Below are 54,128 nucleotides of genomic sequence, written 5' to 3' on the forward strand. Positions count from 1 at the left end.
TCCGTTCGGTTCCGATCAGGGCGCCGGCCATGGCGCCGTCGTAGTCGGTGACGTCCATGCCAAGGTTGCGGGCCAGGAGGTTTCCCGTGCCGAGCGGGAGCAGGCCCATCGGGACGTCGCCACCGGAGAGGACCTCGGCAACGCACCGCACGGTCCCGTCGCCGCCGGCCGCGATGACTATGTCCGCACCCTGGGCGAGTGCTTCCTTGGCCTGGCCGACGCCGGGATCCTCCTTGGTGGTTTCGAACCAAAGCGGCTCGCCCCAGCCGTTTTCCACACAGTGCTTGGCCACCAGGCCGCGCACGTCGATGTCCACGGGCTTGGCTGGATTGACGATGATTGCGGCGCGCTGGAGTGAAGTGGAGCTGTTGGCAGTCATGGCGTCCTTCGGTGGCGAATGGAAAGGCTACTTCTGGAAGAAGACTAGCCTGCCCCGCGAAGGGTTCGAAGCAGGCAGGCGGCAGGCCGGAAGCTACAGCGCCTTGACCGCCCCGAGCACCTGCGCCAGTGAGTCCTTTGCGTCGCCGAACAGCAGGGACGTCTGGGGCTCGTAGAGCAGGTCATTCTCGATCCCGGCGAAACCCGGCCGCATGGACCGCTTGAGGAAAATCACCTGCCGGGCGTCGGCCACTTCCAGGATGGGCATGCCGTAAATGGGCGAGCCCTGTGACGTCTTGGCCGCAGGGTTCACCACGTCGTTTGCACCCACCACCAGGGCAACATCCGCGGTTTTGAACTGCGGGTTGATCTCGCCCATTTCCTTCAGCGACTCGTACGGCACGTTCGCCTCGGCCAGGAGCACGTTCATATGACCGGGCATCCGGCCCGCCACGGGGTGGATGGCGAAATCCACCTCGATGCCCCGCCCCTCAAGGGCCAGCGCCAGTTCGGCAGCCGTGTGCTGGCCCTGCGCAACCGCCAGGCCATAGCCCGGAACAATGATCACACGCTGCGCGTAGCCCAGGAGCACCGCCACGTCCTCCGCGCTGGAGGACCGCACGGGACGCTCGCTCACGGCGGTGGATCCCGCCGTCGAACCTCCCCGGAAGGCGCCGAACAGGATACCGGCCACGCTCCGGCCCATGGCAGCCGCCATGGCCCGGGTAAGGATGGTACCGGAGGCGCCCACCAGCGTGCCGGCAACCACCAGGAGCACGTTCCCCAGCACCACGCCGGAGGCGGCGACGGCCAGGCCGGTGAACGCGTTGAGCAGCGAGATGACGATCGGGACGTCGGCCCCGCCCACGGGCAGCACCAGCAGGATGCCGGCGGCCAGGCCCAGGACCAGCAGCAGCGACGCGAGCGGCAGGGAACCGGTGAAAACGACGGCGGCGGCGGCCGCAACGGCGGCAAGCAGCACCGCGGCCATCACCACAGGCAGCCCGGGGAACACCACCGGCCGCGTTGTCATGAGTTCCTGCAGCTTCGCGAACGTGACCCCCGAGCCTGCGAAGGACACAGCGCCCACCAGGAGCGTGAAGACAATCGCCAGCCGCATCCAGGGGTCGCCGGCATGGCTGAGTTCAAGGAGCGCCACCAGCGCCGCCGCCCCGCCGCCCACGCCGTTGAACAGCGCCACGAGCTGCGGCATCTGGGTCATTTTGACCCGCCGCGCCACAGGGGCCGCAACCGCCGACCCCACGGCTATGGCCGCCAGGATCCAGGGAATGTTTTCCAGCCGTGCGGACAGGAACACGGTGACGACGGCGATCAGCGCTCCCAGAGCGCCAACCAGATTGCCCCGTCGGGCCGTCCGCGGGGAGCTGAGCCCGCGCAGCGCCAGGATAAAGAAGACGGCGGCAATGAGGTACAGGAGCGAGGTCCATACGGGATCGAGGAAGCTCATCTGCCGTCCGCCTTCCCCGTTGCCTCTTTCGTGCTGACCTGTTTCTTTGCATGGAACATGTGCAGCATCCGGTCGGTCACCACGAAGCCGCCGACGAGGTTGGCGGTGGCAAGGACGACGGCGAGGAGGGCCACTGCGAGCACCCACGGGTCCGCTGCCTGGCCGGCCACAATGATGGCGCCCACCAGGATGATCCCGTGGATGGCGTTGGCGCCGGACATCAGGGGCGTGTGCAGGGTGCTGGAGACCTTCGAAACCACCTCGAAGCCCACGAACACCGCCAGCACCGTGATGGTCAGCAGGCTGATCCCGTCCATCAGAGCACCCCTTCCCGCCGGCTGCCGGCCCGCTCCGCCAGCAGTTCCGCCGTCGGCCGGTGCCGCACTTCGCCGTCATGCGTCAGGCAGGCGCCCGCCAGCACCTCGTCCCCGAAGTCGGGGATCAGGGCGCCGTCCCGGACCATGAGCGCAAGCAGGTTGGCAACGTTCTTGGCGTAGAGGCGGGAAGCGTCCGAGGCCATGGCCGAGGGGGCATCCTTCAGTCCCACCAGCGTGACGAAGCCGGAACCGTCCGCCGTAGGCACCGAGACGTCCTGGCCGGGAACCACGGCTTCCACGTTGCCGCCGGACTCTGCGGCGAGGTCGACGACGACGGAACCGGCCCGCATGCCCTGTACCATCTCGGTGGTGACCAGGAGGGGTGCGCGCCTGCCGGGGACGGCCGCCGTCGTAATCAGCACGTCCGCCTGGGCCACGTGCGGAGCGAGCAGCTGGCGCTGCCGGGTGCCGGCGTCGGAACTGAGCTGGCGCGCGTAGCCGCCCGCAGCCTCGGCCGCTTCAACGTCCAGCCGGACGAAGGTGCCGCCCATGGATGCCACCTCGTCCGCGGAGGCCGGGCGGATGTCGTTGGCGAAGACGCGCGCACCCAGGCGTTTTGCGGTGCCGATGGCCTGGAGGCCGGCCACGCCCGCGCCGAGCACCAGGACACGGGCGGGCGGAACGGTCCCTGCGGCGGTCATGTACAGCGGAAAAAACCTGGGCAGCCGGATGGCCGCTTCCAGGACGCACCGGTAGCCGGCCACCAGCGCCTGGGAGCTGAGGGCGTCCATGGATTGGGCCCGGGAGATGCGGGGCACCAATTCCAGGGCAAAGGCGGTCACCCCGGCGTCGGCGAGCGCTTCAACCGTTGGGAGTTCGGACGACGGTGATGCGAGGCCTACCGTGACGGCTCCCCTTTTCAGGGAGCGGGCGGTTTCCGGGTCCAGGGGCCGGACGTGGGCCAGGACGTCCAGTTGAGCCAGGTCGAGTTCACGGACGAGGCGCACGCCGGCCTGGGTGTATGCCAGGTCGGGATACCCTGCCGCCGCACCGGCATCTTCCTCCAGGAGTACCTCGACGCCGAGCGCCGCCAGTTGCTTCACCGTTTCCGGTGTGGCTGCCACACGCCGTTCACCCTCCCGGCGTTCCCGCGGTATGCCTATTTTCACCCGCCGACTCCCCTCGCTGCAGTAGCTCGCGGCAGGGCCTCACGGTGGCGCCCGACCGGCTGACCGGCGGGAACGTCGCGGAGCGGCTCTGCTGCACGTAGTTGGCTAGAGTCTATGGCCCGCACCGCTGCCGCGGGAGTGGGGCGGCGTGCTTGGGTGGCAAACAGTTACCTTAAGCCCGGTGCCCGCCGAAATCGATGGCGATCGACTTTGCCGTTTCCTGCAGCTGGGGGATTACGGTCTCTTCGAGGACTTCGGCGGAAGCCCTGTGGGTCTGCAGCGATACGTTCGCGGCCGCGACGAGGTCCTTTCCCCGCCACACCGGCACGGCGACGCCGCGCAGGCCCTCCTCGAGTTCTTCCGACACCATCGACCAGCCCTTTTTCCGGGCCGATTCCACTTCGGCGCGGAGCTCCTCAGGGCTTCCCACCGTCCGCCCGGTAAAACGCTGCAACTGGACCTGCTGCAGGTAGGAGTCCAGTTCGGGTTCCGGCAACCCCCCAAGGAGCACGCGGCCCATGGACGTTGCCCACGCCGGAAACCTCGTGCCGACGGTGATCGAGACGCTGAGCAGCCGAGGGGACGGGACACATACGACGTAGACCACGTCAGCACCCTCAAGGATGCACAGGGCTGTTGTTTCGTTGAGGTTCGCGGCCAGGGCTTTGAGGTGGGGTTCTGCGATCCTGGGCAGGTCGAGTCCCGCCAGGAAAGACCTGCCGATGTTCAGGGAGCGGGCGGTCAACTCGAAATGGGGGCCTTCCGCACGGATGTAACCGAGGTCGGCAAGCGTCAGGAGGAAACGTCGTGCAGACGCACGGGTCATATCCGTCCGGGCCGCTACCTGGGAAACCGTCAACCGTGGAGCCTCCGGGGTGAAGGCCAGCAGTACGTCGAAAGCCTTCTCAACCGACTTTACAAAGTAGGCCGCCTGCTCCTCCATGAACAGTGGTGTTCCTCTCCGGACGCTCTGGGCTGGCCCACATGGGCGCGCCGGGTGCCAGCGCCTTTTCGATCATATAGTGACCGGCCCCAGGGGACAGTCCGGCGATCGCATTCACATGTCAGTGACTTGCCTTCAGGAGCTTGAGCTCTTCCTGCAACAGGTCTGGGGCCTGTGCCTGCAGCCCCAGGATGGACACCATGGCGACGGCCTGCTCACGAAGATGGTCCCAGCCGTCGATGCACGAAGCCCCGAGCTCTTCAGCCCGGACAATGCTGGCGGTGGCATGGCTCGCGTACACAAAGTCGTAAACCAGGGCGTCCCGGGCCAGCGGCCCGTTACCCCAGACCGCTTCGTCGGCGGGGCTCTTTCCGATGGGAGTCGCATTGACAACCAAAGTGGCCCCGGCAGCCAGGTCCTGTGCTTCCTGCCAGGCCACACTCTCGGCGGCGATACCGAGGCCCCGGGCAAGGCCCAGCAGGTCTGCGGCGGCACGGGCGTCCCTGTCCGCGATAGTGACCCGGCCCACCTGCCCCTTGAGGGCGATCAGGGCCGCCCTGGCCGCACCGCCCGCCCCCATCATCAGGGCATGGCGCTGGTATCCATCGCCGAGCAGCGCGCCCGCGGCGATAATGTCCGTGTTATGACCGGACAGCGTGCTGCCCTGCCTGACCAGCAGGTTGCAGGCTCCGCCCAGCCGGACCGCTTCTGTTGCCGTGTCGGCCGCGCGGGCCGCCCACTGCTTGTGGGGCATGGTCACGTTGGCCGCGACCACGTCCGGCATGAGGAGCCGGGCGCGGACGGCAGCCATGTCCGCATCCTGCCCCACGTCCCAAGCGTCATAGGTCCAGGGGCTGCCGAGCTGGTCCAGCACAGGATTCCAGAGTGCAGGGGACATCGCCTCAGAGGCCGCGGAGCCGATCAGGAACAGGCGGGAAGCTGCTGCAGGGTCTGCCATATTCTGCCTTTCGGAAAGGACGGACAGCTCTCGCTGAGTGCCTTGGGGAAACGGCGTTGTGATACGCCTCACCACCTAGTATGCTCGTTCTAAACGCATTTCGCACACTTGTTCGCTATGCGTACATCAACCCACCGCCTTCAGCGTGGAAGGAACTGAAAATGACGAACATCGCAGCGGGGACAGAGGCCGCGACGGCTGCCCAGGCGGAACGCCAGCTCAAGCGCGCCAAGAAAGCCGCCTTGGCCGCCTTCCTCGGAGGCGCACTTGAGTACTACGACTTCTTTATCTACGCGACCGCAGCGTCGCTGATCTTCTCCAAGATCTTCTTTCCCGCAGGCGATCCCACCGTCGCATTGATCGCCTCCTTCGCCACCTTCGGCGTCGCCTACGTCGCCCGGCCCTTCGGTGCTGTCGTGTTCGGCCACCTGGGCGACAAAATCGGCCGCAAGAACACACTGGTCCTGACCCTCGTCCTCATGGGCGCTGCCACGTTCCTCATTGGGATCCTGCCGGACTTCAATAGCGCCGGCTACTGGGCGCCTGCCCTCCTGGTACTGCTCCGGCTGATGCAGGGCCTCTCCGCAGGAGCGGAAACCGCCGGCGCATCTGCCCTTTCCACCGAGGAAGCTCCCGAAGGCCGTCGCGGATTCTTCGCCAGCTTCGCTATGAGCGGCATCTCCGCCGGTATCGTCCTGGCGTCACTGGCCTTCCTTCCCGTGGCCGCCATGAGCGAGGCCGACCGGCTGGCGTGGGGCTGGCGAATCCCCTTCTGGGGATCCATCCTGGTGCTGATCGTTGCCTACCTGGTGCGGCGGTCGTTGGAGGAGCCGGAAGTCTTCGAAGAAAAGCACGACCACGGGGAACTGGTGAAGCTCCCCTTCGCGAAGATGTTCAAGACCCATCCGGCCCAGTTCTTCCAGGTGGCCCTGATGTCCTTCGAAACCGTCACGAACACCTTCATGCAGTCCTTCGGCCTTGCCTACGCTGTCACCGTGGGAGTTCCGGCTTCAACCATGCTCTGGGTCAGCATCCTCGGAAACGTCCTGGCTATCGGCACGCAGCCGCTCATGGCCCATTTCTCGGACCGGTTCGGCCGGCGTCCGGTGTTCATCACCGGCGTGCTCGGATCCGGAGCCATGATCTTCGTGTACTTCTCGGTGATCTCCACTGGAAACATCCCCATGATCTTCCTGACCAGCACGCTGATCACCGCCGGCACCTACGCCATGTCCAACGCGATCTACCCTGCGTGGTTCTCCGAGCTGTTCAACGTGAAGGTCCGATACTCCGGCATGGCCATCGGCCTGCAGATCGGCATCCTCTGCGCCGGCTTCACCCCGCTCCTGGGCACGGCCCTGGTGGGAGCAGACAAAGCCAACTGGGGACCGGCCGCATGGATCGTCGCAGGCTCATCCGTACTGGCCGTCGCCGGCGCCCTCTGGGCGCGCGAAACCAGCAAGACCCCCCTTCGCCAGCTCGGCAACGCGGTCAACTGAAGCTGGCCGGACCACAGCGGACAGCAAGGGGCCGACGGCGGGAAGCACCCGCCGTCGGCCCCTTCCAGTTTGAGGACACGGATGGGGCTGGTCAGCCCCGGGCCGTTAGGTCGGCCGAGATCAGCTTTGCGGTGGCGACGATTTCCTGGGCAACCGATGAAAGGTAGGCGTCAGGGTCCGGCTTGGCAGCCACGGACTGGGCCTGCAGGGACACGTTCACTGCCGCCACCACCTTTGGCCCGTCGTACACGGGGGCGGCCACGGACATCAGGCCAAGTTCGAGTTCCTGGTCCAGCAAGCACCAGCCTTGGGCTCGGACGGTGTCCAGGACTGCCAGAAGTTCCTTGACGCTCCCCAATGCGCGTGGGGTCAGCGGCTTGATGTCGGCGGCAGCAAGGTACGCCTTGAGGTCAGCAGGAGGCAGCCCGGCCAGCAGCACCCTCCCCATGGAGGTGGCATAGGCGGGGAAACGGGTGCCCACGGTAATGCCTATGGTCATGATGCGGCGGGTGGTCACGCGGGCGACGTACGCGATGTCGGTGCCGTCAAGCACAGCGGCGGAGGTGGACTCCCCCAGCTTCAGCGACAGTTCCTCAAGGTGCGGCTGGGCCAGCTGCGGCAGCGACAGCCCGGACAGGTATGCGTACCCGAGCTGGAGCACCTTGGCCGTGAGCGCGAAGGTCTTGCCGTCGGTCCTGACATAGCCCAGCTCCACCAGGGTGTGCAGGAACCGCCGCGCAGTGGCTCGGGTGAGGCCGGTGCGGGCAGCAACCGCGGTGAGGGTCATGACCGGATGCTCTGTATCAAACGCGCGGATCACCGCGAGCCCGCGGGCCAAGGACTGGACATATTGGTCACTGGCCTGCGGGGCGGGCTGGTTTTCTGTACTGACGGCGTCGGTCATGATTACCAATCCTAGGGCCGCCTGCTATGGCGCGGCTGCCGCCTCGAGCGGGACCGGTACGAGTTCCTGGAGCTCTTCGAGGGTGCAGCCGAAGGTTTCCCGGACGGTGACCCCGTCGGGGCCGGTGAGGAAGACGGCCTTGTCTGTGTAGACGCGGGTGACGCAGCCGACGCCGGTGAGCGGGTATGTGCAGGACTCCACGATCTTGGAGGCGCCCTCGCGGGTGAGCAGGGTCATCATGACGAACACGTCTTTGGCGCCGGTGGCGAGGTCCATGGCACCGCCGACGGCGGGGATCGCCCCGGGTGCCCCGGTGTGCCAGTTCGCCAGGTCACCGGAGGCGGACACCTGGAAAGCGCCCAGGACGCAGATGTCCAGGTGCCCGCCGCGCATGATCGCGAACGAGTCCGCGTGGTGGAAGTACGAGGCGCCCGGGAGTTCGGTGACCGGGATCTTGCCGGCGTTGATGAGGTCCTCGTCGATCTCGTCGCCCTTGGCTTCCGGCCCCATGCCGAGCATCCCGTTCTCCGTGTGGAGCGTGATGTTCTGTTCCTCGGTGAGGTAGTTCGACACCAGGGTGGGCTGGCCGATGCCCAGGTTCACGAACGATCCCGGGGCGATGTCCCTGGCCACCAGGCGGGCGAGGTCGTCCCGGCCCAGGGGTGTGACGGAGGTCTGGAGGGTTGTTGCGGTGCTCATCTCAAGCGACCTTTCCTGCAGGGGAAGCGGTACTGGCCGCGGGCACGCGGACCACAGTGTTGACGTAAATGCCTGGGGTCACCACGTTTTCCGGGTCCAGTCCCCCGACGGGGACGATCTCGGAAACCTGGACGATGGTGTGCCTGGCCGCGGCGGCCATGATCGGGCCGAAGTTCCGGGCCGTCTTGCGGTACACAAGGTTGCCCTTGCCGTCGGCCTTCAGCGCCTTGATCAGGGCGACGTCGGCGTGGATAGGTGTTTCGAAGACCTGGCCGCGGCCGTCGATGATGCGGGTTTCCTTGCCCTCGGCCAGCATGGTGCCGTACCCGGTGGGGGTGAAGAACCCGCCGATCCCGGCCCCGGCGGCACGGATCCGCTCGGCCAGGTTTCCCTGCGGCACGAGTTCGAGTTCGATCTCGCCGGCCTTGTACTTGGCGTCAAAGTGCCAGGAATCGGACTGCCGCGGGAAGGAACAGATCATCTTCCGCACCCGGCCCTCCTTGATCAGCAGCGCCAGGCCCTGATCGCCCTGGCCCGCGTTGTTGTTCACCACGGTCAGGTCCGTGGCGCCGCAGTCCAGCAGCGCGTCAATGAGTTCGAACGGCTGCCCGGCATTGCCGAACCCGCCAATCATCACGGTGGAACCGTCCTTAACACCGGACACGGCCTCCCGGACAGAATCTACGAAGTTCAGCATTACTGGTCCTTTCCAGTGTTGGTTCCGGCGGCGGTCACGTTTTCGAGGACCACGGCCAGGCCCTGGCCCACACCGATGCAGATCGCGGCCACGCCCCAGCGTTCACCGGAGGCCTGCAGGCTCCGGGCGAGGGTGCCCAGGATGCGGGTTCCGGACGCACCCAGCGGGTGGCCCATCGCGATCGCGCCGCCGTGCCGGTTCACAATTTCGTGGTCGATCCCCCAGGCGTTGATGCACGCCAGGGACTGCGCGGCGAACGCTTCGTTAAGTTCGACGGCGCCCACCTGGTCCCAGCCGATCCCCGCCTTCGCGAGGGCCTTGTTCGCCGCCTCCACCGGGGCGTACCCGAAGTACTGGGGATCGTTCGCGTGCGCGCCGCGGCCGGCGATCCGGGCCAAAGGGTCCAGCCCCAGCAGCCCGGCGGCAGCCTCGCTCCCCACCCAGGCCGCGGAGGCGCCGTCGGACAACGGCGAAGCATTCCCCGCAGTGACCGTGCCGTCCTCGGTCCGGAACACCGTCTTCAAACCGGCCAGCTTCTCCGCCGAGGAACCGGGGCGGATGCCCTCATCACGCACCAGGTCCGTGCCCGGCACCGGCGCCACCAGGTTGTCATAGAACCCCTCGTCCCACGCAGCGGCGGAAAGGTTATGCGAGGCAGCGGCGAACTCGTCCTGCGCCTCCCGGGTCACCCCGTACTTCTCGCGCAGCCGCTCAGTGGCCTCGCCCAGGGATATGGTCCACTCCTTCGGCATGGCCTTGTTCACCAGCCGCCAGCCCAGGGTGGTGGAGGCCAGGGTCATGTCACCGGCCGGGTAAGGCTTCGCCGTCTTGGGCAGCACCCACGGCGCCCGGGACATCGACTCCGCCCCGCCCACCAGCACCAGGTCGGCGTCGCCGGCGTTGACCTGGCGGGAGGCGATGATCGCAGCATCCAGCGAGGACCCGCAGAGCCGGTTCACCGTGGTGCCCGGGATCGATACCGGAAGGCCGGCGAGCAGGGTGCCCATCCGGGCGATATTCCGGTTTTCCTCACCCGCGCCGTTCGCGTTGCCGAACACCACCTCGTCAATCCGCCCAGGATCGAGGTCGGGGGCCCGCTTCACGGATTCCTTAATGACGTGCGCGGCGAGGTCATCCGGGCGGACGGCGGCAAGGCCGGACCCGAATTTGCCGAACGGGGTGCGCACGGCGTCGTACACAAAAGCCTGGTTCATAACTCGTTCCTCTGGTTTGCGTCTGGGTTTCCCAACTAGGTAGCGCTAAGTGTCGTTTTCGGGGGTCAAAACGACACTTAGCGCTACCTAGTTGGGCTGGGGTTCGTCGGTGTGGGTGTTGTCCAGTGCAGTGTTGTCCATTGCATGGAAGACCTCTTGGGCTGTCTTAAAGGCCGTGTTCGCCGAGGGGACGCCGCAGTAGATGGCCGTCTGCAGCAGGATTTCCTTGATCTCGTCCCGGCTCAGGCCGTTCCGGACCGCGGCACGGATGTGCATGGCCAGCTCTTCCCAGTGCCCGTGCGCCACCATCGCGGTGATGGTGACGGCGGAGCGCATCTGGCGGGAAAGGCCGGGCCGGGTCCAGATGCCGCCCCACGCGATCCGCGTGATCATGTCCTGGAAGTCCTCGGTGAACTCGTCCTTGTTGGCGTTGGCCCGGTCCACGTGCGCGTCGCCCAGGACTTCGCGGCGGACAATCATGCCGCCGTCGTAAATGTCCTGGCTGGTGGCATCGGGCTGGACCACGCCGTGGCTCGGGTCATTCGTGCTCATGAGTCTGTTCCCTTCGATTCGGCCCAGGTGATGAGGCTGCGCATCAGGTCTGCCACGTGGGCAGGCGCCTCGGCGGGGGCCAGGTGCGCCACGCCCTCGAGCGTGACGGCGGTTGCGGTGCCGCCGCCGGCTGTGATGCCTGCGGCCACTTCCTCCGCGAACGACGGCGGGGCCACCCCGTCCAGCGCGCCGGCTATGACCTGGGTTGGCACCCGGATGCTGCCCAGTTCGTCACGCACGTCAAAAGCCGCGAGCGCCTCGCAGCAGAATGCATAGCTGAAGCGGTCGGCGTCGCGCAGGGCGTGCAGGAGCCGGCTGCTGAGTTCAGGCTCGCGCTCCATAAAGCCCGGCGCGAACCAGCGCTCGGCCGAGCCCTGGATCATCACCGGCGTGCCCTGGCTGCGGACGGTTTCGGCGCGCTCAAGCCACCCCTCCGGCGTGCCCAGCTTCGCGCCGCTGCACTGCACTGACAGGCTCTTGAGGCGTTCCCCGTGCTTGATGCCCAGCTGGAGGCCGGTGGCGCCGCCCAGGGAGACGCCGGCGTAGTGAAAAGACGCGCCGGGGGCGATGGAATCGGCGAGGTCCACCACGGCGTCAGCCAGTGCGCCGACGTCGAACGATTCGGAGGCCGCAGGTGAGACGCCGTGGCCGGGCAGGTCCCAGGCCACCACGTCGTAGTCGTGGCCGAGCAGGGACGCAGCGCGGTTCCACAGGATGGTGGAGGTGCCCAGGGACGGCCCCACCACCAGCAGCGGGTGCTCGCCGAGGGGGCGTTGAGGCGACAGCAGTGCTGCCTTCAGTGCTGGCTTAGCCACGGGAAGATCCATTCTGTTCGGTGTCTGCAGGTGGATTGGCGGCGAAGTCCGGATACGCGGCCAGGATCCGCCGGGAAATTTCCGGGGCCTCGCCGAGGTAGCCGGCGGGGTTGAGGAGTTCCTCCAGCCGGAGGTCGCTCAGGACCCCGGCAGGGACCGCCTCGCGGAGCAGCTTGCGGTACGTGGCGGCCTGCTCCGCAGGCGGGGCCTGGAGTGTCTGGTCCACCACGGCCTGGAGCTGCTGCTTTCCGCTCATCCCGCCCTTGTCCGGAAGCAGCGGGGCGACAGCTGCACCCACGCCTTCAGCTAAAAGCAGCGGACCGGCGAGATCCAGATTCCGGCGCATGGCGTCCGGGAAAACCTGAAGGCCCTCCGCCAGTTCGCGGACATGCCCGGCCGCCCCGAGGGCCAGCGCCAGGAGCTGCCGAAGCGCGGGCCACTCGGCGTGCCACGCGGCGTCCGGGCGTTCGTCGTTGAAGTTGGCGGCGGCCAGGTGCAGCTGGGCGGCCAGGGCCGGGGCCTGCAGCGCGGCGCTGCGGACCAGCACGGACAACACGGGGTTCTGCTTCTGCGGCATGGCGGATGAAACCCCGCGCCCGGCGGCCCGCGGCTCAGCCAGCTCGCCGACCTCGGGCCGGCTCAGGAACAGGACGTCCGCGGCGATTTTGCCGAAGGCATCCAGTACCGAGGCGAGCGCATGCCCCAGCGACGTCACGGCCAGCCGGTTGGTGTGCCACGGCGCGGGGGCCGCGGCAAGGCCCAGCTGGGAGGCCAGGGCATCGGCGAGCCCGAAGGGGGTGGCAGCTGAACCGCGGGTCAGTACAGTGGCAGCCGCGAGGGTGCCCGCCGCGCCGCCGAACTGGACCGGAAACTCTTGGTCCTCCAGCTGCCGGCCCGCCGCGGCCAAGCCCTGGAACCACTGCGCAGCCCGCAGGCCGAACGTGAAGGGGAGGGAATGCTGCGTCAGGCTCCTGCCCACGCACAGCGTGTCCGCGTGCTGTTCCGCCAGGGCCGCGAGCGCCGCCGTGGTGCGTTTCAGGTCGCCCAGCAGCGCCTCCACGGTGTTGCGGGTCACCAGCATCAGCGCGCTATCCAGGACGTCCTGGCTGGTCAGCGACGTGTGCACCGCTTTCCCCGCCCCCACCTGCGAGGTGTCCAGCGCTGCCACGTGCCGGCGGAGGTCCGCCAGCAGCGGGATCACCGGGTTGCCGCCGCCCTGGGCACGGCGTGCGATGTCGGCGGGGTCATAGCGGCCGGCCTCGGCAGCGGATGCGACGACGGCGGCGGAGCCGGCAGGTGCCAGGCCCGCCCTTTCCAGCACCGCGGCCCAGCCGGACTCGACGGCGAGGATCGCCGCCAGCACGGCGTCGTCACCCGTGAGCGCCGCCACGAGGGGCGACGCCGAGACGGGGCTGAGCAGGCCGGCGTCGTTCACTGGAAGTCCAGGAAGACGGTCTCGCCCTCACCCTGCAGGCGGATGTCAAAGGTCAGGCCGCCGTCGGCGTCGCGGCGGGCGATGAGTGTCTTGCGGCGCTCCGGCTCCAGGGAGCTCAGGAGCGGATCGTTGGCGAGAGCCTCGGTGTCTTCCGGCAGGTAGATGCGGGTGAACAGCCGGTTGGTCAGGCCCCGGGCGAAGATGGCAACCGATATGAAGGCCGCAGCACCGGGCCTGGTGGGCCCGGGGTTCACCGTGGTGAAGGTGAAGACGCCGGAGTTCCCCACGGCGCCGCGGCCCCATCCGGTGAAGGTGTAGCCGTCGCGGACCAGGGAGCCCGTGCGCTGGACCACGTTGCCCTGGGCGTCCGGCTGCCAGATTTCCAGGATGGCGTCGGGGATGGTGTGTCCTGCGCCGTCATACACCGTGCCCTGCAGGCGGATGGAGCCCGGTGAACCCGGGGCCACGAGCTCGTTGTCCTTCTCGAAGGGCAGCGCATAGCCGTAAAACGGGCCAACGGTCTGGCCGGGGGTGGGAACAAGCTGGGTGCTCTGGTTGCTCATGTTCCTATTCCCCTGCCTCTTCGTTGCTGTCGCCTGCCGTACCGAACGCCTCGTTTTCGGTCCAGGTCCGCTTGGGCCCGGTGAGGACGATGTCCCAGTTGTAGCCCAGGGCCCACTCGGGTTCGGTGAGGCTGTGGTCGTAGCTGGCCACGAGCCGGTCGCGGGCGTCCTGGTCCACGATGGTCTGGTAGATCGGGTCCAGCGGGAAGAGCTGGTCCCCCGGGAAGTACATCTGGGTGATGATGCGCTGGGTGAACTCGGTGCCGAACAGGGAGAAGTGGATGTGCGCCGGGCGCCAGGCGTTCAGGTGGTTCTTCCACGGGTAGGCTCCGGGCTTGATGGTGGTGAACCGGTAGGAGCCGTCCGGGCCGGTGATGCAGCGGCCAATGCCCGTGAAGTTGGGGTCGATCGGGGCCGGGTGCTGGTCGCGCTTGTGGATGTAGCGGCCGGACGCGTTGGCCTGCCAGATCTCCACCAGCTGCCCGGCCACCGGGCGGCCGTCGCCGTCCAGGACCCGGCCGGCCACAATGATCCGCTCGCCCTGGGGTTCGCCGTTGTGCTGGATGGTCAGGTCCGACTCCAGCGCGTGCACGTCCTGGTGCCCGAACGCCGGGGAGTACAGCTCGATGGTCTCCGGGTCCGCGTGGTGCAGGCTCTTGGTGGGGTGCCGCAGGATGCTGGAGCGGTAAGGCGGGTAGTCCAGCCGGGGCTGGGTTTCCGCCGGGGCGCCGTCCTTCAGTGCACGGGCGTAGGCATCGGCCAGGCCGTTGATCTCCGCGCTGAGGTCAGCCTGGGTTTCAATGGAGCGGTCCAGCGGCACATGCGCGGCCTTTGGCTCGGCGGGCGGGACAGACTCGTCCGTTTCACGCGGAGTGGCGGCTTCTTCCGGCACGGCTGGCTCCTTTCTGGTTTTCGTTTGGATCGGTCGGTTACGTGGTGCTGGTCAGATGCGGTGCAGCGAGTCGTACTGCACGGCGTGGCGGACGGGGGCATTGGGCGCCCCGTAACCGTCGTAGTTGCCGCGGCGTTCCACCATTTCGAAGAACACGCTGCCAATGGTGGCGGTGTAGAAATGGAGGAATTCGCCGTCGGCGTCGCGGTCATACAGGAGGTTCAGTTCCTGCAGTGTGGCAAGGAACGCGGGGTCGAGGTCGAACCGGGCATCCAGGTCCTCGTAGTAGTTGGCCGGGATCTGCAGGAACTCCAGTCCCCGGCCGCGGGCTGCCCGGGCCGCGGACACGAGGTCCTCCACCGCGAAGGCGATGTGCTCCTGGTAGGTCTTGTGCCCGGAGGCCTGTTGCGCCGGGGCGAGATTGAGCACCAGCCGCACGGCGCCGTCGGACGTCTGCATGACCTGCGAGCGGACCAGCCCGCTGGGGCTGGGCACCTCGGCGAACGGCTGCGGCTCCAGGGCCAGGGCGCTGGTGTAGAAGAGGACAGCTTCGTCGAAGTGCTGCCACGGCTGGGCCAGGTTCACGTGGTCAATGACCGCGTTCTGCGGCTGCCGCGGGTGTTCCAGCCCCTCGCCAAACTCACGCGTCCAGGCCGCCGTACCGTCGGGACTACCTTGGCACAGGAAGATTTCCGTGGAGTCCGGTGCGCAGATGCCCTGGAACACCTCCTCGTCCGCCTGGACCTTCCGGGCCACCACGGGCGCCTTCAACTGCTGCGCGCGGGCCGAGGCAATCACGGGGGAATCGACGTCGAACCCCAGCGCAGCGATGGCAGGTTCCGCGTGCGACGCCGCCTGCTCGTTGATGATCACGCGGGCCTGGCCCATGGTCCACAGCTGGACGTCCTTGGTGCGGTGCCGGCCCTCGAACCCGAAGCCGAGCTGGCTGAGGAGCTTCTCGAGCTGCGCGGTGTCTTCGGCCTTGACCTCGGCGAAGTTGAAGCCGGCGGGCTCGTTCACCTTGGGCAGGGTGGCGAGTTCCATGGGATAACGACGGCGGGACGCGGCAACAGTGCCCCCTTCGGCTTCCGGCGCGGTGCTTGCGAGCCACTTGGCGCTCTGCTCCTCCAGCCAGATCAGTGAGCGCATGGCGTCCACGGCGGTGCGTTCGACGTCGGACTGGCGGAAGACGTCGTTGAAGACTTCCAGTGACACGGGCCCCGTGTAGCCGGCGCGGACCACGTGGCCCATGAACTTGGCGAGCTCGAACTGGCCCTCGCCGGGGAACACGCGGTAGTGGCGGCTCCAGGACAGGACGTCCATGGAGAGCTTGGGGGCGTCGGCCACCTGGACGAAGAAGATCTTCTCCGCGTTGATCGTCTCGATCGGGGCGGTGTCCCAGTCGCGCGAGAGGATGTGGAAGGAGTCCAGGCAGGTACCGAAGTTGGGGTGGTCCACCATCTCCGCCAGGCGGTAGGCGTGCTCGTAGTCGTTGACGTGCTTGCCCCAGGCCAGGGCCTCGTAGGCGACCCTGATGCCGTGGTCCCCTGCCAGCTCCGCGAGTTCGGAGAGCTGGGAGGCGCGGAGTTCGTCGTCGTCGATGGTGGCCGTGGCCACGTTCGAGCAGACCAGGATGGTGTCCATGCCCAGCCGGGACATCAGCGTGAACTTCGCTTCAGCCCGCCGAAGGTTGGCCTTCAGCAGGTCCGGCGTGACGCCTTCGAAATCCCGGAACGGCTGGTAGAGGTCCAGCCCGAGGCCGAGGTCGGCGGCCATCCTGCGGACGTCCTCGGGGCTCAGCGGCGAGGTGACCAGGTCCTGTTCGAAAATCTCGATGCCGTCGAAGCCCGCGATGGCGCAAGCCTGCATTTTTTCCTTCAGTGTGCCGGAGAGGCAGACCGTGGCGATTCCGGTGCGCATCAGGCGGCCACCTCCTCGGCGGCCACGAGCTCCAGGAAGTGCGAGCGCATACGGTCCGGGTCCGGCTCCAGGCCGGTGAAGATGCGGAACGCGTCGGCGGCCTGGCCCACGGCCATCCGGCCGCCGTCCAGGACCTCGCAGCCTTTGGCGCGGGCGCCCCGGACGAGTTCGGTGTCGATGGGGCGGTAGACAATGTCCGCCACCCAGTGCCGGGACTCCAAAAGGTCCAGGTCCAGTGGAACGCCGGGGTGGGCGGCCATGCCCACGGGGGTGCAGTGCACCAGGCCGTCGGCCAGGGGCATCAGCTGCGGCAGCTCCGTCGTCGTCCGTGCAATCACGGTACTGTCCGGGAAAAAGCCGGCCAGCTCGGCCGCACGGGCGGCGCCGCGCGCGGCGTCCATGTCCACGAGGTCCAGGTAGCGGACCCCGGCGGTGAGGAGGGCGTAGGCGACGGCGGAACCTGCCCCGCCGGCGCCCAACTGGACTACGCGGTCCAGCTTTGCGGCGGGGAGGCCTGAAGCCAGCGCGGCGGCAAAGCCGGAAAAGTCGGTGTTGTGGCCAACGAACCGGCCGTCCTCGATCACCACGGTGTTGACGGCCCCCAGCCGTCGGGCATCCGGAGAAATTTCATCCAGGTGCCGGAGGACCAGCTGCTTGCACGGGTGGGTGATGTTCAGGCCATTGAAGCCGAGGTTCCGGGCACTCTTGAGGAGCTCTCCCACGGATTCCCCGGAAAGGCCCAGTTCCAGGAGGTCGATGGGCCGGTAAAGGTAGCGCAGTCCCAGCACATCACCCTCGCGTTCATGCATGGGCGGGGTGAGTGACGGCATCACGCCGTCGCCGACCAGTCCCACGAGGTAGGACTCAGTTCGATTACTCATCCGTGCAGCTCCTTTGATACGGCACCGGGCGGCCGGCGTTTGCCGTTGGGCGTGCGCTGCCAGCAGGTGACTGGAATAACGATATAACAAATGTTCACTTCTCGCACTTTTGTTCTAGATACGAACAAAGGGGTCCTGAATTTGCGTAATTCGGGCGATTGGGCACGCTCACCGCTGCGGAAGACGTGCAGCCAGTTCCGCCGCGGCCTCCTGCAGCAGCGGAACGTGCGCCACCAAGCCTTCAAGGCTCAGGCGGAAAACAGGAACGGCCGTAGCCAGCGAGGCGAACGCGTGACCCTGGGAATTGAGCAAAGGGACCGCGACGGCGCGCATCCCGGCCTCGTTCTCCTCATCCATCACCGCATACCCCTCGGCCCGGACCTTCCCGATTTCGGCGCGGAAGGCGTCGCGGTCGGTGATGGACTTTTCCGTTAGCCCCTCCAGCGGAAGCTCCGCCAACAGCTTTTCCCGCTCGGAATCCTCGGCGAAGGCCACCAGGGCCTTTCCGACGGCGGTGGTGGAGAGGGAGCCCAGGTGTCCGGGGTCGCTGGTCACCCGGAACATCTGCGGGCCGTCCACCTTGTTCACCGTCAGGTGGTGGTGGCCGTCCCGGACGCTCAGGATGGTTGCCTCGCCCGTCTGCTCGGTCACCCGGCGCAAAACCGGCATGGCCGTTCCTGCGAAGCCGTGGTGGTTGGAGACCCGCTGGCCCAGCTGGAAGATCCGCAGGCCCAGGTGGTACCGGCGCCCGTCCGGTTCATAATCAACGAAACCGTCCCGCGTCAGCGAGCCCAGCAGGCGGTAGGTGGTGCTGAAGGGCAGGTCCGCACGGCGGGAGATTTCCGCGGCACTCGCACCGAGCGGCTCATCGCCCAGGAGGACCAGGAGGCCGAGGGCCTTGCCCACCATGTCGGTACGGTCCGGTTTGGCCGCCTTGGCGTCCGCTTTGATCTCGGCAGCTACGTCATCGTCCGCTGTGGTTTGATTCACACTCATACCTCGATGTTGCCACATAGTGAGAGCTATTTCTAGATGGTGATTATTTTCTTGACAAGTGACTCCACTCACAGCCATCATTGCTGTATCGCACAAGTAGCTCCCACCATGTGGCTACTGTTCGGGTTTTCCAAACTTTCCAGCCGTGCCAGCCAAGCCCCTACCCCAGGCCGTGCCGGCTGCGAGCCCTGATCCATCCGCGACAAAGTCGTCACATCTAAGGAACTCCATGAGCCAGTTACTTCCGTCCACTGAGCCAGGCACCGCTGCCCCGGCCGGGACGCCGAAGAAGGCAGCCCTCGCCAGCTTCCTGGGCAGCGCCGTCGAATACTACGACTTCTTCATCTTCGGTTCCGCCGCAGCGCTGATCTTCCCCACGGTCTTCTTCCCCAATGCTGACGCGAACGCGGCCATCATGTCCTTCGCCACCTTCGGTTTCGCCTATGTGGCGCGGCCGGTTGGCGCCGTCATCCTGGGCCACTTCGGTGACAGGGTGGGCCGCCGGAAGGTCCTGATGTTCACCCTCCTGCTGATGGGTGCCTCAACCTTCCTGATCGGCTGCCTCCCGGACTTCAACACCGTTGGCTGGTGGGCTCCCGCCCTGCTGGTCCTGGCCCGGCTTTGCCAGGGCCTTTCGGCTGCCGGCGAGCAGGCCGGCGCCTCCTCCATGACGCTGGAGCACGCCCCGGACAACCGCCGCTCCTTCTTCACCTCCTGGACCCTCACCGGTACCCAGGGCGGCCAGGTCCTCGCCGCCCTCGTCTTCATCCCGGTGCTCGCACTTCCAGACGAGATCAAGTACGGCATCGGCTGGCGCGTCCCCTTCTGGCTGAGCGCCGTCGTCGTGGTGGTTGCCTTCTTCATCCGCCGCACCCTGCACGAGCCGCCGGCCTTCGAGGAAGCCCAGAAGTCCGCGCAGATCTCCAAGCTCCCCGTCGCTGACCTCCTCAAGGGCCACTGGCGCGACGTCCTCCGCGTCATCTGCTGCGCTTTCATCGCTGCCGTCTCCACGGTGTTCGGCACCCTCGCCATCAGCTACGCCAAGACGGTTGCCGGCGTGGACGGCACCACCACGCTGTGGCTCGTGGTCGGCGCCAACCTGGTGGCACTGGGCACCCAGCCGCTCTTCGGCATGCTCGCTGACAAGATCGGCCGCAAGCCGGTGTTCATCTACGGTGCCGTGGCCAGTGCCGCGCTGACCCCCGTGTTCCTGCTCAGCCTGGAATCCGGCAGCGTGCCGCTCATGTTCCTGGCAGCAATCGGCTTCTTCTCCTGCGGCTACGCAGCCTCCAACGCCGTCTGGCCGTCCTTCTACGCCGAGATGTTCAGCACCAGGGTGCGCTTCTCCGGCCTGGCCATCGGCACCCAGCTGGGTTTCCTGATGGCAGGCTTCGCCCCGGCCATCGTCGCGGCCATGGGCGGCATCAAGCCCGGCGGGTGGGTCCAGATCAGCATCTTCACCGCCGTCATCTGCTCCATCGCTGCCATCTCCGCCCTCACGGCCAAGGAATCCTTCAGGACCCCCACCAAGCAGCTTGGCCTGAAGTAACGCACCAGCCCGGTTTTAGGACCGGACGGCCCGCCATTCCCCGGAATGGCGGGCCTTTACTGGGTAAAAATGGGCTGTTCCGGCAGCAACCCGGCAGCAACTACGGCCGTCCGGTCTCCAGCACCGACGCCAAGTCAAAGCTGACCGGCTCCTCCAGCTGCGCGTAGGTGCAGGATTCCGGGTCCCGGTCCGGCCGCCAGCGGTTGAACTGGGCCGTGTGGCGGAACCTGTCGCCCTCCATGTGGTCGTAGCGGACCTCCACCACCAGTTCCGGGCGCAGCGGCACGAAAGACAGGTCCTTGCCGGCGCTCCACCGGCTGCCTTCGGCGTTCCGCGGGGTCCGTTCGCCCTCCTCCTGCCTCGCCCACGCCCACGGGTGGTGGTCAAAATCGGTGACCAGTGGCTGGAGCTGTTCAAACAGTTCCTGCCGCCGCTTCATGGGGAAGGCGCCTATCACCCCCACACTGGCCAGGCCGCCGTCGTCCTTGTACAAGCCCAGCAGCAGGGATCCGATGGCGTCCGGCCCGCTCTTGTGCAGCCGGTAACCGGCCACCACGCAGTCGGCGGTGCGCTCGTGCTTGGTCTTGAACATCACCCGCTTGTCCGGCTCATACCTGCCGTCCAGGCGCTTGGCCACCACGCCGTCCAGCCCGGCACCCTCAAACTGCCGGAACCACTGCTCCGCCGTGTCCTTGCCCGTGGTGGCAGCGGTGAGGTGGACGGGTGCCTTGCTGGCGGCGAGCGCCTTCTCAAGCGCAGCCCGCCGTTCCGTGAATGGCCGGCCCGTGTAGTCGTCGTCGCCCAGGGCCAGCAGGTCGAAGGCCACGAAGGAGGCCGGCGTCTGCGCCGCAAGCAGCTTGACCCGGCTGGCGGCGGGGTGGATGCGCTGCTGGAGGGTGTCGAAATCCAGCCGGTCGCCGGAGGAACCGATCAGGATGATCTCGCCGTCCACCACGCAGCGTGGCGGCAGGTTCTCCTTCAGCGCCTCGACAAGTTCCGGGAAGTAGCGGGTCATGGGCTTTTCGTTGCGGCTGCCGATCTCCAGCTCATCGCCGTCGCGGAAGATGATGGACCGGAACCCGTCCCACTTGGGTTCATAACTGAGCTCCCCCTCCGGGATGCCGCTGACGGCCTTGGCGAGCATCGGCGGGACGGGCGGCATCACGGGGAGTTCCATGTGCCCCATCTTGCCGGGCGGCAGCCGCTTCCGGAAGACCGGCGCTCAGCCGGCGAGCAGCCACACAATGAGGATCAGCGCAGGGGCCGCCGCCGCCGTCGACAGCAGGACGGTTTCCCGGGCCACCGCAACGCCGCGCCCGTACTTGCCGGCGAACAGGAACACGTTTTGGGCAGAGGGCAGCGCCGCCATCAGCACCACGCCCAGGAGCATGTGCTGGTCCAGGTTGAAGGGAAAGCGGCCGACGACGAAGGCAACCATGGGCATCACCGCGGACTTCAGCGCGGTGGCAGTAAGGATTTCCGCGGTGTGGCCGCCGCCTTGGAGCATCCTGGTCCCGTGCAGGGACATGCCGAAGGCCAGCAGCACCACGGGAACGGCGGCTCCGCCCAGGAGTGCCAGCGGTGCCATTACGGGTTCGGGAAGTTCCACGTGGAACGCCGCGAGGACCACCCCCAGCAGGGATGCAATGATCATGGGGTTCCGGAAGGGCTGGGTGAGCAGCAGGCGCGGCGAGACCCGGCCGGCCGCGGAAAGGTCCAGCAGGGTGAGGACCAGCGGGGCGAACAGAAGCAGCTGGACCAGCAGCACCGGTGCCACGGGGGTGGCGTCGCCCAGGGCATACAGCGTGACGGGGATTCCGATGTTGTTCGCGTTGACGTAGGAACTGGCCATTGCCCCCACGGCGGTTTCCGCCAGGGGCCGCCGGAACCACAGCCGGCTGGCGAGAACGTACAGCAGTGCGGTGGCGGCTGCCGTGATCAGCGCCAGCGGCACGTAGGCCGAAAACACCACCGTGAGGTCCGATTCCAACACCACGGTAAACAGCAGGACGGGATTGGTGATGAAGAAGGCGGTGCGGGTGAGGGCGGAGACCGTGGGCTCACCGCCCAGGCCGCACCGTGCGGCGATGTATCCCACCGCAATGACGACGCCGATCACCGCCAGGCCGATCAGCACACCGCCCACAGGGGTACTTCCTTCCGTTTCCGCCACCTGCGCGCGAGTCCGAGGCAGGACAGTACTACAAGTTACCAACTTATCCGACAAGTCGTGGGCAGCCGGACAGGCGCCATACCCTGACGCAGGAAGACCCACAACCCCTCGACACAACACCTCCCCGGACGGTAGAGGTTAACGATGGTTACTGTCGGCTTCCACGCCTCCCACGAACAGATCAGTCCCGGGCAACTCCTCAAGGACGTCCAGCACGCGGAACGGGCAGGATTCGATGCCGCGATGTGCTCGGACCATATCGAGCCGTGGTCCGCCCGGCAGGGGCATTCCGGGTTTGCCTGGTCCTGGCTGGGCGCCGCGCTGGCCACCACCGGCCTCCGGTTTGGAGTGGTGACGGCGCCTGGCCAGCGGTACCACCCGGCCATCATCGCCCACGCCTCCGCCACCCTTGCCGGCATGTTCCCTGGCCGGTTCTGGATGGCCCCGGGCAGCGGGGAGAACATGAATGAGCACATTACCGGCGACGCGTGGCCGCCCAAGGAAACGCGGCAGCGCCGGCTGGAGGAATGCGTTGAGGTGATCCGGCGGCTCCACCGGGGCGAGGACGTTACGCACCACGGCCTGGTCACCGTGGAACAGGCGCGGATCTGGGACGTTCCGGACACCCCGCCACCCCTGATCGCTCCTGCCATCAGTGTGGACACTGCCCGCCGTGCCGCCGCCTGGGCGGACGGCCTGGTCACGGTCAACCAACCGGCAGGCAAGCTCCAAGAGATGCTGGCCGCCTACCGGGACAACGGGGGCCGCGGCAAGGCTGTACTGCAGGTGCACCTGTCCTGGGCGTCCCGTGAAGGGGATGCGGCAGCGATCGCCCTGGACCAGTGGCGGACCAACACCTTTGCCCCGCCGGTCCCGTGGGACCTCCCCACGGCCGGGCATTTCGACGGCGTCAGCGGGCAGGTGGGCGAGGAACAGGTCCGCAAGGCCGTCAACGTTTCGGCGAGCCTGGACCAGCACGCCGAGTGGCTGGCCGGCTACTCCGAGCTGGGCTTCGACGAGCTCTACCTGCACTTCGTGGGGCAGGAGCAGGCACCGTTCATTGATGCGTTCGCAGCAGAGGTCCTCCCGCAGCTGCGTGGCTCGCGGCTCCAGGCGAAGGCCGAGGCTCCGGCATGAGGATCGCCGAAACCTCGGATCTCTGGTGGAAGAACGCAGTAGTGTACTGCCTGGACGTTGAGACATTCTTTGATGACGACGGCGACGGCACCGGTGATTTCGCCGGCCTCACCCAGCGCGTGGACTACCTGGCCGCCCTGGGAGTGACCTGCATCTGGCTGATGCCGTTCTACCCCTCGCCGGACCGGGACGACGGCTACGACGTCACGGATTTCTTCACCGTGGACCCCCGGCTGGGCACCCTGGGAGACCTGGTGGAGTTCGTCCGGGCCGCCAAGGACCGCGGCATGCGGGTCATCGCCGACTTCGTGGTGAACCACACCTCGGACCAGCACCCCTGGTTTGTCGAGGCCCGGCAATCCACGGACAACCGGTACCGGGACTACTACGTGTGGCGGAGCGACACGCCCCCGGATACCTCCTCCGAGGTGGTGTTCCCGGGTGAAGAGAACTCACTCTGGACCAAGGACGACGCCACCGGCGAGTGGTACCTGCATATGTTCGCCAAACACCAGCCGGACCTGAACGTGACCAACGAGTCCGTGCGGAACGAAATCGCCAAGGCCATGGGCTTGTGGCTGGAGCTGGGCCTGGACGGGTTCCGCCTGGATGCCGTGCCTTTCTTCCTGGAAACCCGGGGCCAGCCCAAGGACGAGGCCGCCAACCTGGATCCGCATGAATACCTGGCAGCATTGCGGAGCTTCGTCAGCCGTCGGAACGGGAGCGCGGTCCTGCTGGGCGAGGTGAACCTGCCCTACAAGGAACAGGTGGAGTACTTCGGCGGCCCCGAAGGCAACGAGCTGAACATGCAGTTCGACTTCATGTCCATGCAGCACATCTACCTGTCGCTGGCCCGCCGGGACGCCCGTCCCCTGGCCGAGACCCTGAAGAGCCGGCCACCGCTCCATCCCGACAACCAGTGGGCCATGTTCGTCCGCAACCATGACGAACTCACCCTGGACAAGCTCACGGACGGCGAGCGCGAAGAAGTTTTCGCGGCGTTCGGGCCCGAGAAGAACATGCAGATCTACGGGCGCGGGCTGCGCCGGCGGCTCCCCCCGATGCTCGGCGGCGACCAGGAACGCCTGAGGATGGTGTACTCGCTGATGTTCTCACTGCCCGGCACGCCCGTGCTGTTCTACGGCGAGGAGATCGGGATGGGTGAGGACCTGCGGCAGAAGAGCCGCGCCGCCGTGCGCACCCCGATGCAGTGGAATGACGAAAAGAACGGCGGGTTCTCCACCGCCAACGTGTCCCAGCTGGTGGCGCCCGTCGTCCGGGGTGAGTACGGCCCCGAGAACCTGAATGCCGCCAAAGCCAAGCGGGACCCCGGTTCGTTGTTCAACTTCATGGTCACGCTGATCCGCCGCTACCGCGAATCGGCGGAGCTGGGCTGGGGCAAGTTCGCCGTCATCGACCAGCCGGAACCGGCCGTCTTCGCCCACACCCTCAGCTCGGACGGCGGCGCGCTGGTGCTGCTGCACAATTTCGGGGAAGAGCCCGTAAAAGTCCGGGGCACGGTGGCCGCGGAGGACGGGCCGCGGAATGCGTTCAGGGACGCTGTCCTGCTGGACCTGTTCGACGGCGACAACACAGCGCTGGATCCCGACGGCAGCTTCACGGTTGAGCTGGGACGCTACGGTTACCGCTGGTTCCGCCTGCACCGCAAGGGCGATCGGCCGGCACCCTAGCCGTGCGCCGGCGTCGTCCGTCTGTGAAAAAATCAACCATGCGCCCCATGCAACACTCCAGCAAGCTCCAGAACGTGCGGTACGAACTCCGCGGACCCATCCTGCAGGCGGCCAAAGCCATGGAGGCGGAGGGGCACCGGATCCTCAAGATGAACCTGGGGGACACCGCACCGTTCGGGCTGGAGGCGCCGGAGTCCGTGGTGGTGGACATGATCCACCACCTTCGCGGGGCCCAGGGCTACAGCGACTCGAAGGGCATCTTCACGGCACGCACGGCGATCTCGCAGTACTACCAGACCCGCGGCCTGATGCAGATTGGCGTGGAGGACGTCTTCATCGGCAACGGCGTCAGCGAGCTCATTTCGATGTGCCTGCAGGCGTTCATGGAAAACGGCGACGAGATCCTGGTGCCGGCACCGGACTACCCTCTCTGGACGGCCGCCATCACCCTGACCGGAGGCAAGCCGGTGCACTACCTCTGCGACGAGGCGGAGAGCTGGTGGCCGGACATGGCCGACGTGGAAGCCAAGATCACCAGCCGCACCAAGGGGATTGTGATCATCAACCCCAACAACCCCACCGGCGCCGTCTACCCGCGCCACATCCTGGCGCAGTTCGCGGAACTGGCACGCAAGCACCACCTGGTCCTGTTCTCCGACGAGATCTACGAGAAGGTGCTGTATGAGGATGCGCAGCACATCCACACTGCCGCCGTGGCGGAGGACGTCTGCTGCCTGACGTTCAGCGGCCTGTCCAAGGCCTACCGGATGCCGGGCTACCGGGCCGGCTGGGTGGCAGTCACCGGCCCGCTCGCCGCAACCGCCGCCTATCGGGAAGGACTGGAACTGCTCGCCTCCCTGCGCCTGTGCGCCAACGTCCCCGCCCAGCACGCCATCCAGACCTGCCTTGGCGGCTACCAAAGCATCGAGGCGCTGGTGCGGCCCGGCGGCAGGCTCCGCGAACAGCGGGACCTTGCCTACCAACTCCTGACGGACATTCCCGGCGTGACATGCGTGCCCGCGGCTGGAGCCATGTACCTGTTTCCCCGGCTGGATCCGGAGCTCTACCCCATCAGCAGCGACGAGCAGTTTGTCCTGGACCTGCTGCGGGACCAGAAGATCCTCGTCTCCCACGGTTCCGCGTTCAACTGGCCGGCGCCGGACCACTTCCGGTTTGTGATCCTTCCGTCCGTCCTGGACATCCGGGAGGCCGTGCGGCGGATCTCCACGTTCCTGGCGGCCTACCGCACCGGCCTGGAGCTGCCCTAGGGGAAACAGCTCCGGCGCTAAAAGCTAACCCGCGCCTAACCGAGGGGAAACGCGGGCGCAACATTGCTTGGGCACACTTGATTCTGCAGGCAAGAGCCGGCACCAGCCCCAGCCAGGAGGCCACGCCATGAAGCAGAAAGCGACACCACATGTGACCAGAGTCCGCGCCCTGGACCAGCTCCACCGCGGCGACGAGATCGAAGCCCGCCTTTCCGTCGGGCCCTCCTACGACGACGTGGTGATCCGCCGCGGCCGTGTCCAGGAAACGGCGCCGGGCATCGGCGTCGTCTGGATCATGGACCGGCTCACCGGCCTGCGCAAAGCCATCAATACGGACGAATGCAGCGTTTGGCGGGTGGCCTGACCCCATCCGGAAGCCGTTGCCGCGGGTGTAGCCAGTAAGGGCTGCCCGCCGCAGCGGACGTTCCCTGCCCGCCCCTCAGCCTCCGGCCACGGACTGGATGACCAGCACCTCCTGGCCCGGAACCACCTCTGTGTCCAGGCCCCGCAGCCGCCGTACGTCTTCTCCGCCCACGTAGACATTGACGAAACGCCGCAGCGCGCCCGTTTCATCGCGGAGTCGCCGGGCGAGCACTGCGAAGTCCGACGTCACCGCATCCAGCAGCTTTCCCACCGTTACCGGCCCGTCGGCGGGCGCAGTCAGGACCGACTGCCCGCCGGCCAGCGGCTGCAGCACACTGGGGAGCACTACAGCGATGTGCCGCGCGGTAGTGTCAGCCACCGGCAATCACGGCTGCCCGGACACACAGCACATCCGGAAGGTGGGACACCACCTCCTGGAACACCTCACCCTCGTCAGCGCTTGCGTAGACGCTTCCGCCGCGGGTCCCGAAGTAGATCCCTGCCGGCTCCGCGGTGTCCACGGACGCAGCATCACGCAGCACGCTGTTGTACTCCTGCGTGGGCAGGCCATTACTGAGTCTCTTCCAGGTGCCGCCGGCGTCATCCGTGCGGTGGACTGCCAGTTCGCCGTCCGGCGGGATGCGTTCGCCATCGGCCTTCAGGGGAACCACCCATGCAGTGCCCTCGCGGCGGGGATGGGTCAGCATCACGAAGCCGAAATCGGCGGGCAGCCCCTCCGCAATGGAGTTCCAGTTCTCCGCGTTGTCATCCGTGCGGTAGACGCCGTGGTGGTTCTGGGCGTACAGGCGGCCTTCGACGACGGCATCCGCGGCGATCTTGTGCACGCACTGGCCGAATTCCGGGTTGGGGTCGGGCATGAAGTAGGCGGAAATGCCGCGGTTGCGCGGCTCCCAGGAGGTGCCGCCGTCGAGCGACCTGTAAACGCCTCCGGTACTCATGGCCACATGGACCGTCTCACCCGACGGATGGACCACGATGGAGTGCGCGGCGGCTCCCCCATACCCGGCACCCCACTCGCTGCGGTGGGGATGGTCCCAGAGTCCCCGGTTCAGTTCGAAATGTTCGCCGCCATCCGTTGACTTCCACACGGAAATGGGTTCCGCACCCGCCCAAACGACGCCAGGACGGGACGCTGCGTCCGGGTAAATCTGCCAGATGCGCTCCAGCGCTGCGCCGGTGTCCTCCGGAAACGCGACGGCGCCCTGCTCCGGCTCTGACCAGCTGGCTCCGAGGTCATCCGAGTGGGCCACGGTGGGCCCCCAGTGTTCGCTGCGGACGCCCACCATGATCCGGGTCCGGCCTTCCCTCGTATCTATCCCGATGCTGGGGATCTCACTCATCAGGAAATGCGGGCCGGTGAAGGACCACCGGTGCCTGTCCTGGCTCGTGGCAAGCCACAGGCCCTTCTTGGTCCCGATCGCCAGGACAAAATTCTCTGCGGTTGCCATGCCCACCATGCAACCACCGGCAAACGCAGCCCGCAACGGTTTTCTTGCTGCCGGGCCTGCCTGCCGGGCTGCTAGTCCACGAACTCCGACTGGGTTTCGATGAAGTCCCAGTCAGCGGCGGTGAGTACTCCTGCGAGATTGTCCGGATGCGGGCCGCCGGCTTCCGCAATCCCCTGGAGCACCGGAAGGGGCAACTCCTCGGCGCGCAGGTTCTCCCGCAGCCATTCCTTGCTTGCCAGGTCCAGGTCCAGCCACCACATGAAGATTTCCATGACTCCACGCACCTTTCGTCTGCTTCAACGTTAGGCCCGGCCGCATCCGCCGACAAGACACACCGCCCGGAAGGCAGGTAGCCAGCGCCGGCAGTCCCCCGTGATGCGGGTACCCGCAAGTAACCAGAACCACCAAGGACGGGAAAAGACGAGTACCCCCTACTCAGGACTGGCCCGGGGGCAGCCGCCTAGCCTGAAAACTCAAGCAAGCTGACCGTGTTGCTGGGGCATTCGGCGCAAGCACTGTTCCTCCTCAGCATGGTCCGTTTCCGGCAAAGAACTGGGGAGAATCATCATGAAACGCACCATGGCCACGCTGGGGGTGCTGGGGCTGGCGGCGTTCACCGTCGCCGCTCCAGCCACCGCCGCCGCCGACAAAATCACCATCTGCCACGCTGAGGGCGGCGGCTTCTACAAGGCAGTCACCATCAGCGTCAGCGCCTTGGACGGGCACGACCTCCATCTGGAGGACATCGTTCCGCCAAACGACAACATGGGCGAACGGAACTGGGACACGGCGGGAATCGCCATTCACGCTAACGACTGCGTTGCGCCCGTAGTGGTAACGCCGCCTGTGGAGGTGCCGCCGATCGTCGTGGTGCCACCCATTGTGGTCGAACAGCCGGTCGTCAACCAGCCCGTCGTCGAACAGCCCGTCGTCGTCGAACAGCCGGCGGTCAACCAGCCCGCCGTCGTTCCGCCAGCGGCGGCGCCAGCGGCGGCGCCCGCGGCCGCAGCACCGCAGGCTGCCGTCCAGCGGCAGGCACCTGCCGCCGCGCCGGCTGCACCGGCAGCCGTCAGCCGGGGAACCAACCAGGGGTACAACGCCCAGACAGCCGTCGGCGGCGCTGAAAGCGCTCCGTCCTGGCTGGCTGGCTTGGGTGCCCTGATGGCTGCAGGAGCGGCCGTCGCGGTCCGTCGCAGGTCCCGCACGCTGCCCTTGGACGGCTGACGCCGGCAAAGCCGCAATTGCGGCCACCTGACAAGGAAGGCGTTCCGCCAGTGCCCGGCGGGACGCCTTCCTTCCGGTTCCGTCTCGAGCATCGGGGAGCACCATGGAAAAGGTCCACAGCCGGCACGTCGCTGAGGCAAAACCCCGGCGGTGGCGCTGGGACCGGGGAGACCTGGCCATTCTCCTGTGCGGTGTCCTGGCTTTCCTGTCCATTACCTTTGGCACACCCCTGTTCAGCCAGTCGCACCCCGCCTCAGGCGTCGGCGGAAGTGCCGTCGAATCCGCTACTACTGGAATTCCGGCCCCCGAGCCGGCGCCAGCCGCCGCAAGCGCTGCCGCACAAGTAACCGTGGCACCTGCGGACCCTCCTGCCAATTCTGTTCCGGAACCCCTACTGCCCGAAGCATCGCAGCCCCGCCGCATCCGGTACCCGTCCGCGGGCTTCGACGTTCCCGTGCACCCCCTTGAACCGGACAGCGACGCCGAGTCGACCCAGACCATCGTGCCGCCCACCACGAAAGACGGCTACTGGTTGACTCCCTTCGGAACCCCGGGCAAAGGCTCGTCCAACACCACCTACGTGATCGGCCATAGCTGGGACGGCGCGGAAGCACCTTTCAACCATTTGAGTTCAGCCGCCGCAGTGGGCGACCGGTTCGAGGTCGACACCGCTGCAGGAACCATCACGTACCAGGTGGACAACATCACCACTTACGTGAAGTCCAGCCTGAAGGACAGCCCCATCTGGGAGATCGTGCCCAACCGCCTGGTCCTCATCAGCTGCTACACGGAAGATCCCTGGGGGAAAAACGTCGTTATCACGGCCTCACCTGCGGTTTCTTAGCGGCGGGACGTCCGCCTCCCTGTGCAGCGGCCTTTCGCTTGGCGGACAATGAGCTATGACGTCTGATCGATTTAGCGGCACGGCCCCCCTCTTGGTGGGTGTCATGCCCAAGCAGCATCCCGAAGTCCTCCAGACCGCTGCAGCCCTCGCCGCGCAGCTGGGCGTCCCGCTGGTCTGCGCCTACGTGGACGAGGCCAGTTATCTCGTGGAGTGGGACCCGGCGCGCTCCGCCCACCGGCTGTCCCTCCATCCGGATGCGGATGACCAGGAGATCCGGTCCCTGACCTCGGAACTCACAGCAGTCATAGAAGCTGCGGTGGCAAAAGCGCCGGCAGGGGCGGACAACCTGAAGTGGACGCTCCGGACACTGGCGGGAGATCCCGCACGTGCCCTCTCGCAGCTTGCCGCGGAAATCAATGCGCCGATGATTATCGTGGGCACCTCGGAGCGGGGGTTCTCGCACCGCCTCGCAGAAGCCCTGAATGGATCCGTGGGCGCGTGGCTCAGCCACCATCAAAGCAGGCCCGTCCTGGTGGTTCCGTACCGGATGCCCGCCCACGAAGACCGTCCGTAAAAACGGCGGCGTCCGGCTCCGATCAGGCCTTGGAGAAGCTTGGATAATAAAGCGAAAGTAGTTATTCGGGGCGCTGGCGGTCCGCGCTACCAGCCAGTAAGCTGAATCAAGCAGGCCGGTCCCAATCAAGATTGCCGCCGGACATGCCCAAAAGCTGCTCCGGAGTGCGTATCCCCCAATAACGCACTCCGGAGCTTTTTTGTGCCTTCTTTGCCGTAGACGCCGTTCCGGCGATACCCCCTGGGGGTACTTGTTTCGATACCCCTGAGGGGTATAACCTGATCCCATGGACAGCATCGAAGAAGCGGTTTCGCCCGGGCCCGGGACGGCTCACCCGCCGACGCACGGCTACACCGGCAATAAGGACGCATACCTTCGCAGGCTCAAGCGCATTGAGGGCCAGGTCCGCGGCATTGCGCGCATGGTGGATGAGGACAAGTACTGCATCGACATCCTCACCCAGGTTTCCGCCGTTACCAAGGCCCTGCACGCGGTGAGCCTGGGCCTGATGGAGGAACACATCGGCCACTGCGTGGTGGGGGCCGCCTCCGAACCGGACCCGGCAGCACGCGCGGAAGCAATCGACGCCAAGGTAAAGGAAGCGGCAGACGCCATCGGCCGGCTGCTTCGCTGACCCGCCAATTACCCGATCACGTGCCGGCCACCGCCGGCCACCCCTTAAGGAGCAAGCCATGAGCACCACCTCCCCCACTACCGTCGTCAACGTGTCCGGAATGACCTGCGGCCACTGCGTCTCCGCAGTCAGCGAAGAACTGGAAGCCCTGGCGGGCGTCGAAGAAGTGGACGTCGAACTGAATGCCGGGGGTATTTCCACGGTGACCATCACCTCCAGCAAGGAACTCTCGCCTTCGGAGATCGGCGAGGCAGTGGCGGAGGCCGGCTACCTGGTCGTCGCCAACGAAGCCTAGAGACCACAACTGACACGGGGAGCCGCATGAGCAGCCAGGACCTTCTCCACCAGCCCGGCACCCGGGTGGTGGAGCTCGATATTGAGGGCATGACCTGTGCCTCCTGCGTCAACCGGGTGGAGAAGAAACTCGGCAAGCTCGACGGCGTGCAGGCCACGGTGAACCTCCCCCTCGAATCAGCCCATGTGACCGTTCCGGCCGGGGTCACCGACCAGCAGCTGGTAGACACCGTCAATGCGGCCGGTTACAAGGCCACGCTTCGCAGGGCTTCGGCAGCGGAAGCGCCTTTCCCTGCCGGCGGAGAAACCGATGTGCTGCCCGCAGGCGGGGCCGCCGTCGGCGACCACGCGGCCCACGGCGGCGCCGCGCAGCTCCGCCCCCGGCTGATCCTGGCAGCAGTCCTGACCGTCCCGGTCTTCGTTATGTCCATGGTCCCGGCGGCCCAGTTCCCTCACTGGGGGTGGGTGGCCGCGCTCCTGGCACTGCCGGTGGTGACGTGGGCGGCCTGGCCGTTCCACCGCGCGGCGGCCATCAATGCGCGCCACCTGGCTTCCACCATGGACACCCTGGTGTCCATCGGCGTGGCGGCCGCCTACCTGTTCTCCGCCTGGCAGCTGCTGGCAGATCCGCGGATGACGGAACACCCGGGGATGGAAGGCATGGAAGCCGGCGGCCTCTACTTCGAGGTGGCCGCCGTCGTCACCACGTTCCTGCTCCTGGGCCGCTACCTGGAAGCCAATGCCAAGCAGAAAGCCGGCGATGCCCTGCAGGCCCTGCTGAACCTGGGCGCAAAGGACGCCACCGTCCTGCGGGACGGCAAGGAGGAACGGATCCCGGCCGACCGGCTTCAGGTGGATGACGTCCTGGTGGTCCGGCCCGGCGAAAAGATTGCCACCGACGGCGTGGTGACAGACGGGAATTCGGCCGTGGACGCTTCCCTGGTGACCGGAGAATCGGTACCCGTGGAGGTAGGTCCCGGCAGCCGCGTCACGGGCGCCACCATCAACACGTCCGGCCGCCTGCTGGTGCGCGCCACCCGTGTTGGCTCGGAAACAACCCTCGCCCACATGGCGCGCCTCGTATCCCAGGCACAGACGGGCAAAGCGCCCATAGCCCGCCTTGCGGACCGCATCAGCGCCGTGTTCGTTCCCGTGGTCCTGGGGATCGCCGCGCTGACGTTCGCGCTGTGGCTCCTCTTCACCGGACCTGACCTCAGCAGTGGCGACCTGCGCTCGGCCTTTACCGCCGCCGTCGCCGTCCTGGTGATCGCCTGCCCGTGCGCCCTGGGCCTTGCCACCCCCGTTGGGCTGCTGACCGGGACCGGGCGCGGCGCCCAACTGGGCATCCTCATCAAGGGACCGCAGGTCCTGGAGGACACCAGGACCGTGGACACCATCCTGCTGGACAAGACGGGGACCGTAACCACTGGCGTCCTTGCCGTGGACGGCGTGCTGGCCTTCGAGGGGTTCGAGGCGGGTGACGTGCTGCGGCTGGCCGGCGCCGTGGAGGGGGCATCCGAGCATCCGGTGGCCAGGGCTATCGCGGCCGCCGCCCGCGGGGGCACCAAGGGCATTTACGCAGCGGACGACGGCGGTGCCCTGCCTGCCGTGCAGGGCTTCCGGTCCGCGCCCGGAGGGGGCGTTTCGGGAACCGTCGAGGGCAGGCTGGTTGCTGCCGGCCGCGCGGGCTGGCTGCAGCAGGATGGCGTCACCTTTGCGCAGGAGCAGCAGGCCGCGTTGTCGGCGGCGGAAGCCACGGGTGCCACCGCCATTTGGGTTGTTGTGGACGGCGCTCCCGCCGGCATCATCAGCCTGCGCGACACCGTCAAGGAAGGCTCCGCGGCCGCCGTCGCGCGCTTGAAGGTGCTGGGCCTGCGCCCCATCCTGCTCACGGGCGACAATGCGGCCGTCGCCGCCCAGGTGGCCGCCGCCGTCGGCATTGGCAAGGAAGACGTTTTCGCCGGGGTACTGCCGGAGGGGAAAGTCGAGGCGGTGCGCAGGCTGCAGGCCGGCGGTGCCACGGTGGCCATGGCAGGCGACGGCGTCAATGATGCAGCCGCCCTGGCCCAGGCGGACCTCGGAATTGCCATGGGCTCCGGCACTGACGTGGCCATCGAGGCGGCCGACCTGACCGTGATGGGCAACGACCTTGCCCAGGTGGCACAGGCGATCGAGCTGTCCCGGAAGACCCTGGCCACCATCAAGACCAACCTGTTCTGGGCGTTCTTCTATAACGCCGTCGGCATCCCCGTGGCCGCACTCGGCCTGCTCAACCCGATGATCGCCGGTGCCGCGATGGCTGCCAGTTCTGTGCTGGTGGTGGCCAACTCGCTGCGGCTGCGGAGCTTCGGAAAACCGTCGCCAGGCAAGTAGGCCGGGAGTTCAGGCCGCGCCGTACCGGACTGCGGCGCGGGCCCTGGCTTTGGCCGCCTCGGTTTCCCGGTCCTTCGGAGGCGCCTGCGACACCAGCGAGTCAAGGAGATGCTGCGTGATGTGGGCGATCTCGTGGACCGCCTCCTCGAAGGCTTCCTGGTTGGCCCTGGAGGGCTTGGTGCTGCCGCTGATCTTCCGCACATACTGCAGTGCGGCAGCATGGACCTCCTCGGACGTGGCGTGCGGCTCGAAGTTGTGAAGGGTTCGGATATTCCGGCACATACAGCCATGCTAGGCTCCGGAGCGCCTCCAATCGACCCCCTGCCCAGGCTTGCAAGGGCTGCCGTCCAGGGGGAGTCCGGCATGGGCAGGGGTGCCCATCGACACTGTTTTGCGGGCCGGGGTAGGTTTTAGGCAATGGATCTTCCGGATGAGCCGGGGGGCCGCGGGGGATGCCGACCTGGTTCGGATCCACGATCTAACAAGGAGAAACCAATGGCCATGTGGGGTGCAGACGTTCAGCAGCTTCGTCAGCTGGGCAGCAAGCTTCAGGAGGGCGCGTCACAGATCGAGACGCAGAAGTCCAATCTCACCAGCTTGCTGAACAGCACCAACTGGAAGGGACCGGACGCGGACAAGTTCCGCGAAGAGTGGTCCGGAACCCACACCACCCAGCTGACCAAGGTGGCCGAAGCACTGAAGGAAGCCAGCACCCGCGCCAAGCGGAACGCCGACCAGCAGGAACAGGCTTCCAACTAGCAGCGCGGCTGCGAAAGCTATTGCACAGGGGGCCCGGACACCAGTCCGGGCCCCCTGCTTTTAAGGCACGGGCTCGACGTCGTTCGCGTGTTCCAGCGGGGACGCCGCCTTGGGCGTATCCTTACCGCCCGCTGCCGCCGACGCAGGGCCCCGGAGTTCGTCGAGCCGAACCAGGATGACGCCGCCGACGATCAGTGCTCCGCCGACGAGCTGGATGGCGCCCGGAAGCTCGCCCAACAGCAGCCATGCCCAGATGACGGCAAAGAGGACCTCGGTCAGCGACACAAAGGAGGCAACCTTCGATCCGAGCGCCCGCGCGGCCATGATCCCGGACACGTACGCGAGGACCGTCGCCAGGACCACGAGACCCGCCAGCGAGACCCACCACGGGGTGATCCAGGGGCCGAGCCTGGTGTGGGCAGTGCTGAAGGCCATCGGCAGCAGGCCTGTGGCGGCGGAGAGCCACATAGCGGCCGCACCCACGAGCAGCCCGCCGGAGGCCAGGACGATGGGCGGCAGGGAGTCGTTCTCCTTGGCCGTGATGAAGAAGTACATGGCAAGGCAGACGGCGGCCGCAATACCCCAGAGAACACCAATGAAGTCGATTTTCACGGCACCGGTGAGGTCCAGGACGAGGACCAGGCCGGCAAGGGAAAGCAGGGTACCGCCAAACGTCAGGACACGCGGCCGCCTCCGGCTGGCGGCCCACAGCCACAGCACGATGATGACCGGCGCCAGGTATTCAAGCAGGAGTGCCACGCCCACGGAGAGCCTGGCCACTGCGTTGAAGTAGAAGAGCTGGCAGGCCGCGACGCCGATGAGCCCGAAGAGGAGGATGGTCCCCCAGTTGTCCCGCAGCTGGTGCCAGCGTCCCCTAAGGGCGGAAAACGCGGGCACGGCGAGAATCAGGGCTGCGCCCGTGAGCCGGGCAGTGACGGCAGCTCCCGGGGACCATCCTGTCTCGAGGAGCGCCTTGGCAAAGGACCCGGAGAGGCCGAAGACGGCTGAGGAGAACAGGGCTATGCCCAGGCCGGAGGCGAGGAAGTTCAGCTTGCCTGCGGACACGCGGCCGGGCGCGCGGTTGCTCGCAGCGGACATTGAGCACCTCCTGTCAGGAGTAAAGTGGGGTTATGGTCATGACAGTACGGGACGGCACTGTAAGGAGTCAAGATGGTTTTTGCCCCTGACACCGAGGTGGCCCTGAGGACGGTGGTGAACCTGGTCAATTCAGCGGCGAATGGGGCCGAAGGCCTTGCTACCCAGGCGGACCTGGACCGCTTCCTGGCGGCCGAGGGTTTCACCGGATCGCGCACCAGGGATGAGCAGGAGCTGGAAAGCGTCCGGGAGTTGCGCCGGCAGCTCGCGGAGTTGTGGACGGCGGATGAAGACGCGGCTGTCCGCACGGTGAACCGGCTCCTGCGCGAGGCGCGCGCACTGCCCCAATTGGTCAAGCACGACGACTGGGACTGGCACCTGCACGCCACCACACCGGAAGCCCCGCTGGTGGACAGGATGAGCACGGAGGCCGCGATGGCACTGGCGGACGTCATCCGCGGCAAGGAGACGGACCGGATGCGGACCTGCGAAGCAGAGGACTGCGACGCCGCCGTGCTGGATCTCAGCCGGAACCGGTCAAAGAGGTACTGCGACACCGGCAATTGCGCCAACCGCGCGCATGTCGCCGCCTACCGCGCCCGGCAGGCGGCCTCCAGCTAGTGGCCGCCCGGGGTGTCCGGCTGATCGGGGCGGTCGGCGGAGGCGGGCGGTTCCTGTGGGCCCGGGGCGCCGAAGCCGTGGGAGGGTTTCCGGGCCGAGCTGAGGTTCACGCCGGACCCCTTACCCAGGTGCTCGGCGTTTTCCTTGTAGCTCATGGCGAGCATTGCGGCGACCACCAGGGTGACAATGAAGGCGATGCCGGCAGCGGTGAAGGCCAGGTCGAAGCGCGGAGTCCGTGCACTTCCGCCCGAGGCAAAGATGACCACGGCAAGGAAGGCGATCACGGCCCAAAACGCGGAGAACATGAGGGGCCCCTTCACCGAGGTCCGCAGCCTGCGCGGTTTTCCTGGATGCTGGTCTGCCACGGTGGTTCCTCCCTGCAGGCGGCACGCCGGCCGGCCTGGTTTAAGTATTGCGGTGGTTTGCCCGGCCAATTTTCTACAAGGAGTAGAACCGCGCTTTCCTAGTTTACGGCTTTCCGGCGGCGTGGCCGGCATCGTGCCGAAGCGTCAGGCCTGAAAGTACCCACAGCACGCCGGAAATAATTGCTCCGCCGCCAACCACCCCCAGCAGGGCATGGGCACCCAGGCCGATGAAGAACGGCAGCACGGCTGCGGTGCCAAGGCCGATGGCTCCGGAGGTGATCCAGTCCCGGGAGAGCACGTGGCGGCCGCGCAACGTCAACCCGCAGAGCAGCTCAAACGCTCCCGCCACACCAAGGCCCGCTGCGGCCACAACGCCAAACAAGAGGTCTCCGTGCAGCAAAACCAGGGAAAGCCCCCCGCCGGCCAGCACTGCGCCTGCCGCCGAGAGCATCTTGCCCGGAGCAGCATTCCGCTGGAAGCCTGTTGCCGGGATACCCCGGAGGAGGAGCACGCCGGTGGTCAAAAGATACAGCCCCCCGGCCCAGCCCATGACTTCCACGGAGGGCGTTGCCCAAAAGATAGTGACTGCGCCGAACACCAGCGCTGCAGCGGCGCGGAGCAGGACCGGCTGCCAGAGGTTTGGCGGGGGGGCGGTTCCGGGGGTGGTGCCTGCGGGTGTCCTTGGTTGCGTCACCGCTCCAGTTTAGTGGCGGCCATGGGTGGGCAGAATTTGGGGCCCGTTCCCGCCGCTCCTACCCCGAACCGAGCACCATCCACCGGTCGGACCGGGCACGCAGGCCGAGGGTCAGGGCGCGCGCAGCCATATAGCCGAGGGCGAAGGCGGCCCACAGCCAGCCCAGGCCTGCTGCACCCGATATGCCCGGCAGCGCCACGGCCGTCAACAGCGGCACGTATACGGCGAGGTTCAGCACCCCGGCCAAGGCAAGGTACTTTGCGTCCCCGGCGCCTATCAGGACTCCATCCAGCACAAAGACATAGCCGGCGATGGGCTGGCCGGCAGCGAGGACCCAGAGGGCAATGGCCAAAACCGACTGCACCCCGGGATCGGAGGTGAAAAGGGCACCGGCCCAGGGAGCCGCCAGTGCCAGGAGCACACCGGTCACCACGCCAAAGCCCAGGCCCCAGCGGATCATCGTGCGGGTCAGGCGGCGCGCCTTCGCGGCGTTTGATGCGCCCAGCTCCCTGCCGATCAGGGCCTGTGCGGCGATGGCCAGGGCATCGAGGGCGAAGGCCAGGAAGGAAAAAATGGTCATGGCCAGCTGGTGGGCTGCCAGGTTGACCGCCCCTTGCGCCGTGACCACCAGCACCGTGGCCAGGATCGCGATCCGAAGACTGAGCGTGCGAAGCATCAGCCAGGATCCAACCCGTGTCATACTGCGGATCCCCCGCCAGCTTGGCAGCAGGCCGATTCCGCTGCTCACCGCGTTCCCCCTGATGATGAACAGGTATACGCCAGCCATCGCCCACTGGGCCACGCTGGTTCCCACCGCGGAGCCGGTCACCGACCAGCCCAGTCCGTAGACCAGCCACAGGTTCAGGACGATGTTGAGGCCAAAGCCCGCCGTGGCAACCACCAGCGGGGTCCGGGTGTCCTGAAGGCCACGGAGGAGGCCTGTGCCGGCGAAAATCAGGAGCATGGCCACCAACCCGGGCATGGACCAGCGGAGGTAATCGACGGCGAATCCCCGCACTTCACCTTCCGCCCCGAGCAGGCCGACCAGCGGGTCCGCTGCCAGGAACCCGGCCGCGGCCAGGACCAGGCCCAGCAGCAGTGCCAGCCAGACGCCGTCGCGCCCGGCCGCCAGGGCCTTGCCCGGCTGGCCGTCGCCGATGGCGCGGGCCACGGCAGGGGTAGTGGAGTAGGCCAGGAAGACCATCAGGCCGACGGCGGTGTGGAGCACCGCCGAGGCGAGTCCGACGCCCGCCAGCTGCGCCACCCCCAAGTGGCCCACAATGGCCGAGTCTGCAAGCAGGAACAGCGGCTCGGCCACAAGCGCACCAAAGGCGGGAACGGCAAGCCGGAGGATCTCCCGGCGCTGCCCCCTGGATGGCGCGGCAGTGGTGGAGGCAGGTAAGCGGGGCACAATGCCAGCCTATCCGCCGGCCGCAATCAGGCCTGTGCGCATGACAAGGAACACATTGTGACGATTTTAGTTGACACTTCAACCATCCGGCCGGAAGACTGGACGGCATGAACCAGTCACGACTTACCACCACCGCCATCACTGCCCTCCGCGTCATCCTGGGCTTCCTCTTCGCCGCCCACGGCTGGCAGAAGTTCAACGAATGGACCATCGCCGGCACCCAGGCGTCGTTCGCCAAGATGGGTGTTCCGGCAGCGGAAATCGCAGCCCCCGCAATCGCCGTCCTGGAGTTCGCCGGCGGCCTCGCCCTGGTCCTGGGCATCCTCACCCGCGTGGTTGCAGCCCTCCTGGTCCTGGACATGCTGGGGGCCCTGGTCCTGGTCCACGCCTCCGCCGGAGTTTTTGCCGCCAACGGCGGGTACGAGCTGGTGCTGCTCCTCGCGGCCGCAGCCTTCGCCCTGGCCCTCACCGGCGCCGGACGGCTTTCGGTGGACCGGACCCTCTTTGGCCGCAGCAATTCCAAGTTGTCCGTCCTGGCCTAAGCCGCACCTCCGGCCACAGCCGGGAACCGCTCGACGGCGGGTGCCCACTCCGGCGGGCACCCGCCGTCGAGCCTTTTAATCCCGCGGACCCGACTGCTGGGTAACCCGCTGGCGTCAGTATGATCGCACCATGACCGGTGCGCCTGCCTCCAACTCCGTGACCCTCCGCTTCCTCGCCGCCCCCATGGACGTGGGACACAGCGGCTCGGTGGACGCCGGAACCGTCCTTGAGTGGGTGGACAAAGCCGCCTATGCCGCCGCAGTGGGGTGGGCGAAGTCCTACTGCGTGACTGCCTATGTGGGAAACATCCATTTCGCCGACCCCGTCAACAGCGGCGACATGGTGGAGGTAGAGGCCACCATCGTCTACACCGGCCGGTCCTCGATGCACATCCGCACCGTGGTCTCCTCCGGAGATCCGAAGGGCGGCCCGGCAACCATGCGGAGCCAGTGCATGGTGATCTTCGTGGCCGTTGGCGAAGACGGGAAACCCATCCCGGTCCAGCAGTACGAACCAGTCACCGCGGCGGAGATCGAGCAGCGGGACCACGCCCTGGCACGGATCAAGGTGCGGGAACAGATTGTCGAAGCCATGAACCGCCAGGAATATACGGATGCGGGCACGGCCGAACGCGTGACGCTCCGCTTCATGGCTGCGCCCACAGACGTGAACTGGGGCGGAAAAGTGCACGGCGGGATTGTCATGAAGTGGATCGACGAGGCAGCCTACGTCTGCGCCTCCCGGTACTGCGGCATGGATACAGTGGCCGTGTTCTCCGGCGGGGTCCGGTTCTACCGGCCGCTGCTGATAGGCCACGTCGTGGAGGTGGAAGCCCGCTTGGTGTACACGGGGACGAAGGGCATGCATATCGCAGTCCACGTCCGCTCCGGCGATCCCAAGAGCCGCGACATGAACCTCACCACCTATTGCCTGACGGTGATGGTGGCGCGCGACGCCGAAGGCAACTCTGTGCCTGTCCCTTCCTGGGTGCCGGTCACCGAGGAGGACAAGCGGCTGCATGCCCACGCGCGGGAGCTGCTCGAGATCCGGGGCACCGCCCCGGGCAACCGCCTGCCGAACCACTTGCTGGCGCAGGGCTAAGCCACCGGCCGCCTGCGCGTGGCTTTTAGAAGCCCCCGCCGCCGGCGTCGGCCGCCATGTTGGCGAACCGGGAGTAATGGCCCTGGAAGGCCACCACGATGTCCTTTGTGGGACCGTTACGGTGCTTCGCAACCAGGATGTCGGCTTCGCCGGCGCGCGGCGATTCCTTGTCATAGACATCCTCGCGGTGGAGCAGGATCACCATGTCCGCGTCCTGCTCGATGGATCCTGATTCACGGAGGTCCGAAACCATGGGCCGCTTGTCCTGGCGCTGCTCAGAGCCACGGTTCAGCTGGGACAGTGCGATGACCGGCACCTGCAGTTCCTTGGCCAGGAGCTTCAGGGCTCGCGAAAACTCGGATACTTCCTGCTGGCGGGACTCCACCTTCTTGCCGGAGCTCATGAGCTGAAGGTAGTCCAGTATGACCAGCTTGAGATCGTGCTGCTGCTTCAGGCGCCGGCATTTGGCCCGGATCTCCATCAGCGACATGTTGGGGCTGTCGTCAATGAACAGCGGGGCGTCGTTCATCCGGCCCATGGTGGTGGCGATCTTGGACCACTGCTCGTCCTTGATGGTCCCCTTCCGGAGGTCCTGCAGTCCGATGGTTGCCTCTGCGGAGAGGAGGCGCATGGCGATTTCGTTCCGGCCCATTTCGAGGGAGAACATCACCGTGGAGAGGTTGTTCTTGATGGCGGCGGAGCGGGCAAAGTCCAGGGCGAAGGTTGATTTACCCACAGCCGGGCGGGCGGCGATGACGATCATCTGGCCCGGGTGCAGTCCGTGGGTGAGCTCATCCAGCTCGTAAAATCCCGTAGGGACGCCGGTCATCCCCTCGCCGCGGTGCCCGGACGCCTCGATCTCGTCCACGGTGGACTCCATGACGTCCTTGAGGACCACATAATCCTCCGCAGTGCGCCGTTCGGCCACGGCGTAGACCTCCGCCTGGGCCTGGTTGACCAGGTCCTCCACCTCGCCGTCCGAACCGTAGCCCAGCTGGACGATCTTGGTCCCGGCGTTTACCAGGCGCCGGAGGACGGCACGCTCGGCAACGATCTCGGCGTAGTAGCCGGCGTTGGCTGCCGTGGGGACGGTCTGGATCAGCTCATGCAGGTAGGCGGGGCCGCCGATCCGGTTGATCTCGGCACGCTTGGTGAGTTCGTCCGAGACGGTAACGGCGTCCGCCGGTTCGCCGCGGCCGTAGAGGTCGATGATGGCTTCGTAGATGGTTTCGTGGGCGGGGCGGTAAAAGTCCTGTCCCCGGAGAATCTCCACGACGTCGGCAATGGCGTCCTTGGACAGCATCATGCCGCCCAAAACGGACTGCTCGGCAGGGATGTCCTGCGGCGGCTTTCGGCTCGCGTCTGATCCGCGGGTTGCTTCGACCGGGTCAAGATGCGCGATTGACAAATTTGCCGTCCTCTATATGAGCCGGGACCCTGGGGCCCGGCGGTGATCCATCCTGATGTGGCGTTGCACGAAGACCGCGCACCGCTACCCGTTCAGGTCTACCCGCGGGGTGTGACAACGAAGCGGGCCATGCCCTCCGCAGACGGCAAGGCACGGGTTATCCCCACTATCCACAGGTTTTCCACAGCGGGCGGTTTCTTCCGGATCCGGCGATTCCGCAGGCTGCTGTTGGAACCGGCGGGACCCTGAAGAACAGGTACCCCGCTACGCTAGCCCCCTCCGCTCCTGCTGCAAAGCCAACGGCGCGCGGGCCCTGTGGACAACCTGTGCACTAAGGGGCATAGCTTGTGCACAGCCTGTGGGAAAGGTTGTGGACAGCAAAAAACTTTGCCGTTCAATCGGGCCCTGACCTGCGGAAACGTTAGCATCGGCATGTGGAGTAAATATTTCTTTCCGGGAATTTCATCCACAGCCCGTCTCACCGCCGGGGCACAGTTTGTCTCCGGGCACCGGGCGGTGACCCAGTTCGTTCACGGGCCGTGTCGTTCGTCATATGCCCGTGCGGACGTCTGGTCTTCGGCAGGCCAACACATATGCACAACAGTGAATATTGCTGTGGATAAACAGGAACTGGCATAAGCTCTATATATGGGCGAACTACTGCTGGTTCTGCTGCCGGCGATCGTCTTGGCGGCGCTTATTTGGGGGCTTGCCACGGCCCTTAGCCCACGCGATTCGGGCGTTTCGGACGCCGAGAAGTACCAGCGTGACCTCGCCGAACGCTCAGCCCGGCACTATGCGGCGCAGGTCCAGGCGGCCACCGCTGCGCGGGCCCGCCTTGAGGCCATTACGCGGCCAAGCCAGAACGCCCAGGCGATGCACTCAGATCTGGCTGCCACCAGGAAGTACACAGAACGGCTATGAAAATGGAATCGCTCGTGATCCCTGTCCTTATCCTCCTGGCCGTGGCTGCCGGAGTCTCCCTGGCTGCACGCGCCATCAGCAGGCGAAGGGCTTCCGCCGGCGCGGCATCCGGGGCGCCGGCCGTCAGTTCCGCCGACCTCGCCCGCCAGGCGGCCGCAAAACTTTCCGAGGACGAACACCGGCGGCTATACGCCCTTATTGCCCAGGGCCAGGCCATGGCAGCCATCAAGCTCTACTACGAGGTCACGGGCGACGGGCTGCGCGCGTCACGCGATGCCGTCGGTGCGCTGGCCGCCCACCCCCAGCCCTACCGGGGCCCCGAAGCAGTGCCGCAGTCCACTGAGGACGACGAGGACGACGAGCCGCAGCGGTTCCCCTATCGCTACCGGGCCATCGCGAGCAAAGGCGACGTAACCCGCGAGGTCAGCAGCAATATGCTCAACGACGAGATCTACGGCAGGATCCGCACCCTGGCCCGCAACGGGGATACGGAGGCGGCTGCCACGGCCCTGACGCGGCACTCCGATATTTCCATGAAGCAGGCCCGGGAGTTCATCGAACTGCTGGACGACTAAGCCCGGCTGCACCCATGGAGGGGCCCACTGGAAGTTGGCTTCGCTCGCGGCGAGGAACTTCAGGCGTTCCCGGAGATGCCCGCCAGCAGCTGCTCGAATGGCAATGACTCCATGGCAGCATGCTTCCGGCCCGGCTGCCGCCCCTCAAGCAGGCGGGTGAACTCCCCGGCGGCGCGGTCGATGCGGGCGGCAAGGGATGACCCGTCGTCGTCCGCGGTGCCCCAGTCCAGAGGGCCGGCAAAGACACCTGTGGCCGCGATCCTGGTGCGCAGGTAGCTGAAGAGCGGGCGGAGCGCGTAGTCCAGGACCATCTGGTGGCGGTCGGTGCCGCCGGTGGCGCCGAGCAGGACGGCCTTGCCGTCCAAGGACTTGGGGTCGAGGACGTCGATGAAGGATTTGAACAGGCCGCTGTAGGACGCGCTGAACACAGGCGTCACGGCGATGATCCCGTCGGCGGCTTCCACCCCTGCGATTACCTCTGCGAGGCGCGGAGGAGCGTAGCCGGTGACGAAGTTGTTGGCGATGTCCACCGCGAGATCGCGGAGTTCGACGACGTCAACGGCCGCGTTGTAGCCGGCCGCACCCAACTGCCGCTCGGCCGAGGCGGCGAGCTGATCGGCAAGCAGACGGCTCGACGACGGCACGCCCAAGCCGGCGGAAAGGACAGTAATACGGCGGGTTTCCATGGCGGTCTCCTGTTGCTCGGCAGCTCGTGTACAAGTTACATGCATTTGCATGTTTGCATCCAAAAGGGAAAACCGGGGAACGTGCCAGGTTATTCCCTTGTCCCGCCAGCCTCGAGCACAATGCCAGGGGTCGGCGGGGGTGCATTCAAGGCCTCGCGGGTCCGTATCGCGACGCGGGACCGGGGCGTAGAATCACGGCAGGCTGGGTCGTCGTCGCAGCCGGCGCCTGGCGGTCCGCCAAGCATCCCGATGCGACACCTTCCGTATGTTTGCGCAGGGTCTGCCCGATCGAAAGTCACCACCATGCTCAGTAAACTCAGCCCATTCGTCACCGCGCTCCTCCTCGGCGGCCTCGCCGTCACCGGAGCTGCCCCCGCCAACGCGGAGGTCGTGGAACGCTACAGCCTCGATTTTTCGAGCAGCGGAGTAAACGGCGACTTCTGCGGTTCGGGGCTGCAGGTCGCATTCACCTATGACCGGACCGGTTCGGGCTCAACCATGACCCGCGGCGGGGATAGCCTGCTGTGGGTTCACGAGAAGCTCAGGATCGTCCAGACATTCACGTACAACGGGATGACCGTGACCGACATCCAGCCGAACACGCTCGCCAAAGACCTCAAGATTGTCGACAACGGGGACGGGACGCTCAGCATCACCGTGCTGCTGACCGGAGAGAATCGGCTGATTGGAAGTGACGGCAAGATCCTCGCCAAGGGCGACGGCCAGGTCCGCAGGCTCCTCACCATCGACCAGGCGTCGGGCAACGTGATCAGCGACGAGCTGATCTTCGGTTCTACGGGTACGAACGACGACTTCTGCGAAGCAATCCTGGCTCACTGGGGCGTCTGACCCGGCTGGCCCGTCCACGGTCCAAAGCAAAAGACCCCCGCTGCCGGGATCCGGCGACGGGGGTCTCTGTACAGTCGGAACTGTTGAGCCGTAAAGGCTACTTGCCTGCCACTACATCGAGTTCGATGACAGCGGCAACGTCCTCGTGCAGACGGACGTTGGCCTGGTACGAACCAACCGACTTGATGTGGACCGGCAGTTCAACCTTGCGCTTGTCGATGCGGCCAAGGCCAGCGGCCTCAACAGCGTCAGCGACGTCGCCCTGCTTGACGGTGCCGAACAGGCGTCCGGTTTCGCCGGCCTTGACGACGAGCTTGACCGGCTTGGACTGCAGTGCAGCAGCCTGCTTCTGAGCGTCTTCCAGGGAAGCGTGCTCGCGGGCAGCGCGGGCAGCCTTGATGGACTCAACCTGCTTTTCGCCGCCCTTCGACCAGGTCAGGGCGAAGTTGCGGGGCAGCAGGTAGTTACGGGCGTAACCGTCCTTGACCTCGACAACGTCGCCAGCAGCACCGAGACCGGTTACTTCGTGGGTCAGAATGAGCTTTGCCATGTTAGTTAATCCCTTCCTTAGCCGCGGCCAGCGCCGGAGTAAGGCAGCAGAGCAACTTCGCGGGCGTTCTTGATTGCCTGGGCGATCTTGCGCTGTTCCTGCACCGTAACGCCAGTGACGCGACGGGCGCGGATCTTTCCGCGGTCGGAGATGAACTTGCGCAGCAATGCTACGTCCTTGTAGTCGATGACAGTGATGTCAGCGGCCTTCAAGGGGTTGGACTTTGGTTTGGGCTTACGGAGTTCAGCCTTAGCCATCGTGGAGCTCCTATTCTAGGGAGCCCGTGGATGTTGATCCACGGGATGGTGGTGGTCCGACGGCGGCAGGCGCCCTGGTGCTCGTTGGCACTGTGGCGGTCCCGGCGTCGGGCCTTAATGGGGTTGTTTAGAAGGGAGGTTCGGAATCGGGGCCGTTGCCCCAGCCACCTGCACTGGACACGCCGGGCGTGGCCCAGGGATCGTCCTGCGCAGCCTGCTGGTTGCCGCCGCCCCAGCTTCCACCGGAGTTGCCGCCCTGGTTTCCGCCAGAGTTGCCGCCTCCGAAGCCGCCGCCGCTGTTGCCGCCCCCGAAGCCGCCCTGGCCACCCGCGCCGGAGCGCTGGGTGCGGTTGACCTTGGCGTTGGCATAGCGCAGGCTGGGGCCGATTTCATCGACCTCAAGCTCGATAACGGTGCGCTTTTCGCCTTCTTTGGTTTCGTAGGAACGGCTCTTCAGGCGGCCGGTAACAATCACGCGCATGCCCTTGGTGAGGGACTCCGCGACGTTCTCGGCTGCTTCACGCCAGACAGCGGCGCGGAGGAACAGGGTTTCCCCGTCCTTCCACTCGTTGGACTGGCGATCAAAGGTACGCGGGGTGGAAGCGATGGTGAAGTTCGCTACTGCCGAACCGGACGGTGTGAACCGCAATTCCGGGTCATTGGTGAGATTACCGATGACCGTAATGGTAGTTTCGCCTGCCATCTACTGCCTCCTTGTTCGATCCTGGGTGAAGAGTGCGTTCCTGCGGGTGAAGAATGAAGATCAGTGCTGAAAATTACTCAGCAACAACCTTCTGCTCTTCGGGGCGGGTGATCTTGGTGCGCATGATGGTCTCGTTAAGAGACAGCTGGCGGTCAAGTTCCTTCGCGGTTTCCGGCTTGGCGGTGAAGTTCACCACGGCGTAGATACCTTCAGACTTCTTCTTGATTTCGTAAGCCAGGCGGCGACGGCCCCAAATGTCAACCTTCTCGATGGTTCCACCATCGTTGGTGATGACGTTCAGGAACTTCTGAAGCGACGGCTCAACGGTACGCTCTTCGACCTCGGGGTCGATGATTACCATCAATTCGTAAGGACGCATATGTGAACCCACCTCCTTTGGGCTAAGCGGTTACGGCATTTCCGTAACAGGAGGTTCATTTGCGATTCCATGCGATGCCCCGCCGCCGGAAGGGAGGCAGGGCGCAGCACAGACTTCACTATCCTAGTGCATCTGGGCCGGATAGGCGATTTATCCTTGCCTCAAGGCTAGGCGGCTGGCAACGGCCTGGAAAGCGCTGGTACGACGATGTGGAAAACCCTGCCACCCGCAGGCTTGGCTGGTCGGCGGAATCCTGGTCACGCGTGACTTCCGGCCCGTTTTGGCCAATGACAATGGGTCGGAACCACTGGAGGCGCCCACGCCGGGGAAGCCCTTATCATCTGACGTATGGGTAAACATTTGGTCGCCCTTGGGGTGGCGGCAATCTTCCTGGGCGGCTGCTCGGCCCCTTCACCACCACAGCCAGCAACGGCGACCGCGACGGCGACGGCGGACCAAGCAGGAACCACCCCAGCCACAACCGACGGCGGAGGGACCACCCAGCAAGCGTCCACCGACTCTTTCGAGTTCGCCGCAGCCGGGGACATGAACCCGGACAGGAACACGTCCACGGCATCGCCCAGTGGCAAGAATGCCGCGTCCATCATAGCCAGTCTGAACGACGGCAGCCTGGACAACTTCATCGCCACGGGTGACTTCCAGTACGACAAGTCGGTGTGCTCCGCGCTCGGATCCTATGACCAGCTGTGGGGACCGGCCAAGTCCAAAACGTACTGGACGGCAGGACCGAACCACGACGTTCAGCCCGGCAGGAACGATGAGCTGGACAAATATATGAACGGTGAGTGCGTTTCCACCACGAAAAGCGCAACCAACACCCACCTTGGCCGGTTCGTGGACGCCCTCGAATGGTACTCATTCGATAAGGGCAACTGGCACTTCCTTGTAGCCCCTACGGCCACCTGGCGGTACGACGCTGCGCGTGCGCGGGCGATGACGTCGGAAATGGATGCTGATCTAAAGGCAGCTAAAGCGGCCGGCAGGCATCTGGCCGTCGTTTACCATGACCCATACTTCACCTCTGACACGTCCAGCCACTCCCGCTTCACTGAGGCCAAGCCGTGGATTGATGTGTTCTGGGCGAACCGTGTCCGGATACTGCTTTCAGGCAGCCAGCACAATTATGAGCGGACCTGCCCAGTGAACAACGTGGACCAATGCGTTGCGGACGGGATGCAACAATTCCAGGTGTCCACGGGTGGAATCGGCCTCCGGCGGTTTAACAGCAACCCCTCTTATGTGCAGCAGAAGTTTAGCGACACCTGGGGTCACCTAAGGATGAGCCTCAAGGCTGACGGCTCTTATACGTGGGAATTCCGTGCTGTTGCCGGCGGAATGCAGACTGACAGCGGGTCACGAAGCAAGGGCTGAGTCAACGCCAGGGTAAGTGAGCCGGGACCTCGCCACGTGGGGCGTGAACCCCGCCCCGTCACTACTCTGGCACCGGTACGGCTGAGCCGCCGTCCGGACGCCAGTACCGCAAGCCGCCGCTCGTGGCGCCGTCGCGGGCGACGTCTATCACGGCGTAGGGGAACGCCCGGCGATCCAGCCGGTCAGGTCCGCGACCGCGGACGTCCGAACACCACGTGCCGGTGTTGAGGTACCGCGTTGGGCACGCCTCCAGCTCCGATTCGAGGGCGCGGTGCGTGTGGCCTGATACGTACCAGGACACCCCGGAACCATACTCTTCGAGGGTGCGTGCGAACCGACCCGCTGCTGCGGGAGGCTCCTCGCCCGCGGTCCTGCGCCCGGCTGCCGCGAGCACCATGCGAGTGGCGGCGCGGGGGAGCGCCGACACCGTCCGGAACCGGGACAGGCGTGCCAGGTCCCGAACGGCCGCCTCGTCCAGCGCAAGGCGAAATGACTCGGACTGCAACATCTCGTCGTACGCGGGCTCCCGGATGCGACGTTCCGCCAGCTCGGACGCCAGGCAGGACCGGGCAACGGCCCCGGCCCGGCTCAGGCGCGAGTTCGACGGGTGGGCGTTCCAGGCGGCGAGCGGTGGCAGGTTCAACTCGTCGGTCCCGTTGACCGCCGACCGGAGCACCTCAGGAATCCGGTGCAGCGCGTGGTGCTGGTGTCCATGCTCGGCCACGAGCACGCGGGGCACGTGCAAGAACCACGGGTGCACCCGCACCCGTGAGGGCTCACCGGGTGACAGCAGCGCTGACAGGCGGGCGGCGACCGACGGCCGGGCCAGCTCGACGTCGTGGTTGCCGCATACGAAGTGCAGCTGCACGCCGCGGGCCGCACACGCTTCCAGCGCCCGGAACGTGTCAACGTGCCGGGCGAGGATTGACTCCAGCCGGGCAAGGCTCTCGTCTTCGGCTAAGCCGACCAGCTCGAACGTGTCACCCACGAAGGCGACGTGCCGCTGCGTACCGGTTACCGCAAGGACCTCGCGGCGCAGGAATCCGGGCAGCACTGCGCTTGGGCGGCGGGGGTCGTCGTCCGATAAGCCCAGGTGGAGGTCGCTGAGGAGCCACCACCGCGATGCGGAGTTCACGTGAGCAGTCCCACCACGCGTGGAAGGAAAAGGACGAGGTACATCGCCCACATGACACCGACCACCTTACGACTCATGGTCAGGCCGAGGAGCCTCGTGGGCCGTTCGGCGTCTGGTCCCGCACGTCGGATCTCGAGCGCGACAAGGGTAACGAGCAGGGCAATGGTGATGAGTAGGGCGGCAATCGCGAGCAGTCCCCCCAGATCGATCATGACACGACCTCCTGACGTGCGCGTGCCATGCACGCGCCAATGGTGATGACGCCCATCGAGACGACACACGCCTGCCACGACCACACAGCGAGGTAGAACATCGCGGTGGACACCGCCGTTAGCGTGGCGAGGCCGAGAGCCAGAACGAGCAGCCCGCGGAGGGCAAGGTCGGTAACCGACGTGAGTCGGACCAGTGCCTGCCCTGGTAGCAGGATGAGGACGGCTATCGCAGCAACCACCTGCAGCGGTGTCGGCAGCCCGACGAGCGCAACCAGTGACAAGGCGACGGCCGAGAGAGCGAGGACCAAGGTTGGCCGGCTGATGGGGCGGTTCATGGCGTCACCCGGTAGGCGCGTGCATCGACATTGCTGAACACGAGCTCCACGCCGGCCTGCTCGCGCAGCCACCCCTCCAGCTCGGCGAAGCCGCTGGCGCTGGTGGCGCCCCGGAGCACAAGACTCGCTTCCGACGAGCGGGTGAACAGCGCGACGGCACCGGCAGGGTTCTGCCGGGCATGCTCGTAAACGACTGGGCCGCAGGCCGCCGTAGACAAGTCGGACCGGCACATGTAGTCGATGGTCCGATACGGGTGATCAAGGTAGGCCTCGCTGCGCCACGGCGTCGGGGGGGCTGCCGAGATGATCGTCGAGCCAGGCGGCGCGAGACGCTGTACGGCGGCGACGGCAGCGATCTCGCTGTCGGTGAAGACGTCAAACTGGGCGTTCCCGAACCGGCCTGTCACCGTCAGCAGGCCCAACAAGCAAAACGTCAGCGCGAGGCCCCCCGCGGCACGGAGGGAGGGCTGTGTGCCGCCTTCTGTGGGAAGCAGGATCGAGCATGCCTGCAAAGCGATGAAGGGCAGAGCGAAAAGCGAGACCCGGATGAGCATTTCCCCGCCGTACAACTGCACGGGGAAGAGCAGCAGGGGGGTGACGGCAAGGAGGACCACCCGGATATCGAGCCGTCCCCGGCGCCGGTCGCGCACCGCGCCCGCCACCGCGAGACCCCACAGCAGGAGGGTGAGAACCACCCGGGCCTGCACCACGAGCACGTGCCCGGGGGTCCCGCTCACGCGGTCGACGACGTTGGCATTGATCGCGGCCAGCACGCCTCCTTCCGCCAGGGGTGGGTTTCCGGAGAGGTATGTACTGGCGGGATATGCGAGCCAGAGTGCCAGCACGACCGCGGTGATCAGGGGCAGCCGGCCGGGCCAGACATGCCCGCTCAAGGTGAGGGCGGTGAGGGCGATCAGCAACAGGAAGGGCGTCAGCTGATGGCTCGCACAAATGACCGCGACGAGCACGAGAGTCACCGCGAGGGCGCTCACCCGGTACCCTGGCCGGGGCTCAGCCGGGGACCTCCCTTGCCACCAGGTGGCCAGGTCGGTATCTCGGAAGCCGCGGAACTTGGGGGGCCGCGCGGCCAGCGGGCCGACGACAAGTGCGATCACGACGAGGTACAGGAAGAAGCCGAAGGCTTGGGGAGACAAGTAGTCCTGGTCCTGCCAGTTGCCGAAGCAGAAGAGCCAGAGCACGAGCCAGCGCCGTCGCGGATCCTGCGTAAGGTACCGCATCAGCACGCCCAGGGCAGCGAGCCACAGGCCCACGTTAAGCACCGGCGCCCACAGGGCAAGGGCTACCGGGTCGAGGCCGGTTGCCTTTAGTACTGTCGCCAGAAGGGCGAAGAAACCCGGCCAGTTAAAGTAAGCGTCAATGTCCGGGTCGATCCCCTGGCTGCGCGAGAGGGCGTCGGCAATGCCGAGATGACGGAACGCGACCTCACCACGTGGTACGTCGGTGACGAAGGCTGCCGTCCCGAAGAGCACGAGCACCAACACCAGCAGCAGCCACATCATGACCGCCCGGCCCGCCGGACCTGAGACATCCCCTCGTAGCGCCACAACGAAGGCGACGTTCAGAATCAGAACCCCCGCCCAGAACGGGTAGGGGAGCACGGCAACGAGCCCCAAGTCGCTGTTCACGGGAACGGCGACCATGGAAGCGGCCCATATGGCTAGCGCCAGCGCCACCGCCCCCGCCAGTGCGCACCACGCGTCACGGGCCTTCCAGCGTCCTTGGATGCGGCTGGGCGCATCAATCGCGGTGGTCATCGTGACTCCTTCGTGACGCGCCGGAGAACGGCGATTAACCGGAGGCCGGCAGCGACAGCCCCAATGGAGAGCACCACCAGCCACGCAAGGGCCATGGCGCCGGGGCCCGCTTCGGCGACCAACAGCGCTGACGCGCAGAGGGCAACCCCGAGCGTCACGCCGACCACGATCGGCTCTGTATACCGGCCGAGAGCCCGGCACACGGCGTTGTAGGCCTGCAGCACCGCGTACGGGACCAGTCCGGCCGCCAACCACCGCAGAGCGTCAGCGGATGCGTCGGCGTATCGCTCCCCCAGCAGACTAAGCAGCGGGTGAGCGAGGAGGACGAGGACGACTGCCGCCAGACCTCCTACGGCGAGCGACCAACGGAGACTCGCCCAGGTTGTAGACGCCAGGCGGTGAGGGTCGCGGACACCTTCGGAAAACTGGACGATGCCCATCAGCATCGGAGCGGAGTAGGCGGCCCAGGCCATCATCCATGCGGGATACCAGTAGGCAGCGATCTCCGGCGCCACCGTGTGGGCGAGCAGGAGAGGCAGCACCAGCCCGGGGGCGCGCTCGGTGAGGGTGAGGAGCTGGTACGGAATACCCACCGCCAGCAGTGGACGGCCGCGCGTCGAACGCAAGGATGGTCGCGGCCGATAGCCAATCAGTTTTCGCAGCTGGATCACACCGACGACGCACGCCACTGTATTCCCGAGGGTCCAGCAGGCCATTACCACGTCGGCGGAGGCGCCATGCGCCTGCCAGGAAACGAGCGCTGCAGCGCCGAGGGAAACTCCGCCGCCCAACGCATACCTCAAGGTCGCGCTGGCCCCGCGTCCCAACGCCACCAGCGCCTGGTCCAGCACGATCACCAGGGTGCCGGTGACGGCAGCCGCAAGGAACGTAAACCAGAAGAGAACCGACGCCGACGCCGTCTCCGGCGCCGCAGCCGCCTGCAGCACGAGGTAGCCGAGGGCGAGCACGGTACCGGCTACCCCCACTATGGCGAACGCCGCATCCAGCACCCGCGCAGGCGGCTCTCCCCGTCCCACCGCAACGATTACGGCGGACCCGGCACCCAGAACCGCGAGCTGCGTGCAGATCATCACTGCCGCGACAGCGGCCATGGTGAGCCCGACCTCGCGGTCTGACGTCGCGCGCGCGGCCACGACCCAGAAGGCAAAACCCCAGCCAATCTGGGCGGCCTTGCCCACAATGAGGCCGAGCGAACTGCGCAGGGCGGAGTGCCGGACAGCTGAGGGGTCCGTGACCGCGGTCCCTAGCTCAGCGGTCATGACGCCAGACCTTTCGCCAGGCCCGCATAGTTGTACCAGCAGAAGGCGAGGTAGTAGCGCAGCCACCGGGGCTGGCCCGAGGCGAGGCTCAAGGCGCTGCCCCGGACGGCCGCGGCGGCGGGCAACAGCGCCAATCTCGCACCCCGCCAGCCGTGTTTGCGGATCATCCGTCCCAGTCCCGTTCCGTCCATCAGGAACTGGTCGAGCGCGAAGTTGAAGTCGTCTGCGGCGAAACGATGTTCGACGACTACCCGCTGTGACACCGCCGTCCGCAGCCCTGACTCCCGCATCCGCCAACGCAGCTCGATGTCCTCGCCGGACTTGAACGAGTCGTCGAAACCCACACCCAGCATCAGGTCTCGGTCGACCATCGTCGCGACGAGCCCGAACCAGTTGCGGCTGCGGCCGGTGCGATGGTGATGTGCCAGCGCCTGCCCCCAGTAGCCCGGTCCAGCGACACTTTCCAAACCGGCTTGGAGGGCGTCGTAATCGCCCTCGACCAGCTCAATGAGCAGGTCGGCGACTCCGTGTGGCCCGAACACGACGTCAGAGTCGACGAGCAGGACCCAAGGGGTCCTGCTGCTCTGCACACCGAGCGTTCGCGCCCATGGCAAGCCGCGGCCTTCATCACTCAGGACCCTGGCACCTGCCGCGAGAGCGAGGTCGACCGTACGGTCGGTGGAGCATCCGTCCACCACAATGATCTCCGCTACACCGGACTGACGCAGGGCCTCCAGGCAGCGTGGGAGCATGTGCTCCGCGTTGCGGGCCGGAACGACCGCGGTGACCTCTGAAGGGCTAGGACCCACTGTGCCCACCCCCTCAGATCTGCTCGTCCAGGACCGACGGCAGCAGCTCTTCGAGATACCGGACGATGTCGTCAGACGCCTCGTCCGCCGTGTACGCGGAGGGCACCTGCAGCAGGTGGCAGGGCCGTCCGTCGAGCGCCTTGTTCAGGACTAGGCCTTTTGCCGCGAAGTGCTCGCGCCAGGGGACGACGGATGTAGCGGCCAGGCCTGTCACGACATGCTGCGAGAAGCTTGCCATCTCGATGTGGAAGTTGCCGAGCATGCGGTCGACCATCCACTCGGTTGTCCGCTCGATAATCCGGGATCGGGAGCCCTCATAGCGCTCGATGTAGATGGCCGCCGCAAGCGGAGCCGTTGTCGTCACTTCCCGGCCGGGA

The 54,128-nt window shown here is 66.5% G+C and carries 61 protein-coding genes (2 of these 61 cut by a window edge); 20 read left to right on the top strand and 41 right to left on the bottom strand.

The window, feature by feature from the left end:
- The 6 genes from C3B78_RS19100 to C3B78_RS19125 all read right to left on the bottom strand — a co-directional run.
- Positions 1-379, bottom strand: partial view of a diacylglycerol/lipid kinase family protein gene (locus C3B78_RS19100; protein WP_104999462.1) — the beginning only. Its footprint begins 542 nt before the window's first position; the window shows 379 of its 921 coding nt (coding positions 1-379); it begins with the start codon at positions 377-379; its stop codon lies off the left edge, out of view.
- Between the two features lie 93 nt (positions 380-472).
- Entirely contained in the window at positions 473-1,846 is a 1,374-nt protein-coding gene (locus tag C3B78_RS19105; RefSeq protein ID WP_104999463.1) for an NAD(P)(+) transhydrogenase (Re/Si-specific) subunit beta, read from the bottom strand.
- Positions 1,843-2,163: an NAD(P) transhydrogenase subunit alpha gene (locus tag C3B78_RS19110; protein ID WP_104999464.1), complete on the bottom strand. Its 321-nt coding sequence runs from the start codon at positions 2,161-2,163 to the stop codon at positions 1,843-1,845. The genes C3B78_RS19105 and C3B78_RS19110 overlap by 4 nt, the downstream gene beginning before the upstream one ends.
- Positions 2,163-3,332 (bottom strand): Re/Si-specific NAD(P)(+) transhydrogenase subunit alpha, encoded by a 1,170-nt coding sequence (locus C3B78_RS19115; RefSeq protein WP_104999465.1) that lies wholly within the window; start codon positions 3,330-3,332, stop codon positions 2,163-2,165. Before C3B78_RS19115 ends, C3B78_RS19110 begins: the two co-directional genes overlap by 1 nt.
- 172 nt (positions 3,333-3,504) lie before the next feature.
- Entirely contained in the window at positions 3,505-4,275 is a 771-nt protein-coding gene (locus C3B78_RS19120) for an IclR family transcriptional regulator domain-containing protein (protein ID WP_104999466.1), read from the bottom strand.
- 121 nt (positions 4,276-4,396) lie between these two features.
- Positions 4,397-5,233, bottom strand: a complete 837-nt coding sequence (locus C3B78_RS19125) for a shikimate dehydrogenase family protein (protein ID WP_104999467.1) — start codon at positions 5,231-5,233, stop codon at positions 4,397-4,399.
- 161 nt (positions 5,234-5,394) lie between these two features.
- On the opposite strand from C3B78_RS19125, the gene C3B78_RS19130 reads away from it, so the two are divergent.
- Positions 5,395-6,732, top strand: coding sequence for an MFS transporter (locus C3B78_RS19130; protein ID WP_104999468.1), 1,338 nt, complete (start codon positions 5,395-5,397; stop codon positions 6,730-6,732).
- Between the two features lie 91 nt (positions 6,733-6,823).
- On the opposite strand, the gene C3B78_RS19135 is transcribed toward C3B78_RS19130, so the two are convergent.
- From C3B78_RS19135 to C3B78_RS19190, 12 genes are all read right to left on the bottom strand, one after another.
- The gene (locus C3B78_RS19135; protein ID WP_104999469.1) at positions 6,824-7,636 is read right to left on the bottom strand and encodes an IclR family transcriptional regulator domain-containing protein; all 813 of its coding nucleotides are present in this window, start codon (positions 7,634-7,636) and stop codon (positions 6,824-6,826) included.
- Positions 7,637-7,660: 24 nt separating this feature from the next.
- A complete protein-coding gene (locus C3B78_RS19140) occupies positions 7,661-8,335 on the bottom strand; it encodes a 3-oxoacid CoA-transferase subunit B (RefSeq protein ID WP_104999470.1) in 675 nt (224 codons plus the stop codon).
- A gap of 1 nt (position 8,336) precedes the next feature.
- Positions 8,337-9,032, bottom strand: a complete 696-nt coding sequence (locus C3B78_RS19145) for a 3-oxoacid CoA-transferase subunit A (protein WP_104999471.1) — start codon at positions 9,030-9,032, stop codon at positions 8,337-8,339.
- Positions 9,032-10,246: a thiolase family protein gene (locus C3B78_RS19150; protein ID WP_104999472.1), complete on the bottom strand. Its 1,215-nt coding sequence runs from the start codon at positions 10,244-10,246 to the stop codon at positions 9,032-9,034. The genes C3B78_RS19145 and C3B78_RS19150 overlap by 1 nt, the downstream gene beginning before the upstream one ends.
- An 87-nt stretch (positions 10,247-10,333) precedes the next feature.
- On the bottom strand, positions 10,334-10,798 hold the full coding sequence (gene pcaC, locus C3B78_RS19155) for a 4-carboxymuconolactone decarboxylase (protein WP_104999473.1): 465 nt from the start codon (positions 10,796-10,798) through the stop codon (positions 10,334-10,336).
- Entirely contained in the window at positions 10,795-11,613 is an 819-nt protein-coding gene (locus C3B78_RS19160; protein ID WP_104999474.1) for an alpha/beta fold hydrolase, read from the bottom strand. Before C3B78_RS19160 ends, pcaC begins: the two co-directional genes overlap by 4 nt.
- On the bottom strand, positions 11,606-13,048 hold the full coding sequence (locus C3B78_RS19165; protein WP_104999475.1) for a lyase family protein: 1,443 nt from the start codon (positions 13,046-13,048) through the stop codon (positions 11,606-11,608). Before C3B78_RS19165 ends, C3B78_RS19160 begins: the two co-directional genes overlap by 8 nt.
- On the bottom strand, positions 13,045-13,611 hold the full coding sequence (pcaG, locus tag C3B78_RS19170; protein WP_104999476.1) for a protocatechuate 3,4-dioxygenase subunit alpha: 567 nt from the start codon (positions 13,609-13,611) through the stop codon (positions 13,045-13,047). The genes C3B78_RS19165 and pcaG overlap by 4 nt, the downstream gene beginning before the upstream one ends.
- Positions 13,612-13,615: 4 nt before the next feature.
- Positions 13,616-14,503 (bottom strand): protocatechuate 3,4-dioxygenase subunit beta, encoded by an 888-nt coding sequence (gene pcaH / locus C3B78_RS19175; RefSeq protein WP_104999477.1) that lies wholly within the window; start codon positions 14,501-14,503, stop codon positions 13,616-13,618.
- A gap of 51 nt (positions 14,504-14,554) precedes the next feature.
- A complete protein-coding gene (locus C3B78_RS19180; RefSeq protein ID WP_104999478.1) occupies positions 14,555-16,423 on the bottom strand; it encodes a bifunctional sugar phosphate isomerase/epimerase/4-hydroxyphenylpyruvate dioxygenase family protein in 1,869 nt (622 codons plus the stop codon).
- Positions 16,423-17,304 (bottom strand): shikimate dehydrogenase, encoded by an 882-nt coding sequence (locus C3B78_RS19185; RefSeq protein WP_104999479.1) that lies wholly within the window; start codon positions 17,302-17,304, stop codon positions 16,423-16,425. The genes C3B78_RS19180 and C3B78_RS19185 overlap by 1 nt, the downstream gene beginning before the upstream one ends.
- Positions 17,305-17,472: 168 nt before the next feature.
- Positions 17,473-18,300: an IclR family transcriptional regulator gene (locus C3B78_RS19190; protein WP_199775296.1), complete on the bottom strand. Its 828-nt coding sequence runs from the start codon at positions 18,298-18,300 to the stop codon at positions 17,473-17,475.
- Positions 18,301-18,529: 229 nt separating this feature from the next.
- Here C3B78_RS19190 and C3B78_RS19195 point away from each other — a divergent pair, with 229 nt between their 5' ends.
- The gene (locus C3B78_RS19195; RefSeq protein WP_104999480.1) at positions 18,530-19,849 is read left to right on the top strand and encodes an MFS transporter; all 1,320 of its coding nucleotides are present in this window, start codon (positions 18,530-18,532) and stop codon (positions 19,847-19,849) included.
- 100 nt (positions 19,850-19,949) lie between these two features.
- Here C3B78_RS19195 and C3B78_RS19200 read toward each other — a convergent pair whose 3' ends face one another.
- Positions 19,950-21,026, bottom strand: coding sequence for an ATP-dependent DNA ligase (locus C3B78_RS19200; RefSeq protein WP_104999900.1), 1,077 nt, complete (start codon positions 21,024-21,026; stop codon positions 19,950-19,952).
- A gap of 45 nt (positions 21,027-21,071) precedes the next feature.
- Entirely contained in the window at positions 21,072-21,995 is a 924-nt protein-coding gene (locus tag C3B78_RS19205) for an AEC family transporter (protein WP_104999481.1), read from the bottom strand.
- 171 nt (positions 21,996-22,166) lie between these two features.
- Here C3B78_RS19205 and C3B78_RS19210 point away from each other — a divergent pair, with 171 nt between their 5' ends.
- From C3B78_RS19210 to C3B78_RS19225, 4 genes are all read left to right on the top strand, one after another.
- Entirely contained in the window at positions 22,167-23,159 is a 993-nt protein-coding gene (locus C3B78_RS19210; protein ID WP_104999482.1) for a TIGR03885 family FMN-dependent LLM class oxidoreductase, read from the top strand.
- Positions 23,156-24,850, top strand: a complete 1,695-nt coding sequence (locus C3B78_RS19215) for an alpha-amylase family protein (RefSeq protein WP_104999483.1) — start codon at positions 23,156-23,158, stop codon at positions 24,848-24,850. Before C3B78_RS19210 ends, C3B78_RS19215 begins: the two co-directional genes overlap by 4 nt.
- Positions 24,851-24,888: 38 nt before the next feature.
- Positions 24,889-26,118 carry a pyridoxal phosphate-dependent aminotransferase gene (locus C3B78_RS19220; protein ID WP_104999484.1) on the top strand — a complete coding sequence of 410 codons (1,230 nt, stop codon included), beginning with the start codon at positions 24,889-24,891 and terminating at the stop codon, positions 26,116-26,118.
- 127 nt (positions 26,119-26,245) lie between these two features.
- Positions 26,246-26,482 carry a hypothetical protein gene (locus C3B78_RS19225; RefSeq protein WP_104999485.1) on the top strand — a complete coding sequence of 79 codons (237 nt, stop codon included), beginning with the start codon at positions 26,246-26,248 and terminating at the stop codon, positions 26,480-26,482.
- Between the two features lie 75 nt (positions 26,483-26,557).
- Here the strand turns inward: C3B78_RS19225 and C3B78_RS19230 are convergent, their stop codons facing one another.
- From C3B78_RS19230 to C3B78_RS19240, 3 genes are all read right to left on the bottom strand, one after another.
- Positions 26,558-26,860, bottom strand: a complete 303-nt coding sequence (locus tag C3B78_RS19230; protein WP_234005464.1) for a MoaD/ThiS family protein — start codon at positions 26,858-26,860, stop codon at positions 26,558-26,560.
- Positions 26,853-27,959, bottom strand: coding sequence for a glycosyl hydrolase (locus C3B78_RS19235; RefSeq protein WP_104999486.1), 1,107 nt, complete (start codon positions 27,957-27,959; stop codon positions 26,853-26,855). Before C3B78_RS19235 ends, C3B78_RS19230 begins: the two co-directional genes overlap by 8 nt.
- Positions 27,960-28,021: 62 nt before the next feature.
- A complete protein-coding gene (locus C3B78_RS19240; protein WP_104999487.1) occupies positions 28,022-28,222 on the bottom strand; it encodes a hypothetical protein in 201 nt (66 codons plus the stop codon).
- Positions 28,223-28,517: 295 nt separating this feature from the next.
- Between C3B78_RS19240 and C3B78_RS19245 the strand changes: the two genes are divergently transcribed.
- The 6 genes from C3B78_RS19245 (at position 28,518) to C3B78_RS19270 (ending at position 33,893) form a co-directional block, all read left to right on the top strand.
- Positions 28,518-29,174 carry a hypothetical protein gene (locus tag C3B78_RS19245; RefSeq protein WP_234005465.1) on the top strand — a complete coding sequence of 219 codons (657 nt, stop codon included), beginning with the start codon at positions 28,518-28,520 and terminating at the stop codon, positions 29,172-29,174.
- A gap of 103 nt (positions 29,175-29,277) precedes the next feature.
- Entirely contained in the window at positions 29,278-30,018 is a 741-nt protein-coding gene (locus C3B78_RS19250; protein ID WP_104999488.1) for a class F sortase, read from the top strand.
- 55 nt (positions 30,019-30,073) lie between these two features.
- Entirely contained in the window at positions 30,074-30,592 is a 519-nt protein-coding gene (locus C3B78_RS19255) for a universal stress protein (RefSeq protein ID WP_104999489.1), read from the top strand.
- Positions 30,593-30,878: 286 nt separating this feature from the next.
- On the top strand, positions 30,879-31,226 hold the full coding sequence (locus C3B78_RS19260) for a metal-sensitive transcriptional regulator (RefSeq protein WP_104999490.1): 348 nt from the start codon (positions 30,879-30,881) through the stop codon (positions 31,224-31,226).
- A gap of 58 nt (positions 31,227-31,284) precedes the next feature.
- The gene (locus C3B78_RS19265; protein WP_104999491.1) at positions 31,285-31,521 is read left to right on the top strand and encodes a heavy-metal-associated domain-containing protein; all 237 of its coding nucleotides are present in this window, start codon (positions 31,285-31,287) and stop codon (positions 31,519-31,521) included.
- A 26-nt stretch (positions 31,522-31,547) separates the two neighbouring features.
- A complete protein-coding gene (locus tag C3B78_RS19270) occupies positions 31,548-33,893 on the top strand; it encodes a heavy metal translocating P-type ATPase (RefSeq protein ID WP_104999492.1) in 2,346 nt (781 codons plus the stop codon).
- 9 nt (positions 33,894-33,902) lie between these two features.
- Here the strand turns inward: C3B78_RS19270 and C3B78_RS19275 are convergent, their stop codons facing one another.
- Positions 33,903-34,175, bottom strand: coding sequence for a DUF2277 domain-containing protein (locus tag C3B78_RS19275; protein ID WP_104999493.1), 273 nt, complete (start codon positions 34,173-34,175; stop codon positions 33,903-33,905).
- A gap of 213 nt (positions 34,176-34,388) precedes the next feature.
- Here C3B78_RS19275 and C3B78_RS19280 point away from each other — a divergent pair, with 213 nt between their 5' ends.
- Positions 34,389-34,652, top strand: a complete 264-nt coding sequence (locus C3B78_RS19280) for a WXG100 family type VII secretion target (protein ID WP_104999494.1) — start codon at positions 34,389-34,391, stop codon at positions 34,650-34,652.
- 60 nt (positions 34,653-34,712) lie between these two features.
- On the opposite strand, the gene C3B78_RS19285 is transcribed toward C3B78_RS19280, so the two are convergent.
- On the bottom strand, positions 34,713-35,750 hold the full coding sequence (locus C3B78_RS19285; protein WP_104999495.1) for an EamA family transporter: 1,038 nt from the start codon (positions 35,748-35,750) through the stop codon (positions 34,713-34,715).
- A 72-nt stretch (positions 35,751-35,822) separates the two neighbouring features.
- Between C3B78_RS19285 and C3B78_RS19290 the strand changes: the two genes are divergently transcribed.
- The gene (locus tag C3B78_RS19290; protein ID WP_104999496.1) at positions 35,823-36,368 is read left to right on the top strand and encodes a CGNR zinc finger domain-containing protein; all 546 of its coding nucleotides are present in this window, start codon (positions 35,823-35,825) and stop codon (positions 36,366-36,368) included.
- Here the strand turns inward: C3B78_RS19290 and C3B78_RS19295 are convergent.
- The 3 genes from C3B78_RS19295 to C3B78_RS19305 form a co-directional block, all read right to left on the bottom strand.
- A complete protein-coding gene (locus tag C3B78_RS19295; RefSeq protein WP_104999497.1) occupies positions 36,365-36,733 on the bottom strand; it encodes a hypothetical protein in 369 nt (122 codons plus the stop codon). The two genes, C3B78_RS19290 and C3B78_RS19295, sit on opposite strands and share 4 nt — an antisense overlap.
- 103 nt (positions 36,734-36,836) lie before the next feature.
- Positions 36,837-37,427: a hypothetical protein gene (locus C3B78_RS19300; RefSeq protein WP_104999498.1), complete on the bottom strand. Its 591-nt coding sequence runs from the start codon at positions 37,425-37,427 to the stop codon at positions 36,837-36,839.
- A gap of 58 nt (positions 37,428-37,485) precedes the next feature.
- On the bottom strand, positions 37,486-38,838 hold the full coding sequence (locus C3B78_RS19305; protein ID WP_104999499.1) for an MATE family efflux transporter: 1,353 nt from the start codon (positions 38,836-38,838) through the stop codon (positions 37,486-37,488).
- A 107-nt stretch (positions 38,839-38,945) separates the two neighbouring features.
- Between C3B78_RS19305 and C3B78_RS19310 the strand changes: the two genes are divergently transcribed.
- Together C3B78_RS19310 and C3B78_RS19315 are read left to right on the top strand one after the other, a co-directional pair.
- Entirely contained in the window at positions 38,946-39,380 is a 435-nt protein-coding gene (locus C3B78_RS19310) for a DoxX family protein (RefSeq protein ID WP_104999500.1), read from the top strand.
- Between the two features lie 130 nt (positions 39,381-39,510).
- On the top strand, positions 39,511-40,482 hold the full coding sequence (locus tag C3B78_RS19315) for an acyl-CoA thioesterase (RefSeq protein WP_104999501.1): 972 nt from the start codon (positions 39,511-39,513) through the stop codon (positions 40,480-40,482).
- Positions 40,483-40,507: 25 nt separating this feature from the next.
- Here C3B78_RS19315 and dnaB read toward each other — a convergent pair whose 3' ends face one another.
- The gene (gene dnaB, locus C3B78_RS19320) at positions 40,508-41,890 is read right to left on the bottom strand and encodes a replicative DNA helicase (RefSeq protein ID WP_104999502.1); all 1,383 of its coding nucleotides are present in this window, start codon (positions 41,888-41,890) and stop codon (positions 40,508-40,510) included.
- 648 nt (positions 41,891-42,538) lie between these two features.
- On the opposite strand from dnaB, the gene C3B78_RS19325 reads away from it, so the two are divergent.
- Together C3B78_RS19325 and C3B78_RS19330 are read left to right on the top strand one after the other, a co-directional pair.
- Positions 42,539-42,814, top strand: a complete 276-nt coding sequence (locus C3B78_RS19325) for a hypothetical protein (protein WP_104999503.1) — start codon at positions 42,539-42,541, stop codon at positions 42,812-42,814.
- 2 nt (positions 42,815-42,816) lie between these two features.
- A complete protein-coding gene (locus tag C3B78_RS19330) occupies positions 42,817-43,389 on the top strand; it encodes a hypothetical protein (RefSeq protein ID WP_104999504.1) in 573 nt (190 codons plus the stop codon).
- Positions 43,390-43,448: 59 nt separating this feature from the next.
- Here C3B78_RS19330 and C3B78_RS19335 read toward each other — a convergent pair whose 3' ends face one another.
- A complete protein-coding gene (locus C3B78_RS19335) occupies positions 43,449-44,075 on the bottom strand; it encodes an FMN reductase (protein ID WP_104999505.1) in 627 nt (208 codons plus the stop codon).
- A gap of 303 nt (positions 44,076-44,378) precedes the next feature.
- Here C3B78_RS19335 and C3B78_RS19340 point away from each other — a divergent pair, with 303 nt between their 5' ends.
- A complete protein-coding gene (locus tag C3B78_RS19340; RefSeq protein WP_104999506.1) occupies positions 44,379-44,924 on the top strand; it encodes a hypothetical protein in 546 nt (181 codons plus the stop codon).
- A 97-nt stretch (positions 44,925-45,021) separates the two neighbouring features.
- Here C3B78_RS19340 and rplI read toward each other — a convergent pair whose 3' ends face one another.
- The 4 genes from rplI to rpsF all read right to left on the bottom strand — a co-directional run bounded on the left by rplI (position 45,022) and on the right by rpsF (position 46,813).
- Positions 45,022-45,474, bottom strand: a complete 453-nt coding sequence (gene rplI, locus C3B78_RS19345; protein ID WP_013602898.1) for a 50S ribosomal protein L9 — start codon at positions 45,472-45,474, stop codon at positions 45,022-45,024.
- A 17-nt stretch (positions 45,475-45,491) separates the two neighbouring features.
- Positions 45,492-45,731, bottom strand: a complete 240-nt coding sequence (gene rpsR / locus C3B78_RS19350; protein WP_003800144.1) for a 30S ribosomal protein S18 — start codon at positions 45,729-45,731, stop codon at positions 45,492-45,494.
- Positions 45,732-45,858: 127 nt separating this feature from the next.
- The gene (locus tag C3B78_RS19355) at positions 45,859-46,434 is read right to left on the bottom strand and encodes a single-stranded DNA-binding protein (protein ID WP_104999507.1); all 576 of its coding nucleotides are present in this window, start codon (positions 46,432-46,434) and stop codon (positions 45,859-45,861) included.
- Positions 46,435-46,507: 73 nt separating this feature from the next.
- Entirely contained in the window at positions 46,508-46,813 is a 306-nt protein-coding gene (rpsF, locus tag C3B78_RS19360) for a 30S ribosomal protein S6 (RefSeq protein ID WP_013602900.1), read from the bottom strand.
- A gap of 348 nt (positions 46,814-47,161) precedes the next feature.
- Between rpsF and C3B78_RS19365 the strand changes: the two genes are divergently transcribed.
- Entirely contained in the window at positions 47,162-48,205 is a 1,044-nt protein-coding gene (locus C3B78_RS19365; protein WP_234005466.1) for a metallophosphoesterase family protein, read from the top strand.
- 61 nt (positions 48,206-48,266) lie between these two features.
- On the opposite strand, the gene C3B78_RS19370 is transcribed toward C3B78_RS19365, so the two are convergent.
- From C3B78_RS19370 to C3B78_RS19400, 7 genes are all read right to left on the bottom strand, one after another.
- Positions 48,267-49,340 (bottom strand): hypothetical protein, encoded by a 1,074-nt coding sequence (locus C3B78_RS19370; RefSeq protein ID WP_104999508.1) that lies wholly within the window; start codon positions 49,338-49,340, stop codon positions 48,267-48,269.
- Positions 49,337-49,552, bottom strand: a complete 216-nt coding sequence (locus C3B78_RS19375; protein ID WP_104999509.1) for a hypothetical protein — start codon at positions 49,550-49,552, stop codon at positions 49,337-49,339. Before C3B78_RS19375 ends, C3B78_RS19370 begins: the two co-directional genes overlap by 4 nt.
- Positions 49,549-49,887, bottom strand: a complete 339-nt coding sequence (locus tag C3B78_RS19380) for a hypothetical protein (protein WP_104999510.1) — start codon at positions 49,885-49,887, stop codon at positions 49,549-49,551. The genes C3B78_RS19375 and C3B78_RS19380 overlap by 4 nt, the downstream gene beginning before the upstream one ends.
- Entirely contained in the window at positions 49,884-51,662 is a 1,779-nt protein-coding gene (locus C3B78_RS19385; RefSeq protein WP_104999511.1) for a glycosyltransferase, read from the bottom strand. Before C3B78_RS19385 ends, C3B78_RS19380 begins: the two co-directional genes overlap by 4 nt.
- The gene (locus tag C3B78_RS19390; protein WP_104999512.1) at positions 51,659-52,942 is read right to left on the bottom strand and encodes an MATE family efflux transporter; all 1,284 of its coding nucleotides are present in this window, start codon (positions 52,940-52,942) and stop codon (positions 51,659-51,661) included. The genes C3B78_RS19385 and C3B78_RS19390 overlap by 4 nt, the downstream gene beginning before the upstream one ends.
- Positions 52,939-53,694 carry a glycosyltransferase family 2 protein gene (locus C3B78_RS19395; RefSeq protein WP_234005467.1) on the bottom strand — a complete coding sequence of 252 codons (756 nt, stop codon included), beginning with the start codon at positions 53,692-53,694 and terminating at the stop codon, positions 52,939-52,941. The genes C3B78_RS19390 and C3B78_RS19395 overlap by 4 nt, the downstream gene beginning before the upstream one ends.
- Positions 53,695-53,764: 70 nt before the next feature.
- Positions 53,765-54,128, bottom strand: the final stretch of a protein-coding gene (locus C3B78_RS19400; protein ID WP_104999514.1) for a hypothetical protein. The gene runs 737 nt beyond the window's last position; 364 of the gene's 1,101 nt are visible here — the last part of the coding sequence; the start codon falls outside the window, past its right edge — the gene reads right to left on this strand; its stop codon occupies positions 53,765-53,767.

Origin of the sequence: Arthrobacter sp. PGP41 (assembly GCF_002953935.1) — a bacterium.
Lineage (GTDB): Bacteria > Actinomycetota > Actinomycetes > Actinomycetales > Micrococcaceae > Arthrobacter.

Bases quoted from the DNA above. Each gene is read 5' to 3' on its own strand.
- pcaG (WP_104999476.1), bottom strand. From the start codon at position 13,611: ATGAGCAACCAGAGCACCCAGCTTGTTCCCACCCCCGGCCAGACCGTT.
- C3B78_RS19290 (WP_104999496.1), top strand. From the start codon at position 35,823: ATGGTTTTTGCCCCTGACACCGAGGTGGCCCTGAGGACGGTGGTGAAC.
- C3B78_RS19260 (WP_104999490.1), top strand. From the start codon at position 30,879: ATGGACAGCATCGAAGAAGCGGTTTCGCCCGGGCCCGGGACGGCTCAC.
- C3B78_RS19280 (WP_104999494.1), top strand. From the start codon at position 34,389: ATGGCCATGTGGGGTGCAGACGTTCAGCAGCTTCGTCAGCTGGGCAGC.
- C3B78_RS19180 (WP_104999478.1), bottom strand. From the start codon at position 16,423: ATGCGCACCGGAATCGCCACGGTCTGCCTCTCCGGCACACTGAAGGAA.
- pcaC (WP_104999473.1), bottom strand. From the start codon at position 10,798: ATGAGCACGAATGACCCGAGCCACGGCGTGGTCCAGCCCGATGCCACC.
- C3B78_RS19375 (WP_104999509.1), bottom strand. From the start codon at position 49,552: ATGATCGATCTGGGGGGACTGCTCGCGATTGCCGCCCTACTCATCACC.
- C3B78_RS19270 (WP_104999492.1), top strand. From the start codon at position 31,548: ATGAGCAGCCAGGACCTTCTCCACCAGCCCGGCACCCGGGTGGTGGAG.
- C3B78_RS19235 (WP_104999486.1), bottom strand. From the start codon at position 27,959: ATGGTGGGCATGGCAACCGCAGAGAATTTTGTCCTGGCGATCGGGACC.
- C3B78_RS19125 (WP_104999467.1), bottom strand. From the start codon at position 5,233: ATGGCAGACCCTGCAGCAGCTTCCCGCCTGTTCCTGATCGGCTCCGCG.
- C3B78_RS19135 (WP_104999469.1), bottom strand. From the start codon at position 7,636: ATGACCGACGCCGTCAGTACAGAAAACCAGCCCGCCCCGCAGGCCAGT.
- C3B78_RS19220 (WP_104999484.1), top strand. From the start codon at position 24,889: ATGCGCCCCATGCAACACTCCAGCAAGCTCCAGAACGTGCGGTACGAA.
- C3B78_RS19250 (WP_104999488.1), top strand. From the start codon at position 29,278: ATGGAAAAGGTCCACAGCCGGCACGTCGCTGAGGCAAAACCCCGGCGG.
- C3B78_RS19315 (WP_104999501.1), top strand. From the start codon at position 39,511: ATGACCGGTGCGCCTGCCTCCAACTCCGTGACCCTCCGCTTCCTCGCC.
- C3B78_RS19145 (WP_104999471.1), bottom strand. From the start codon at position 9,032: ATGCTGAACTTCGTAGATTCTGTCCGGGAGGCCGTGTCCGGTGTTAAG.
- C3B78_RS19190 (WP_199775296.1), bottom strand. From the start codon at position 18,300: ATGAGTGTGAATCAAACCACAGCGGACGATGACGTAGCTGCCGAGATC.
- C3B78_RS19150 (WP_104999472.1), bottom strand. From the start codon at position 10,246: ATGAACCAGGCTTTTGTGTACGACGCCGTGCGCACCCCGTTCGGCAAA.
- C3B78_RS19255 (WP_104999489.1), top strand. From the start codon at position 30,074: ATGACGTCTGATCGATTTAGCGGCACGGCCCCCCTCTTGGTGGGTGTC.
- C3B78_RS19130 (WP_104999468.1), top strand. From the start codon at position 5,395: ATGACGAACATCGCAGCGGGGACAGAGGCCGCGACGGCTGCCCAGGCG.
- C3B78_RS19390 (WP_104999512.1), bottom strand. From the start codon at position 52,942: ATGACCGCTGAGCTAGGGACCGCGGTCACGGACCCCTCAGCTGTCCGG.
- C3B78_RS19225 (WP_104999485.1), top strand. From the start codon at position 26,246: ATGAAGCAGAAAGCGACACCACATGTGACCAGAGTCCGCGCCCTGGAC.
- C3B78_RS19285 (WP_104999495.1), bottom strand. From the start codon at position 35,750: ATGTCCGCTGCGAGCAACCGCGCGCCCGGCCGCGTGTCCGCAGGCAAG.
- C3B78_RS19240 (WP_104999487.1), bottom strand. From the start codon at position 28,222: ATGGAAATCTTCATGTGGTGGCTGGACCTGGACCTGGCAAGCAAGGAA.
- rplI (WP_013602898.1), bottom strand. From the start codon at position 45,474: ATGGCAAAGCTCATTCTGACCCACGAAGTAACCGGTCTCGGTGCTGCT.
- C3B78_RS19310 (WP_104999500.1), top strand. From the start codon at position 38,946: ATGAACCAGTCACGACTTACCACCACCGCCATCACTGCCCTCCGCGTC.
- C3B78_RS19385 (WP_104999511.1), bottom strand. From the start codon at position 51,662: ATGACCACCGCGATTGATGCGCCCAGCCGCATCCAAGGACGCTGGAAG.
- C3B78_RS19275 (WP_104999493.1), bottom strand. From the start codon at position 34,175: ATGTGCCGGAATATCCGAACCCTTCACAACTTCGAGCCGCACGCCACG.
- C3B78_RS19110 (WP_104999464.1), bottom strand. From the start codon at position 2,163: ATGGACGGGATCAGCCTGCTGACCATCACGGTGCTGGCGGTGTTCGTG.
- C3B78_RS19355 (WP_104999507.1), bottom strand. From the start codon at position 46,434: ATGGCAGGCGAAACTACCATTACGGTCATCGGTAATCTCACCAATGAC.
- C3B78_RS19340 (WP_104999506.1), top strand. From the start codon at position 44,379: ATGCTCAGTAAACTCAGCCCATTCGTCACCGCGCTCCTCCTCGGCGGC.
- rpsF (WP_013602900.1), bottom strand. From the start codon at position 46,813: ATGCGTCCTTACGAATTGATGGTAATCATCGACCCCGAGGTCGAAGAG.
- rpsR (WP_003800144.1), bottom strand. From the start codon at position 45,731: ATGGCTAAGGCTGAACTCCGTAAGCCCAAACCAAAGTCCAACCCCTTG.
- C3B78_RS19105 (WP_104999463.1), bottom strand. From the start codon at position 1,846: ATGAGCTTCCTCGATCCCGTATGGACCTCGCTCCTGTACCTCATTGCC.
- C3B78_RS19245 (WP_234005465.1), top strand. From the start codon at position 28,518: ATGAAACGCACCATGGCCACGCTGGGGGTGCTGGGGCTGGCGGCGTTC.
- C3B78_RS19185 (WP_104999479.1), bottom strand. From the start codon at position 17,304: ATGAGTAATCGAACTGAGTCCTACCTCGTGGGACTGGTCGGCGACGGC.
- C3B78_RS19120 (WP_104999466.1), bottom strand. From the start codon at position 4,275: ATGGAGGAGCAGGCGGCCTACTTTGTAAAGTCGGTTGAGAAGGCTTTC.
- C3B78_RS19380 (WP_104999510.1), bottom strand. From the start codon at position 49,887: ATGAACCGCCCCATCAGCCGGCCAACCTTGGTCCTCGCTCTCTCGGCC.
- C3B78_RS19195 (WP_104999480.1), top strand. From the start codon at position 18,530: ATGAGCCAGTTACTTCCGTCCACTGAGCCAGGCACCGCTGCCCCGGCC.
- C3B78_RS19335 (WP_104999505.1), bottom strand. From the start codon at position 44,075: ATGGAAACCCGCCGTATTACTGTCCTTTCCGCCGGCTTGGGCGTGCCG.
- C3B78_RS19265 (WP_104999491.1), top strand. From the start codon at position 31,285: ATGAGCACCACCTCCCCCACTACCGTCGTCAACGTGTCCGGAATGACC.
- C3B78_RS19215 (WP_104999483.1), top strand. From the start codon at position 23,156: ATGAGGATCGCCGAAACCTCGGATCTCTGGTGGAAGAACGCAGTAGTG.
- C3B78_RS19395 (WP_234005467.1), bottom strand. From the start codon at position 53,694: ATGCTCCCACGCTGCCTGGAGGCCCTGCGTCAGTCCGGTGTAGCGGAG.
- C3B78_RS19210 (WP_104999482.1), top strand. From the start codon at position 22,167: ATGGTTACTGTCGGCTTCCACGCCTCCCACGAACAGATCAGTCCCGGG.
- C3B78_RS19325 (WP_104999503.1), top strand. From the start codon at position 42,539: ATGGGCGAACTACTGCTGGTTCTGCTGCCGGCGATCGTCTTGGCGGCG.
- C3B78_RS19365 (WP_234005466.1), top strand. From the start codon at position 47,162: ATGGGTAAACATTTGGTCGCCCTTGGGGTGGCGGCAATCTTCCTGGGC.
- C3B78_RS19140 (WP_104999470.1), bottom strand. From the start codon at position 8,335: ATGAGCACCGCAACAACCCTCCAGACCTCCGTCACACCCCTGGGCCGG.
- C3B78_RS19330 (WP_104999504.1), top strand. From the start codon at position 42,817: ATGGAATCGCTCGTGATCCCTGTCCTTATCCTCCTGGCCGTGGCTGCC.
- C3B78_RS19200 (WP_104999900.1), bottom strand. From the start codon at position 21,026: ATGGAACTCCCCGTGATGCCGCCCGTCCCGCCGATGCTCGCCAAGGCC.